Below are 52,304 nucleotides of genomic sequence, written 5' to 3' on the forward strand. Positions count from 1 at the left end.
GGGGGGGGGGGGGGGGGGGGGGGGGGGGGGGGGCGGCCGTTTCTCCGCCGGGGGGTGGGGGGGCCCGCCCTACCCGCCCCCCCCCCCCCCCCCCCCCCCCCCCCACCCCGCCTTCGACAGATTCCTGTGATCTGTCGGAATGGCATGGCTGGTGCCTGATGGGTGTCGACCTTGGTCGACACGGTAGACCCACGCCATGCGTGGATGAACGAAGGAGTGATCGGGATGATCTTCTGTAGCCGAGCCATGCTCGGCTCAGAGGCTTCGCGTATGGCAGCCGAGCATGCGCTCGGCGCTACAACGAGAGCCTGCCTTTGCTTTTGATCTTTTGATTCTCTTCCGTGGCTGGCACACGCGGGAAACTGTCAGGGGCCGGGCGGGGGGGGGGGGGGGGGGGGGGGGCGCGGCAGGGGGCCCCGGCCCCACCCCCCCCGACTGGGAAACCCCGCCCCCCTGGGGGGGGGGCGCCGGGCATTGTGTCCGGGGCCATCCCCCCCGGGGTGGGGTTCTGGGCGCCCCCCGGCCCCCCCACCCGCCCGGGCCAGCCCGGGAATCTGCGATTTGCGCCCAGCCACGAGGGGCCCTGCCGTTGGCTGGAACCCATCATTCCACCGTGGAATTGGCGCGCCGGCCCCGCTGGGCCTACCATCGGCGCTCCCCACCCCCATCGCCCCTTCCATGTCCGCTCCCGCTTCCGCCGCACCACGTCGCTGGTTCGTCGCCGGTGACTTCAATGGCTTCTTCGGCCTGGTCGTCGACAACCTCTCCATCCTCGGTTTCATCGCCATGGCGTTGGTCGGCATCTTCCAGTTTCCCGCCGACGTGGTGTTCGGCCGCATGTTTCCCGGTACCGCCTTCGGCGTGCTGATCGGCAATCTGCTGTACACCCTGATGGCACGTCGGTTGGCGGCACGCACGGGGCGTGATGACGTCACGGCGATGCCGCTGGGGCTGGATGCACCCACCAGCATCGGCATGGCGTTGCTGGTGCTCGGTCCGGCGTTCGTCGCGTTCAAGCAGCAGGGCATGGACCCGCACGCCGCCGGCATTGCGACCTGGCAGCTGGGCATGGCGGCGCTGGTCATCATGGGCGCGCTCAAGCTGGTGCTCTCCTTCTTCGGCGAAGCCGTCACCCGCGCGCTGCCGCGTGCAGCGTTGCTCGGCTCCATCGCCGGCATCGCGCTGGTACTGATGGGCCTGCTGCCGTTGCTGGAAACCCTGCGTTCGCCACTGGTCGGCTTCACCACGTTGGGCCTGCTGCTGTATGTGCTGATCGCCAAGGGCCGACTGCCGGTGCGTGGCCCGGGTGTGCTGCTGGCGTTCGTGTTCGGCACCGTCCTGTACTACGGCCTCGGTCTGGCGGGACTGGGGGCCCCCGGCTTCCACGTGCCGGCGTGGACGCCGCCGCAGGTGGTGCTGCCGCTGCCGACGCTGGGCTTCCTGGACGGCCTGCCCACGGCGATGACCTACCTGCCGCTGCTGTTGCCGTTCGGCCTGCTGATGGTGGTCGGTGGCATCAACGTGTCCGAGAGCGCGCGCGCGGCCGGGGATGATTACCGCACCCGCGATATCCTGCTGGTGGAAGCAGTGGCCACGCTGGTGGCCGGTGTCTGCGGCGGTGTCGCGCAGACCACCCCCTACATCGGCCAGCCTGCATACAAGCACATGGGCGCACGCAGCGGGTACACGCTGCTGACGGGCCTGTTCGTCGGCATCGGCGGCATGCTGGGCATCATTTCCGGGCTGGTGCAGTGGCTGCCGCTGGCGGTGCTGGCGCCGATCATCGTGTACGTCGCCATCGACATCACCACCCAGGCCTTCCAGGCCACACCGCGACAGCACGCCGGAGCGATGGTGTTCGGCTTCCTGCCTTCGGTGGCCTACCTGCTGGCGATCAAGGCGCCGGGCTGGATCGCACCGGACCAGCTGCCGCAGCTGCTGACCAAGCTCGATGGACACGGCCTGCCGGAACTGGCGGTGATCTTCACCCTGGGCAATGGCTTCATCATCACCTCGATGCTGTGGATCGCGGCCGTCGCAGCGATGGTTGACGGCCGTCTGCGCCGCGCCTGCGGCTTCCTGCTGGTGGCGGCTGTGCTGACCCTGTTCGGCCTGATCCACTCGGTGGATCCGCGCGGCGGCATCTATCTGCCGTGGGACCTTGAAGGCCTGGCGCGTACCATCAGCTGGCAGTTTGCAGGGGCTTACGTGGCGCTGGCACTGCTGCTGGGGCTGTTGTCGCTGCAGAAGCAGGCGGTGAAGCCGCTGGGTGATCGCGCCGATCATTGACCGGTGACGCCGGGCATGGCCCGGCGCTACCGCTCTCCGTCCAGCTCGGCGTAGTGGCGGAAGATGCCGTTGGTGTTGAACGCCAATCGCCGCTCCGACGCGAGATAGGCAGCGATGTTCGGTCGCTTCGCCACCCGCTCCTGCAGTGCCCGCAGCAGGGGCAGGCGCGGCGTGAGTGCCTGCATCCGGCGCGGGAACATGTAGTCCAGCCCGCTCATCAGCTGGAACAGCGACAGATCCACGTAGGAGTGCTCGCGTAGTGCATGGCGGCCACCGTTGGCCGCCAGCACCTGCTCGAAATAGCCGAGGAACTTCGGCAGCCGCTCGCTGCGCAATGACGCCGCACGTGCCTTGGCTTCGGTCTTCTGTTCCTCGTAGCACTTCGACGCCGCAATCGGATGGTGGGTGTCGTGTACTTCAGCCACCAGGTCGGCAATGGTCAGCTGCAACTGCAGCGCCTGCATGCGCCGCGACGCGGCCTGCGGCACCAGATCCAGGGTCGGGCCGAGAAAATCCAGGATCGCTGCGACCTGCGCGATGACCTGTCGCCCCGCCTTGAGGAACGGGGGTGCGAACGGCTGCGCGCCCTCACTGCGGCCATCGAGAAAGGGCTGCATCACGGCGTCGCCATGTACCCGCGCCATGTCGATGTAGTCGGCGCCAGCGTCTTCCAAGGCCAATCGTACGAATTCGCCACGTCCCTGGATACCGGTCCAGTAGTACAACGCGTAGTGCATGGCACGGTCTCCCCACGACAAGGTGCACAGCCTCGCGCAGCGCGCGCAAAGCAGGCGTGAGCGTGCCCTGCGCGCGGCGCCAACCCGAACGGCACCGGAACACGCGGGGAACCCTCGGGAATCGAGAGGGTCACACCTTGTCCATGCAGGTGAAAAACGAGGGACTGCATCATGCAGAGTGGAAAGGCGGTATGGCCCTGGGTGCTGGGTGTGGTGGTGATCGGTGGCGCGGGCGGTTGGCTGTTCCGCGATCAGCTCAAGAGCCTGGCGGACGGTGTCCCGGTGCCGGTGCAGTCGCCCCCCGCCAGTGCTGGCGCACCGCCACAACCGAAGGCGGCCGCAGAAACCGCACCGGCGCCGCCCGCCATCCAGCATCCGCTGGACACCGACGCCGCGGCCGATCCCGCGCTGCCGGAACTGGCCGACAGCGATACCGCGGCCTGGGGCGCATTGAGCCAGCTGTTCCAGGGAGAGGGGCCGCTCACCCTGCTGCTGCGCGATCACCTGATCCAGCGCCTGGTGACCCAGGTCGACAATCTGGACAAGCCCAGTGTTCCGCCGAGCGCATTGGCCGCGCGGCCTCTGCCGGGGCGCCTGCAGGTCGAGCCGGGCGAGGGTGGGGAACGCATCGCCGCCAGCAACGCCGCGCGCTATGCGCCCTATGTGCAGGCATTCACCGCGCTGGACCCGGCGGCAACGGCTACGGCGTACAAGCGCTTCTACCCGTTGATCCAGCAGGCCTATGTCGATCTCGGGCGGCCGGAGGGCTACTTCAATGATCGCCTGGTGGCGGTGATCGACCATCTGCTGGAGACCCCGGAGCCGCGGCAGGCGCCCCTCGTTCAACGCGATGAACGGGGCCGCTACCGCTTCGTGGATCCGGATCTGCAGGCGCGCTCGATTGGCCAGAAGGCCTTGCTGCGCATGGATGTGGCGCAGTCCCGGGCGGTCAAGCAGCAGCTCCGGGCGATCCGCGGCGCCATCGCGCGCTGAGCGATCGCGGGCGCGGTCTGCCATGCGTAACTGATCCGGATCAACGCGCCGACCACACCCGCTCCGGCATGCTGGCCCCAGGCTGACTGGCCCCGGGGTGCAGTCGCAGCCACCCTTGAAACCGGGTGGTGCAACCGCATCTTTCCAGCATCGCCGGCACGGGCCGGCACTGACGACCGATGAGGATTCGCAATGCGGATGGACAAGCTCACCTCGCGTTTCCAGCAGGCGCTGGCGGACGCGCAGTCGTTGGCCGTGGGCCGCGACAACAGCATCATCGAACCGGTCCACGTGTTCAGCGCACTGCTGGACCAGCAGGGCGGCAGCACGCGCCCGCTGCTGGCGCAGGCCGGGGTCAATGTACCCGTGCTGCGCGAGCGCCTGGACGAGGCGCTGGACGCGCTGCCGAAGGTGTCCGGGCAGGCCGGCAACCTGTCGATCGGCAATGATCTCAACCGCCTGCTCAACCACACCGACAAGCTGGCCCAGCAGCACGGCGATGCCTTCATCGCCAGCGAGTGGTTCGTGCTGGCGGCGCTGGAGGATGGCGGCACGCTCGGCATGGCGCTGCGTGCTGCCGGTGCCGACAAGGCGCGCCTGCAGTCGGCGATCGACAAGTTGCGTGGCGGTGAGAACGTACAGTCGGAGAACGCCGAAGAGCAGCGCCAGGCGCTGGAGAAGTACACCATCGACCTGACCGCGCGCGCCGAGAGCGGCAAGCTGGACCCGGTGATCGGCCGTGACGAGGAAATCCGCCGCACCATCCAGGTACTGCAGCGCCGGACCAAGAACAACCCCGTGCTGATCGGCGAACCCGGCGTGGGCAAGACCGCGATCGTGGAAGGGCTGGCCCAGCGCATCATCAACGACGAGGTGCCCGAAGGCCTGCGTGGCAAGCGCGTGCTGTCGCTGGACATGGGCGCGTTGATCGCCGGTGCCAAGTTCCGCGGTGAATTCGAGGAGCGCCTGAAGGGCGTATTGAACGACCTGGCCAAGAACGAAGGGCAGATCATCCTGTTCATCGATGAGCTGCACACCATGGTCGGGGCCGGCAAGGCCGACGGTGCGATGGACGCCGGCAACATGCTGAAGCCGGCGCTGGCGCGTGGCGAGCTGCACTGCATCGGTGCCACCACGCTGGACGAGTACCGCAAGTACATCGAGAAGGATGCCGCACTGGAACGCCGCTTCCAGAAGGTATTCGTGGGCGAGCCTTCGGTGGAGGACACCATTGCCATCCTGCGTGGGCTGAAGGAGAAGTACGCCCTGCACCACGGCGTTGAGATCACCGACCCGGCGATCGTTGCTGCGGCCACGCTGTCCAACCGCTACATCACCGACCGCCAGCTGCCGGACAAGGCCATCGATCTGATGGACGAGGCCGCCTCGCGCCTGCGCATGGAGATCGACTCCAAGCCCGAGGAACTGGATCGGCTGGAGCGGCGCGTGATCCAGCTGAAGATCCAGCGCGAGATGCTGAAGAAGGAGAAGGACGATGCCTCGCGGCAGCGCCTTGCCGACCTGGAGAATGACATCGAGGTGCTGGAGCGCGAATTCTCCGACCTCAATGAAATCTGGAAGTCGGAGAAGGCCGCGCTGCAGGGCGCAACCAAGATCAAGGAGCAGGTGGAGCAGGCCAAGCTGGAGCTGGAAGCCGCGCAGCGCCGGCAGGATTTCGCCAGGATGAGCGAGATCCAGTATGGGCTGCTGCCCCAACTGGAAAAGCAGCTGGCGGCTGCCCAGGAAGCCGAGCACAAGGACTTCAAGCTGGTGCAGGACCGGGTGACCGATGAGGAGATCGCCGAGGTCGTGTCGCGCTGGACCGGCATCCCGGTGAACAAGATGCTCGAAGGCGAGCGCGACAAGCTGCTGCGGATGGAAGAGGTGCTGCACAACCGCGTGGTCGGCCAGGAAGAGGCGATCAAGGTGGTGTCCGACGCGGTGCGTCGCTCACGTGCGGGCCTGTCCGACCCGAACCGGCCTGCCGGCTCGTTCCTGTTCCTGGGCCCGACCGGCGTCGGCAAGACCGAACTGTGCAAGTCGCTGGCCGAATTCCTGTTCGACAGCGCCGACGCGATGATCCGCATCGACATGAGCGAGTTCATGGAGAAGCACAGCGTCGCCCGCCTGATCGGTGCGCCTCCGGGCTACGTCGGCTATGAGGAAGGGGGCTACCTGACCGAAGCCGTGCGTCGCCGTCCGTACTCGCTGATCCTGCTCGACGAGGTCGAGAAGGCGCATCCGGACGTGTTCAACATCCTGCTGCAGGTGCTGGACGATGGCCGCCTGACCGATGGCCAGGGCCGCACGGTGGACTTCCGCAATACCGTCATCGTGATGACCTCGAACCTGGGCTCGCACCAGATCCAGGACATGAGCGGTGACGACAGCCCGGAGGCCTACATGCAGATGAAGGCTGCGGTGATGGGGGTGGTGCAGGCGCACTTCCGTCCGGAGTTCATCAACCGGCTCGACGATATCGTGGTGTTTCACCCGCTGGACAAGCAGCAGATCAAGCAGATCGCGCGCATCCAGATGCGCGGGCTGGAGAAGCGGCTGGCCGAGCGCGGCCTGAAGCTGCTGGTGTCCGACGCCGCGTTCGACCTGCTGGGCAATGTGGGCTTCGATCCGGTGTACGGCGCACGCCCGCTGAAGCGCGCGATCCAGTCGCAGCTGGAGAATCCGCTGGCACAGAAGATCCTGTCGGGCGCCTTCGCCAACGGAGACACCATCGAGGTCGGCAACGACGGCGGCCACCTGGTGTTCGCCAAGGCCTGATGCCGGCCGGGTTCCCGCCCATGGGGGCGGGAACCTGCGGGCTGCCGGGCAGGTCCTGATAACCACAGGTTACGGGCTCATCGCCAGCGGCTCTCAGCGTGCGCGGTGGGGTCGCCTATCGTGCAGGTTTCCCCGGATGGAACCTGACGCGATGAGTGATCCGCAGTGGCAACTGGAAACCCTGGCCGTGCACGGCGGCTACCGGCCCGACCCGACCACGCGCGCGGTGGCGGTGCCCATCTACCAGACCGTGGCCTACGCCTTCGATGACACCCAGCATGGTGCCGATCTGTTCGATCTGAAGGTGCAGGGCAACATCTATACCCGCATCATGAATCCCACCACCGACGTGCTGGAGCAACGTCTGGCCGCGCTGGAAGGCGGGATCGGTGCGCTGGCGCTGGCCTCCGGGCAGGCTGCGATCACCTACGCGATCCAGACCATCGCCGAAGCAGGCGACAACATCGTCGCCGCCAGTGCGCTGTATGGCGGCAGCCTGAATCTGCTGGCGCATACGCTGCCGCAGTACGGCATCCAGGCGCGGTTCGCCGATCCGGTCGATCCGTCAGCCTTTGCTCCCCTCATCGACAGCCGTACCAAGGCGGTGTTCGTGGAGTCGATCGGCAATCCACGCGGGAATGTCACCGACATCGCCGCGATTGCCGAAGTCGCCCATGCCGCCGGCGTGCCCTTGATTGTCGACAACACGGTTGCCACGCCTTTCCTGCTGCGCCCGTTCGAGCATGGTGCGGATATCGTGGTGCACTCGCTGACCAAGTACCTCGGCGGCCATGGCAACAGTCTGGGGGGAGCGATCATCGATTCGGGCCGCTTCGACTGGACGGCGCAGCCACAGCGTTTCGCCCGTCTCAACCAGCCGGACCCGAGCTATCACGGTGTGGTCTACACCGACGCACTCGGCCCGGCCGCCTACATCGGCCGTGCGCGGGTGGTGCCGCTGCGCAATACCGGCGCGGCGCTGTCGCCGTTCAATGCGTTCCTGATCCTGCAGGGCATCGAGACCCTGGCCCTGCGCATGGAACGGATCAATGCCAACGCGCTGGCCGTGGCGCAGTATCTGAAGCAGCATCCCAAGGTCGCGTGGGTGCGCTATGCCGGCCTGCCGGATGACCCTGAGCATGCGGGCGCACAGCGTTACCTGCGTGGGCAGGGCTCAGGCGTGCTGACCTTCGGCCTTCCTGGAGGACGTGAGGCCGGTGCCCGCTTCCTGGACGCACTGAAGCTGTTCACGCGGCTGGTCAACCTGGGTGACGCCAAGTCGCTGGCCACCCATCCGGCATCCACCACCCACCGCCAGCTGGATGCCGATGAACTGGCCCGCGCCGGGGTCAGCGAAGACACGGTGCGGCTGTCGATCGGCATCGAGCACATCGGCGACCTGCAGGCCGACCTGCAGCAGGCGCTGGCCGGCGCCTGATAGCCAGGCGCTTGGTCGTCATCGCCAGTGGCGATCACCACCGCCGCCGCGATGCGCTACGGTGGAGCTGCCTCTCCAAGGCGTGGCACTGGTGTTACCTATCCCCGGTCGATGCGGGTCGACCGGGGATTTTTCATGGCAGCCGCCGGGCATGGCCCGGCGCTACGCCGTCCGGCCCGCCTCACACCACCGGAATGCTGTGCTGGCCGAGATTCCGGTAGGGCGGGGTGGACATGATCATCTCCGCCAGCGAATAGGCCAGCTCGCGCTCGGCCATCACCGTGCCATCGGCGCCATGTTCCAGCAGGTGCTTCACTTCAGCATCGCTGTGTGCCCGTGCCAGCAGGGTCAGCTCGGGATTGATCGCGCGCAGTTTGGCCAGCGCTTCGCCGGCTTCCAGTGGCTGCGGAATGGCCAGAACGGCGATCTTGGCGCGCTCCGGGTGGGCCTCGGCCAGCACCCGGTCGGCCGCGGCGCTGCCACGGATCGCCGCGAGGCCACTGGCATGTGCACGCTCGACATGGTCCTTGTTGTCATCGATCACCAGCACCGGTACGCCGCGGTCGCGCAGCACCTGCGCCAGCTCGCTGCCGACCCGGCCGTAGCCGATCACGATGGCGTGGTCATGCAGGTCGCGCGAGGGCCCGGTGGCTTCTTCCGGCTCCGGCGCCTGCGGCAGCTGCTCCTGCTTCACCTGCCAGCGGTCGAGCAGGCCGAACACAAGCGGATTGAGCATGATCGACACCAGTGCACCGGCCAGCACCAGCGACTGTCCTTCCTTCGGCAGGATCTGCAGCGAGACACCGAGGCCGGCGATGATGAAGGCGAACTCACCGATCTGCGCCAGGCTGGCCGAGATGGTCAGCGCGGTGCTGCTGGGGTGGCCGAACGCGCGCACGATGAAGAAGGCGGCGGCGGACTTGCCGAACATTATGATCAGCACCGTGGCCAGTACCTGCCACGGATGCTGCACGACGATGTTGGGGTCGAACAGCATGCCCACCGAAACGAAGAACAGCACCGCGAACGCATCGCGCAGCGGCAGCGAATCATGCGCCGCCTTGTGGCTCAGTTCCGATTCGTTGAGCAGCATCCCGGCGAAGAACGCGCCCAGCGCGAAGGACACGCCGAACAGCATGGCCGAACCGAAGGCCACGCCCAGTGCGATCGCCAGCACTGACAGGGTGAACAGCTCGCGCGAGCCGGTGCCGGCGATGCGTTCGAGGATCCAGGGAATGACCCGCCGGCCGACCACCAGCATCACGGCCACGAACAGGCCAAGCTGCACGAACGTCCAGCCCAGATCGGCCAGCACGCTGCCGACGGTGTGGGTTTCCTTGGCCGCATCGGGGCCGAACACGCCGGCGAGCACCGGCATCATCACCAGTGCCAGTACGCAGGCCAGATCCTCCACGATCAGCCAGCCCACTGCGATCTTGCCGCGCATGGTTTCCAGCAGGCGGCGCTCTTCCATCGCCCGCAGCAGGACCACGGTACTGGCGGTGGCCAGCGAGAAGCCGAAGATCACGCCATGCAGTGTCGGCCAGCCCATCAACCACGCCACGCCCCAGCCGAGCAGGGTGGCCACTGCGATCTGGCCGATGGCACCCGGGATGGCGATGGCCTTGACCGCCATCAGGTCCTTCAGCGAGAAGTGCAGGCCGACGCCGAACATCAGCAGCATCACGCCCAGTTCGGCCAGCTGGTTGGCCAGCGCCTGGTCGGCGACGAACCCCGGGGTGAATGGCCCCACGCAGATGCCAGCAACCAGATACCCGACCAGGGGAGACAAGCGCAGCTTGTTGGCCAACGCGCCGAAGATGAAGGCGAGCCCCAGGCCAACGGCGACGATGTTGATCAGGTCGGTGTCATGGTGCATCGGCACTCGCAGGGTTCGGGGAGGGGGATGTCCCGATTTTCACCCAAGCGGCCAGATGCAGCAAACCCGGCAGGTGGAACGGATGGTTTGAGCAGTACCGGGCCGATCCCCTCTGCCGGAACAGAAGGGATGCAGGTTCCACCGCGCCGCCGGGCATGGCCCGGCGTTACCGCTGCCGCTTACCAGGTGTACCGGATACGCCCGTACACATACGCGCCGTTGAAGCCGAACGGCGAGTAGTTGCTGTACGGCAGCATGCCGAAGGTCGAGTTCTGCAGATCCGCCGTCCGGTCCGGATACTTGTCCAGCAGATTGTCCGCGCCGACCGTCAGGGTCCAGTTGCTGCTCGGCTTGTAGCTGGCCGAGGCATCCACTACCCAGGCATCACCGTAGGTCTGGTCACGCAGCGCGGTGGCCGAATTGCGCACGGTGAACTTGCCGTAGCGGGTGGCCGCCAGGCCCAGCTCCCAGTGATCCGAGCGCCAGGTGCCGCTGAGGATCCCCTTGTCGCGCGGATAGCTGTCCTCGATGCGGCCGATCTCATCGCGGCCGATCAGCGACTGCGAAATCCCCAGCGTCGGGAACACCGACGGCGACCCGTTCACCCGCTTCACTTCGGTTTCGTTGTAGCTGTAGGCCGCCGTCAGCTCCAGGCTGCTGGCACTGAAGGGCACGGTATAGCTGGAGACGAAGTCCACGCCACGCGTGCGCGTATCCAGTGCGTTGGTGAAGTACGAGAAGGCCGTCACCTGCGGCAGGCCCAGCCCGCCCAGCAGCGCGGCGGCAGCCGGCGTGGTGGTGATGTTGGAGGACAGCGCGATGCGATCGTCAATGTCGATCTGGTACGCATCGATGGTCACGTACAGGCGGTCCACCGGCTGCAGCACCAGGCCCAGGCTGTAGCTGGTGGAGGTCTCGGCCTTCAGTGGCGAGGCGCCCAGCGCCTGTGCGGCCGGGCTGGTGGTGGGGAAGGTGCCGCGTTCGAAGAAGTCACCGTTGATGATGGTGCTGGTCACCGCCTGGTAGCCCTGCTGGCCCAGCGATGGCGCGCGGAAGCCACTGGATGCGGTGGCCCGCAGCGCGACCTTGTCGGTGAACGCGTAGCGTGCCGAAAGCTTGCCGGAGAAGCGGTCACCGAAGTCCGAATAGTCTTCGTAGCGCCCGGTGAGGCCGGCGGAGAACTTCTCGGTCAGGTCCGCTTCCAGGCCGGCGTAGACCGCATAGTTGTGGCGGTCGGTATGCACTTCATTGGTCGGGGTGAAGCCGGCGAAGCCCTGCGCGCCGCTGCCGGTGTACGAATTCAGCTCGCCCGGGTTCTGGTCCCACTTCTCCTTGCGGTACTCACCACCGAAGGACAGCGTCACCGGATAGGCCAGGCCCCAGTCCAGCGACTTGGTCAGGTCGGCATTGAAGATGTCCTGCTGGTACTTCAACGTGCCGTCGTAGAACGAGCTCGGGCTGGCCGTGCCCAGGCTGTAGTTGATGGTGTTGCGGGTGTGGAAATCCAGGGTGTTCTCGCCGTGGTTCAGGCTCAGGTCCCAGGTCCAGCCGCTGTCGGTGCTGCCCTTGACGCCGGCCACCAGTGAGCGGTCCTTGGAGTACTGGTTGATCTGCGGCACGAAGCCGTCGGGGTAGACCTGGGCCAGCAGGGCGCCCTGCCCACTGTGGTTGCGCGAGCGGTAGAACGCGAACGAGGTGATGTCGCGGTTGCTGAGCAACGCGCTGGCGTAGCCGGTAACGCGGTCGCTGAAGTCGAAGCTGGCGTTGGCCGAGGCGGCGGTCGCATCCACGCGCGGATCGCCGACCACGAAGGTCGTCTCGCCGATGCCGGGGAAATTGCCGGTGTTCGGTGTGCTGCCCTGGTAAGGACCGGCGCGGTTGCTTTCATCCTGCTGGCTGATCTGCCCGGCCACGTGCAGGCGGCCGCGGCCGCTGCCGAACTCCACGCCGGTATCGCCGGAGAGCTGGTACTTGTTGCCATCGCCGGCCGAATACTGGCCGTAGTCGACGGCCAGGCTGCCGCCGCTGCCGCTGCCCTTGAGCACGATGTTGATGACGCCGGCGATGGCGTCCGAGCCATACTGCGCCGAAGCGCCGTCGCGCAGCACTTCAACGCGCTCGATGGCGGCGATCGGAATCGCATTGATGTCCACCGCCGACGAGCCGCGGCCGATGCTGCCGTTGACGTTGATCATCGCGGAGGTGTGGCGGCGCTTGCCGTTGACCAGCACCAGCACCTGGTCCGGTGACAGGCCACGCAGCTGCGCCGGTCGCACGCCGCTGGTGCCGTCGGTCAGCGCCGGGCGCGGGAAGTTCAGCGAGGGCAGGGCACGCGACAGCGCGGTGGCCAGTTCGCTGGTGCCGGTGGACTGCAGAACCTCGGGGGTGATGATGTCGATCGGGGACTGCGATTCGGCGACCGTGCGGTCGGCCACGCGGGTACCGGTGACGATCACGGTGTCCAGTGTGTTGGCGGCAGTACCGCTCTGCTGGGCGGCGGCGAGGAACGGAGAGCCACCGAGTGCGACAGCGACGGCGGCGGCGATCAGGCTGGTCTTGCGGGTCATCGGGACGGAACTCCGGTTGGCGGGGGCGGCACCGGTATCGACATCACGAGGTGAAGCGGACGACGGTTGTTGCGGTGCGCAAAATAGGAATTAACGGGATATTCAGTGCCTGTCAAATGCCGGCCATCGGAAAAAACGTTGCAGCAGCAACCATTTAGCCGCGATGGGCATCATCATGAGAGGGGCCCGGGACACGTGCGGTGAGGACGTGGGAGAGAGGAAACGCCAGCCGCTGCGCATCCCGGGGCGCGTCAAGTATTCGTTAACGCTAGAATTGCGTCGCAGGAACAGTGCTCACCAGCACATTCCATCCGGTTATATGGACCCCTCCCCCGATGATTTCGCTTCGTAATTTCGCCTTGCGCCGCGGCGAGCGGCTGCTGTTGTCCAACGTCGACCTGACCCTGCATGCCGGTTACCGGGTGGGCGTGGTCGGCCGCAACGGTGCCGGCAAGTCCAGCCTGTTCGCGGCGGTGAAGGGCGAACTGGAGGCCGACAAGGGCGACGTCGACCTGCCCGGCAAGGTCCGCATTGCCAGCGTGGCCCAGGAAACCCCGTCGCTGCCGGATCCGGCGTTGAGCTTCGTGCTGGGTGGCGATACGGAAGTGGCCGCCGTGCTGGCCGAAGAGGCCGATGCGACCGCCCGTGAAGACTGGGAGGCGGTGGCCAATGCCCATACCCGGATGGCCGAGATGGGCGCCTATGACGCCGAAGCACGTGCCGGCAAGCTGCTGCACGGTCTCGGGTTCCCGGCCGAGACCCACCACCGCGCGGTGTCCTCCTTCTCCGGTGGCTGGCGCGTGCGCCTGAACCTGGCCCGCGCGCTGATGATGCCCAGCGACCTGCTGCTGCTCGACGAACCGACCAACCACCTCGATCTGGATGCGGTGTACTGGCTGGAACAGTGGCTGCTGAAGTACCCCGGCACGCTGCTGCTGATCTCGCATGACCGCGAGTTCCTCGACAACGTCGCCACCCACACCCTGCACCTGCATGGAGGCGGCGCCAAGCTGTACCCGGGCGGCTACACCGATTTCGAGCGCCAACGTGCCGAGCAGCTGCGCCAGCAGCAGATCGCGCACGAGAAGGAACAGGCCGAGCGGGCCCACCTGCAGAGCTTCATCGACCGCTTCAAGGCGCAGGCCAGCAAGGCCGCGCAGGCGCAGAGCCGCATGAAGCGCCTGGCCAAGCTGGCCGGTACCGAGGCCGTGCGTGCCGAGCGCGAGTTCCGTATCGAGTTCGCGCCGCCCGCCAAGCTGCCGTTCTCGCTGATCCGCCTGAATCATGTCGAGGCGGGCTATGGCCAGGACGCCGTGATCCTGCACAACGTCGGCTTTGGTCTGGAAGCGGGACAGCGCATCGGCCTGCTCGGCCCCAACGGCGCCGGCAAGACCACCGTGGTGAAGACCTTGGTGGGCGAGCTGGCACCGATTGCCGGCGAGCGCATGGCCCATCCGGACCTGAAGATCGGCTACTTCGCACAGCACACGGTCGAGTCGCTGCACGAAGGCCAGTCACCGATGGAGCATTTCCGCGAGATCGCGCCGGATGCGCCGAACCAGTCGTTCCGCGATTTCCTCGGCAAGTGGAATTTCCCGGGTGATCGTGCATTCGAGCCGGTCGATGGCTTCTCCGGGGGTGAGCGTGCGCGCCTGGCGCTGGCGCTGATCGCCTGGCAGCAGCCGAACGTGCTGCTGCTGGACGAACCGACCAACCACCTGGACCTGGAAATGCGCGAGGCGCTGGCCGAAGCGTTGGCAACCTTCGAAGGCGCGATCGTGATGGTCTCCCATGACCGCCACCTGATCGGCCTGGTCTGCGATACCTACTGGCGCGTGGCCGATGGCGTGGTCGAGCCGTTCGACGGAGATCTCGACGCCTACGCTGCGTGGCTGCGCACCCGTCCGCAGGCGCAGGGCACCAAGGCGCGCATGGAGCAGGTGGAAGAGCCGGTGGTGGTCAAGACCGCACCGGTGGCGCAGGTCGTGCAGAAGAAGCCGGTGAATCCGCACAAGCTGGCCGCGGCGGAAGCCAAGGTGGCCGAGCTGGAAGCCGGCCTGGCCGAACTGGACCGTCAACTGGCGGACCCGGCCAACTATGCCGACAGCACCCGCATGGCCGTGCTGGGCCGTGATCGCGAAACGGCCGCTGCGCAGCTGGAAAAGGCTGAAGCTGCCTGGATGGAACTGCTGGAGTCCTGATGGAGGGCGCCGGGCCATGCCCGGTGGTGTTCCCGATCCGCTTCGCTCGCCGGGCATGGCCCGGCGCTACCGCTCGTGCGCATCAGCCCGGCGCTACCGCTCGCGCGCATCAGCCCTGCGCCTGCAACCATTCGCGGAAACGTCGTGCAGGCTCACGCTCGGCGCGTGAGCGCAGCCTCGTCAGCCAGTAGCGGCCCAGTTCCAGCGTCGTGGCGAACGGCTGCAGCAGCCGTCCTTCCGCCAGTTCCTGTTCGAACATGCGCAGCGGCAGCAGGGCCACGCCGGCCCCTCCGGCAGCGGCCATGGCCAAGGTCAGCGACGAATCGAATACCGGCCCGCGCGCCTCCACGCCGCTGACCCCGGCCGCCTGCAGCCAGCGCGGCCACTCGTCATTGCGATAGGAGCGCAGCAGCGGCAGCGTGCCCAGATCACGCGGCTGTTTCAGCCGGCGTGCCAGGGCGGGGGCGCACAGCGGTGCGAACGGCGCATCCAGGATCGCCGTGCAGGCCTGCCCCTGCCAGTCGCCCTCACCGAAGCGGATGGCCAGGTCCAGGCCTTCGCCGGCAAGATCGATGCGGTTGTTGTGCGTCTGCACGCGAAGCTCGATATCCGGATGCGTGGCCTCGAACGCGGCCAGGCGTGGCAGCAGCCAGCCGGTGGCGAAGGTGCCCACCACGCCCAGCGTCAGCACTTCGCGGGCCGCTCCCCCCGTGTAGCGCGCGATGCTGGCCGAGATGCGCTCGAACGCTTCGTTGAGCACCGGGAACAGCGCGGCGCCTTCATCGGTGAGGGCGACGCCGCGAGGCAGGCGATGGAACAGGCGGATCCCCAGCCGGTCCTCCAGCCCCCGGATCTGATGGCTCAACGCGGCCTGGCTGACGCACAGCTCAAGCGCGGCGCGGGTGAAGTTCTGGTGGCGGGCCGCTGCTTCGAAGGCGCGCAGGGCGTTGAGCGGCAGAGTCGGATGCAGCATCGGAAAGCCGTGAGCTGAAATGATGACTGATCGTAGCGGGATCCGGACGGCTCGTGGAATCTCCGTTGAATGCCCTTCTTAGGCATGAATGAAATTGATGGCACATGCTGAAAAAACGCGCTGGTCAGGCGCGGCGGGGGCTTTCGATAATCGGGTTCGCTTTCCGGAGGTCCTGCATGTTGCCCCGTCGACGATTCCTTCAGTTCAGTACTTCAGCAGTGGTGTCTTCGCTGGCGCTGCCGCTGATCGCCCGTGCCGCCAGCAGGAGTGTCGGCCCGGCCCCGGCGGCCGGCGCGATCGAAGCCGCCATGGACTTTGCCGCCCTGGAAAAGGCCTGCGCGGGCCGGCTTGGCGTGACCGTGCTGGATACCGCCAGCGGTCGCCGCATCGGCCATCGCCAGGATGAGCGTTTCCCGCTGTGCAGCACGTTCAAGACGGTGCTGGCGGCCACCGTGCTGGACCAGTCACGGCGCGTGCCCGGACTGCTGGACAGGCGCGTGCCGGTGCGCGAGGCCGACCTGCTCTCGCATGCGCCGGTGGCGCGCCGCCACGCCGGCAAGGATCTGACCGTGCGCGACCTGTGCCGGGCAACGATCATCACCAGCGACAACACGGCGGCCAATCTGTTGTTCGACGTGGTTGGCGGGCCGCCCGCCGTGACGGCCTTCCTGCGCGCTCAGGGCGACAGCGTGACCCGCAGCGATCGTCTCGAGCCGGAACTGAACAGCTTCGCCGAGGGTGATCCACGTGACACCACCACGCCGGCGGCGATGGCCGCGACCCTGCAGCGGCTGGTGCTGGGCGATGCGCTGGCGCCGGTCGCGCGCCAGCAACTGGCCGACTGGCTGATCGACAACGAAACCGGCGATGCGTGCCTGCGCGCAGGGCTGGGCGCGCGCTGGCGGGTGGGCGACAAGACCGGCAGCAATGGCGAGGATGCACGCAATGACACCGCCGTGTTGTGGCCCATGGGGGGAGGGGCACCCTGGGTGATTACGGCCTACCTGCAGGCTGCGGACATCAGCAACGATCAACGCGCCAGCGTGCTGGCGCAGGTTGGACGCATCGCGGACAGGCTGATCGGCTGACGCCCGCCAGTCTCCGGGCCGGGCTTGCTCCGAGGGTCGTGCGCGCGCATCCTGCGCGCGTTCGAAACCACACGGAAGTCCCCCATGAGTCATGAGTTGATCTACCTGCTGCTGATCTTCGCGCTGCTGGTGATCCCGCGCGCGCTGCAGCGCTTCAGCCTGCCCGCACCGCTCACCTGCCTGCTGTTCGGGATCATCGGCATGCTCTGGCTCGGGGACCAGGCGCACGACGCGGTGATCGGGCTGCTGGCCACGCTCGGCATCTCGTCCCTGTTCCTGTTCGCAGGTCTGGAGGTCGATCTGCAGGCGTTGCGCCGTGGCATGTGGCCCCTGCTGGCGCATCTTGTGGTGCGCAGCGCCACCCTGTTCGGCGTCGGCTGGCTGGCCTGGCGCTACGCCGGCCTGCCGTGGCAGGCCGCGGGCCTGCTGGCTCTGGCACTGCTGACGCCCTCCACGGGTTTCATCATGGATTCGCTGTCGCGGCTGGGTCTGAGCGAGGACGAGCGGTTCTGGGTGACCAGCAAGGCCATCGCCGGAGAGCTGCTGGCGCTGGCGGCACTGTTCATCGTGCTGCAGGCAGGCGATCCGGGTCACATGGCCCTGTCCAGCCTGGCCCTGCTGGCGATGATGGTCGGCCTGCCGCTGCTGTTCATCGCGCTGGGTCGCTGGGTGGCGCCGCACGCGCCCGGTTCGGAGTTCTCGCTGCTGGTCATGGTGGGCATGGTTGCTGCCTACATCACCTACCTGCTGGGGGTGTATTACCTGGTGGGCGCCTTCATCGCAGGCCTGGTCGCACGGCTGCTGCACCAGCGCATGCCGCTGCTGGCCTCGCACGAGAACCTGCATGCGCTGCGGCTGTTCGCATCGTTCTTCGTGCCGTTCTACTTCTTCAATGCGGGCACCAAGGTGCCCGCCGAGGCATTGAGCTTCGAAGCGCTGGGGCTGGGCATCGTGATCACCCTGGTGGTGCTGCCGCTGCGTATCGGCGTGGTCTGGCTGCAGCGCCGGCTGATGTTCGGCGAGAGTTTCCGCAGCAGTCTGCGCGTGTCGCTGGCGTTGGCGCCAACATTGATCTTCACCCTGGTCCTGGCCGCGATCATGCGTGAGCGGTTCCAGATTCCGGCGGTGCTGTTCGGCGCATTGCTGCTGTACGCAGCGCTGACCACACTGCTGCCGTCGCTGGTGTTCCGCACGCCCTTCGATGTCGACCCGGTCGAGCAGGAACCGGACGGGGCGGGCGAGGCCGCACCCGTGGCGGCAACCGAGACCCTGGCGGAGGGCGTGGACACGGGGCGTTGAACGGGCGAGTGGTTTGCGCGGGCCGGCCATGGCCGTTAGGGTTGGGGCATGAAACTGCCTGCCCTCGTCACTGCTTCTGTCGCCCTGCTCACGCTCGCAGCCTGCTCACAGCCCTCGCATACGGTCGCCCACGACGTGGCGACGGCTCCGGCCGACGCCTTCATGGCTGCGATCGCCGCCCACTGCGGCCAGGCGTACGAGGGCAAAGTGGTGGAGGACACGCCGGCACCGACCGGCAAGGACCCCTTCGCCGGGCAGCGGCTGGTCATGCACGTGCGGGGCTGTGCCGATCCCGGGCATGAGCTGCGCATCCCCTTCCATGTCGGCGACGATCATTCGCGGACCTGGGTCCTGACCCGCACCGAGAGTGGGCTGCGGCTCAAGCACGATCACCGGCATGCCGATGGCAGCCCCGATGCGATCACGCTGTATGGCGGCGACAGCCGTCCGCCGGGTACCGCCGAACGCCAGCAGTTCCCGGCCGATGCCGATTCGGTGGCCATGTTCCGCCGCGCCGACATGCTGGCGTCTACCCACAACGTGTGGGCGATGGAGATCGAGCCGGACCAGCGCTTCGTCTACGAGCTGACCCGGCCCGAAGGCCGCCGCTTCCGCGTGCAGTTCGATCTGAGCAAGCCGGTGGCGTTGCCGCCAGCACCGTGGGGCGATGAGGCCCCGCCGGCAACCGCACCGTAGCGCTCGAATCGGGCCTCGCAGTACCGGGCCATCCCCGGCGAGCGCGGCGGCGCCGGTGTTGGTGCCGCCGCGCGTCCGCAGGTTCGTTCGCTCAGCGCGTGCCGAAGCGGGCCCGGCAGCCGTTGCTCACCCAGACCTGGCCCCGCGCATAGCCCCAGCTGCGGCCCTCCTGGCAGGCGCTGCCCGACAGCTGCTGTTGCAGCACGGGCCGGCCCTGGCGCTCGTCCCAGTCACAGTTCTGGGTGCGGTTGTTGTTGCTGCTGCAGGTGATGGAGTAATTGCTGTTGCCGCCGCCGCTCCAGCCGCCGTTGCCGCCGCCCCAGCCACCGCGGGCTTCAGCGAACTCGGCGCGGCAGCCATTGCTGACCCACACCGCGCCATTGCGCACGCCCCAGGTGCGGCCTTCCTGGCAGGGACTGCCGGACAACTGGCGGACCAGGCGGGCATTGCGCCAGCCGACCGGACAGCTGCGTTCACGGTTGTTCTGGCTTTCGCAGCGGATGGTGTTGCCGTTGTTGCCCCCCCAACCGCCATTGCCACCGCCCCAGCCGCCGCGGCCCTCGACGAATTCGGCGCGGCAGCCGTTGTTGACCCAGATGCTGCCGTTGCGGCTGCCCCAGGTGCGGCCTTCCTGGCAGGCCGAGCCGGACAGCTGGCGCACCAGCTGCGCGCTGCGCCAGCCGGTAGTGCAGACCCGTTCGCGGTTGTTCTGGCTTTCGCAGCGGATGACGCCGTTCTGCGCGGCAGCGGGGGCGGGGGAGAGGGTGAGCCCGGCGAGGGCGCCCAGGCTGAGGGTGACGGCCAGGCTGGCCAGGGACAGCGTTTTCATGGCGAATCCCCATACGGTGTGTGGTGCGCGACTATAAGGACGGAACGGATAAAGCCCGTGTGACTGCCCCGCATTTGCCCCGGCCGGGGCCTCGGCCGCAGAATACGGGGCTTTCCGGCCCCATCGGGTGCCGGCGTTCTCCAGCGGAGCTTTCCCCCATGCGTACCCACTTCTGCGGCCTGGTCGACGAGACCCTGATTGGCCAGACTGTCACCCTCGCCGGCTGGACCGACGTGGCCCGTAACCAGGGCGGCGTCTGCTTCATCGATCTGCGCGATCATGAAGGCATCGTGCAGGTGACGGTCGAGGTCGACAACGCCGAAGTGTTCGCGGTCGCGGCCAGCCTGGGCTACGAGGATGTGCTGCAGGTGGAAGGCGTGGTGCGTGCCCGCCACGCGGTGAACGACAAGATGGCCACCGGCAGGGTGGAAGTGATCGCCACGGCCATTACCGTGCTGAACAAGGCGGCGCCGCTGCCGTTCCACGCCCACGAGAATCCGGGCGAAGATACCCGCCTGAAGTACCGCTACCTGGACCTGCGCCGCCCGGAAATGCAGCGCATGCAGCGCACCCGCATCAAGCTGGTGCAGGCGCTGCGCCGTCACCTGGATGCGCGTGGCTTCCAGGACATCGAAACCCCGATCCTGACCAAGGCCACCCCGGAGGGCGCGCGCGACTTCCTGGTGCCGGCGCGCATGCATCCGGGCGAGTTCTACGCTCTGCCGCAGAGCCCGCAGCTGTTCAAGCAGATCCTGATGGTGGCCGGCTTCGACCGTTACTACCAGATCGCGCGCTGCTTCCGCGATGAAGCACTGCGTGCCGACCGCCAGCTGGAATTCACCCAGCTGGACATGGAGTTCGCCTTCGTGCGCGAGCGCGACGTGCAGGATTTCGTCGAAGAGATGATCCGCGCCATCTTCAAGGAAGTGGTGGATGTCGACCTGGATGCCAGCTTCCCGCGCATGACCTGGGCCGAAGCGATGCGCCGCTATGGGTCGGACAAGCCGGACCTGCGCATCGCGCTGGAACTGGTGGACGTGGCCGAGCTGGTCAAGGGCAGTGAGTTCCCGGTGTTCACCGGCCCGGCCAACGACGCCGATGGTCGCGTCGCCGCGCTGCGCATCCCCGGTGGCGCAGCGTTGAGCCGCAAGCAGATCGATGAGTACGCTGCGCACGCCGCCAAGTACGGCGCCAAGGGCCTGGCCTACATCAAGATCGCCGACAACGGCGAGGTCAGCTCGCCGATCCAGAAGTTCTTCAGCGAAGACGCCTTCGCCGCGCTGGTTGCCCACGTCGGCGCCGGCAAGGGTGACATCGTGTTCTTCGGTGCCGGTGGCTACAACAAGGTCTCCGACTTCATGGGCGCGCTGCGCCTGAAGGCCGGCAAGGACTTCGGCCTGGTCGCCGATGGCTGGCGCCCGTTGTGGGTCACCGATTTCCCGATGTTCGAATGGGATGACGAGGCGCAGCGCTATGTCGCCCTGCATCACCCCTTCACCGCACCGGCCGTGGACGATATCGCCGACCTGCGCGCCAATGCCCGTACCGCGGTCTCGCGCGGCTATGACATGGTGCTCAACGGCAATGAAATCGGCGGCGGCTCGATCCGTATCCATCGCCCGGACATGCAGAGCGCGGTGTTCGAGCTGCTCGGCATCGGCGCCGAAGAAGCGCGTGCCAAGTTCGGTTTCCTGCTCGACGCGCTGAACTACGGCGCGCCGCCGCACGGCGGCATCGCATTCGGCATCGACCGCATCGCCGCGCTGATGGCCGGTACCGAGTCGATCCGCGACGTCATCCCGTTCCCGAAGACCACCGGTGCACAGGATCTGATGACCGACGCGCCGTCGCCGATCGTCGACGAGCAGCTGGCCGAAGTGCACATCCAGGTTCGCCCCAAGAAAAACTGATCAGGAGATCCAGGCAATGACCGAGTTTGCGTTTTCGCTGGAGTGGGAAAAGCTGGGCAATGAGGGCTCCGAGGCCAACCTGGTCACCGAGCGGGCACGCGTGTTCGGTGGTTGGCTGGTCCGCGTCGGTACCAATCCGGCGGCGATGGCCCTGACCTTCGTCGCCGACGGCGAAGGCCGCTGGGACGGTGAAGACTTCGGCGTCGAGGATTACGAAGACGACGAAGAGGAAGAAGAGTACGACGAGGACGAGGAAGGCGAAGAAGCGGACGAGGACGAAGAGGAGTACGAGGAAGAGGACGAGGAAGACGAAGACGCGGAATCGCCCGAGAAGGCTTGACCCGCCCTTCGCGCTGACGTCAACTTCCTGCATGTACTCGATCCGCCGCGCCACCGTGGATGACGCGCCGACCTTGTCGGCGCTGGCCGCACGCACGTTCACCGAGACCTTCGGCCACCTGTATCCGCCGCAGGACCTGCAGGCTTTCCTGCAGGAGTCCTACACGGTCGAGCGCCAGCGCACGATCCTCGCTCACCCGGATTACGCCGTGTGGTTGCTGGAGCGGGAAGGGGAGGCGGTCGGTCATGCCGCCGCCGGCCCCTGTGGCCTGCCCCATCCGGACGTGAAAGCGGGGGATGGCGAGCTCAAGCGCCTGTATCTGATCAAGTCGCAGCAGAGTTGTGGCTGGGGCAGCCGCCTGCTGGAAACCGCCCTGGCGTGGCTGGAGCGCGAGGGCCCGAGGACACTGTGGCTGGGCGTGTGGTCGGAGAACTTCGGCGCACAGCGCTTCTATGCCCGTTACGGCTTCGAGAAGGCCGGGCAGTACCTGTTCCCGGTCGGCCAGACCAACGATCTGGAGTTCATCCTGCGCCGCGCGCCGCGAACGGCCTGAGCGCGTTCACCGCCGCTTTCTGCCGGCCTGTGTTCAATCACCTCACGTTTTCGCCCCGCTGATCGCCAGGCTGTTGCACATGACACCCCCCGTACTGCTGCTCCATGGCATCTGGAACGCCCGCGCCTGGGTAGGGCCGCTGGCGTGGCGCCTGCGCGCGCGCGGGTTCCGGGTGCAGACCTTTGGCTATTCCTCCGTGTTCGGCGGCCCGGATGTAGCGGTACCTCAGCTGTTGGAGCGTCTGGCCGATGCCGGACCACTGTCGCTGGTCGGCCACAGCCTTGGTGGGCTGCTGGCGCTGGAGGCACTGCGCCGGCAACCGCAGCTGCAGGTGGAGCGCGTGGTCTGCCTTGGCTCGCCGCTGCGCGGCAGCGGTACCGCGCGTTCGCTGTCCGAGCATGGCTGGGGCCTGGCCTTGGGCCGCAGCAGCGAACTGCTGCTTGACGGCCTGCCCGACTGGCAGGGCACGGCTGCGGTCGGCCTGATCGCCGGTTCGGTGCCGCATGGGCTGGGCAGCCTGCTCGGCGCGATCGACGATGCCTCCGACGGCACGGTGGCGCTGGCGGAAACCCGCCTGCCGGGTCTGGCCGATCATTGCGTGGTGCGTACCAGCCACAGTGGCCTGGTGGTTTCGCCCGATGCTGCACGGCAGACCGCGCACTTCCTGCGCCACGGCCGGTTCGATCACAGCCGCGACGCTGCGGCCGCATAGGCGCCCGGTCGATGCGCACCGTCCGCCGGGCATGGCCCGGCGCTACCCCGGCAACGATCCTGCGGTGCATTTCCCGGTAGCGCCGGGCCATGCCCGGCGAGCCCAGCGGCGGCGCAGGCCGGCGGCGCATTCGCGGTAGCGCCGGGCCATGCCCGGCGAGCGCAGCGGCGTCTCAGGCAGGCGGCGCATTTCCCGGTAGCGCCGGGCCATGCCCGGCGAGCGCAGCGGCGTCTCAGGTAGGCGGTGCATTTCCCGGTAGCGCCGGGCCATGCCCGGCGAGCACAGCGGCGCCCAACCCCCTAGACACGGTTGCAGCGCCCGATCAGGTAGAATCCGCGCCTTGATCCTGAAGCAGCCAGACGGTAGCACCCATGGGTAGAGGCCCCTCCATCGAAGCCCGCAAGAACGCGTCCGACGCGAAGCGCGGCAAGATTTTCACCAAGATCATCCGCGAGATCGGCGTGGCCGCGCGCGGCGGTGGAGGCGACCCCAACAACAACCCGCGCCTGCGCGTGGCGATGGACAAGGGCCTGGCCGTGAACATGTCCAAGGACGTGATCGAACGTGCGATCAAGAAGGCCACCGGTGAGCTGGAAGGCGTCGACTACGAGGAAGTGCGCTACGAGGGCTATGCGCCCGGCGGTGTGGCGGTGATCGTTGATTGCCTGACCGACAACCGCGTGCGCACCGTGGCCGATGTCCGCCACGCGTTCAGCAAATGCGGCGGCAACATGGGTACCGAGGGCTCGGTGGCCTTCATGTTCAAGCGCCTGGGCGTGCTCAGCTTTGCCCCGGGTGCCGACGAGGAGGCGATCACCGAAGCGGCCATCGAGGCGGGCGCCGATGACATCGTCGTCTATCCGGACGATGGCTCGATCGACGTGGTCACCAGCCCTGACGCATTCAACGCGGTAAAGGAGGCGATGACTGCCGCGGGGCATCTTGCCGACCACGCCGAGATCACCTTCCGCGCCGACAACGACATCAAGGTCGAGGGCGAGGTCGCCCTGCAGGTCCGCAAGCTGCTGGACATGCTTGAAGACCTCGACGACGTGCAGGACGTGTATTCGAACGCCGAACTCGGCGCCGACGCCTACGCCTGAGCCGTCACCGACGGCCTGGGCGCGGGCCGTTGAACGGTCACCGCGGACAGTCATGAGCCCATACGCCTGCCAGCGCTTCCCGTTCCGCACCGCCAGGAGCGCGGCATGACCCGCATCCTCGGCATCGACCCCGGTTCACAGCGGACCGGGGTGGGCATCATCGATGTCGATGCCGCAGGGCGCGTCATCCACGTCCATCACCAGCCCCTGGTGCTGCTGGGCGCCGACGATTTCCCGCAGCGGATGAAGCTGCTGGTGCTGGGCCTGGCCGACCTGTGCCGCGAGTACCAGCCGCAGGAAGTGGCGATCGAGCGCGTGTTCATGGCGCGCAACCCCGATTCGGCGCTGAAGCTGGGCCAGGCCCGCGGCGCAGCCATTTCGGCCGTGGTGCTGCGCGACCTGCCGGTGCACGAATACGCCGCCAGCGAGATCAAGCTGGCCGTGGTCGGTCGTGGTGGCGCGGAAAAGCAACAGGTTCAACACATGGTCGGGCTCATGCTCAACCTGAAAACCAAGCTGCAGGCCGACGCGGCCGACGCGTTGGCGGTAGCGATCACCCACGCCCACGTAAGGGCGACGGCCAACCGCCTGGGGCTCAGCGCCCGCCAGGCGTGGGGTCGCAAATGAGGAGCTGCACGCAATGATCGGTCGACTGCGCGGCATCGTCGCCTACAAGGCGCCGCCGTGGTTGGTGGTGGACGTGAATGGAGTGGGCTACGAACTGGAGGCGCCGATGAGCACCTTCTACGACCTGCCCGAGCTCGGACGCGAGGTCACGCTGTACACCCATTACGCGCAGAAGGAAGACAGCGTCTCGCTGTACGGCTTCCTGCGCGAAGGCGAGCGTCGTCTGTTCCGCGATGTGCAGAAGGTCAGCGGCATCGGCGCGAAGATCGCGCTGGCCGTGCTGTCCGCTGTCAGCGTCGAGGAATTCGCGCGCATGGTGCAGGCGGGCGATATCACCGCACTGACCCGCATCCCGGGCATCGGCAAGAAGACGGCCGAGCGCATGGTGCTGGAGCTGCGCGACCGTGCGTCCCAGTTCGGTGCCGGCGGGGCGCTGCCGACCGGCAGCGGTCCGGCCCCGGCCGACCCGCTGTCCGATGCCACCGTGGCGCTGCAGCAGCTGGGCTACAAGCCGGCTGAAGCGGCCCGCATGGCCCGTGATGCCTTCAACGAAGGCGACGAAGTGGCCACGGTCATCCGCAAGGCCCTGCAGTCGGCGCTGCGCTGAGCCGCGTCCTTTCCCTCCCCCCATCGCCTGAGCTTCGCCAGGAGTCCCATGTCCAGCAGTCAAACCCCGCACGCAGCCGCCCCTGGCGGACACGGTCACGCGCCCCCGGCCGGGGGACTGGCGCTGGTCATCGGTGCGATCGGTGTGGTCTTCGGTGACATCGGTACCAGCCCGCTGTACACCCTGAAGGAGGCGTTCTCGCCGCACTACGGGCTCAACAGCGACCACGACACCGTGCTCGGCGTGCTGTCGCTGGCGTTCTGGGCGCTGAACATCGTGGTCACCCTGAAGTACGTGACCATCATCATGCGCGCCGACAACGATGGCGAGGGCGGCATCATGGCGTTGATGGCGCTGACCCAGCGTACGCTGCGCAACGGCTCACGCTCGGCCTACGTGGTGGGCATCCTGGGCATCTTCGGTGCGTCGCTGTTCTTCGGTGATGGCGTGATCACCCCTGCGATCTCGGTGCTTGGTGCCGTCGAGGGCCTGGAGGTGGCCGCACCGGGCCTGCACGCGTTCATCGTGCCGATCACCGTGGTGGTCCTGCTGATGGTGTTCGCCGCGCAGCGTTTCGGCACAGAGAAGATCGGCAAGGCGTTCGGCCCGATCACCTCGGTGTGGTTCATTTCGCTGGCGGCGATCGGCATCTACAACATCATCGATTCGCCGGAAGTGCTGAAGGCGTTCAACCCGTGGTGGGCGATCCGCTTCTTCATGGAGCACAGCTGGCACGGCATCTTCATCCTTGGCGCCGTGGTGCTGGCGGTCACCGGTGGCGAGGCCCTGTATGCCGACATGGGCCACTTCGGTGCCAAGCCCATCCGCCATGCCTGGTACTTCTTCGTGCTGCCGTGCCTGGTGCTGAACTATCTGGGGCAGGGCGCGCTGGTGCTGAACCACCCCGAAGCGGTGAAGAATCCCTTCTTCGAAGCGGTCCCCGACTGGGCCCTGTATCCGATGATCATCCTGGCCACGATGGCGGCGGTGATCGCCTCGCAGTCGGTGATCACCGGCGCGTTCTCGGTCTCGCGCCAGGCCATGCAGCTCGGCTACATCCCGCGCATGCGCATCAAGCACACTTCGCACGACACCATCGGCCAGATCTACATCCCGGGCATCAACTGGGGCATCGCGGTGATGGTCATCGGCCTGGTGCTGGCCTTCCGCAGCTCGTCGAACCTGGCCGTGGCCTACGGCATCTCGGTCTCGGCCACCATGCTGATCGATACGCTGCTGCTGGCCCTGGTCGCGCGCTCGCTGTGGCCGAAGGCGCGTCATTGGATCCTGCCGCTGTGCGTGGTGTTCTTCATCATCGACGTCGGCTTCGTCATCGCCAATGGTGCCAAGCTGCTGCAGGGCGCCTGGTTCCCGGTCGTGCTGGGCATCTTCCTGTTCACCATGATGCGCACCTGGCGCCGTGGCCGCGAGCTGCTGCGCGACGAGATCCGCAAGGACGGCATCCGCATCGACACCTTCCTGCCGGGCCTGATGCTGGCGCCGCCGGTGCGCGTGCCGGGTACCGCGGTGTTCCTCACCGCTGACCCGACCGTGGCTCCGCATGCACTGATGCACAACCTCAAGCACAACAAGGTGCTGCACGAGCGCAACGTCTTCCTGCATGTGGAAACCCTGCCCATTCCCTATGCGATGGAGGGGCAGCGGCTGAAGATCGAATCGGTGGGCGACGAGTTCTACCGGGTCTATGTCCGCTTCGGTTTCATGGAGACGCCGGACGTACCGTTGGCGCTGATGCGCTCCTGCGACCACGGCGGGATCTATTTCGATCCGATGGACACCACCTTCTTCGCCAGCCGCGAGACCATCGTCGCCACCGCCAACCGCGGCATGCCGATCTGGCGCGACAAGCTGTTCGCACTGATGCATCGCAACGCTGCGCCGGCCACGGGCTTCTTCCGGATTCCGGGCAACCGTCTGGTTGAGTTGGGCGCGCAGGTGGAGATTTAATCTCCACCTGCGTTACGTCCCACGATTTGCTGCGCAAACCGTGGGCCCTGCGCGCATTCCACCTTATCCCCCCGCCTATCGGCGCGCCCCCTTGAACAACAAGGGGGCTCCTCTTGCGGAGATGCTGCGTGCCTGAAACTGAGCCCACTCTCCTGCTCTGTTCCATCCACGCATGGCGTGGATCTTCCGTGTCGACCAAGGTCGACACCTACCATCAGATCGCGGCCAACTGTCGAAGGCGGGGTGGGTCCGGTTGCGGGGGCGTGAGCCGCATGGATGCGGCGACCGAGCTTACATGGACGTACTTGCAGCGTCCCCCGCAACCGGACCCACCCCGCCATTCCCCAGGAAGCCCGCTTCGGCTGTTGCTGTTGAGGTTGCCGGCCAGCGGCCGGCACTACCGCGGGCGCCGGGCGCAGCCCGGCCGAAACCCGCGCTTTTGCCGCATAATCAGCACATGACCGACGACCGCATCATCGGCGCCGGCGCCACCCGCGAGGATGACGCCGCCGACGCCAGCATCCGCCCCAAGCGACTGGCCGATTACCTGGGCCAGGCGCCGGTGCGCGAGCAGCTGGAAATCTACATCGAAGCGGCCAAGGCCCGTGGCGACGCGCTCGACCATGTGCTGATCTTCGGTCCGCCGGGGCTGGGCAAGACCACGCTCAGCCACGTCATCGCCAACGAACTGGGGGTGGCGCTGCGGGTGACGTCCGGTCCGGTGATCGAAAAGGCCGGTGATCTGGCCGCGCTGTTGACCAACCTGCAGCCACACGACGTACTGTTCGTGGACGAGATCCACCGCCTGTCGCCGGTGGTCGAGGAAGTGCTGTACCCGGCGATGGAGGATTTCCAGATCGACATCATGATCGGCGAGGGCCCTGCGGCCCGCTCGATCAAGATCGACCTGCCTCCGTTCACGCTGATCGGGGCCACCACCCGCGCCGGCCTGCTGACCGCGCCGCTGCGCGACCGCTTCGGCATCGTCCAGCGGCTGGAGTTCTACAGTGTCGAGGAGTTGACCCGGATCGTACGCCGCTCGGCCACCATCCTGGGCATCGACTGCACCGCCGACGGCGCAGGGGAGATCGCGCGCCGTGCGCGTGGCACCCCGCGCATCGCCAACCGCCTGCTGCGGCGGGTGCGCGACTACGCCCAGGTGAAGGCGGGTGGCCATATCGACGTGGCGGTCGCCCAGGCGGCCATGCAGATGCTCAAGGTCGACCCGGAGGGTTTCGACGAGCTCGACCGGCGCCTGCTCAGGACCCTGGTGGACTACTTCGACGGTGGCCCGGTCGGCATCGAATCGCTGGCCGCCGCGCTGTCAGAAGAGCGCGGCACGCTGGAAGACGTGGTCGAACCCTACCTGATCCAGCAGGGCTTCCTGGTACGCACCGCGCGCGGCCGCATGGCCACCCACAAGGCGTACCGGCACATGGGCCTGAAGCCGAAGAACCCGCCGCAGGACCTGTTCGCGGAGGTTCCCGATGTCGGTTGAGCCACTATTCAGTTGGCCGACACGCATTTACTGGGAAGATACGGACGCAGGCGGGGTGGTCTACCACGCCCGCTACGTGGCCTTCATGGAACGGGCCCGGACCGAATGGATGCGCGCGCTGGGCTATGGCCAGGAGCGCATGCGCAGCGAGCACGGCATGGTCTTCGCGGTACGTGCCATGCAGATGGACTTCATCCGGCCGGCCCGGCTGGATGACCTCCTGCAGGTGAGTGCCACGCTGGTCCAGCTGAAGAAGGCCAGCATGGTCTTCGATCAGCGGATCGAGCGCGACGGCGAACTGCTGCTGTCGGCGCAGGTCCGCATCGCCGCACTGGACGCGGCCAGTTTCCGCCCGCGTGGCATGGACGACGCCGTCCTTGCCGTGCTGCAACCCTACCTCCACCCCGAATCCGAACACTGAGGAACAACGGATGATCGCAACGCTCCTGGCCCTGCAGGCCACGGTCACCGAGGCACTGCCGGCTGACGTCAGCAACGCCGCGACCCAGACCCTTGCCCAGGCCACCACCGGCGGCGGCATCAACTACCTCGAACTGATGGCCAAGGCCAGCCTGCCGGTGAAGATCATCGTGCTGCTGCTGCTGGTCGGCTCGTTCGTCAGCTGGGTGATCATTTTCCGCAAGGCCCGCGTGTTCAAGCAGGCCACCCGCGAGGCGGACGAGTTCGAGAACCGCTTCTGGTCCGGCGCCGACCTGGGCAAGCTGTACAGCTCGGCCACCGACCGCAGCCGCAACGTGGGCGGCCTGGAGGCGATCTTCGAGGCGGGCTTCCGCGAGTTCACCCGCCTGCGCGACAAGCGCCGGCTCGATGGCCGTGCGCAGCTGGAAGGCGCGCAACGTGCGATGCGCACCACCTACACCCGCGAAGTCGACCAGCTCGAGCGCAATCTGGAACTGCTGGCCAACATCGGCTCGACCGCGCCTTACGTGGGCCTGGTCGGCACCGTGTTCGGCATCATGGTGACCATGCACGACATGATCAGCAGCGGCGCCCAGGCCGGCATCGCCTCGGTCGCCCCGGGCATCTCCGAAGCGCTGTTCGCCACCGCCATCGGCCTGTTCGTGGCAATCCCGGCGGTGTGGGCCTACAACCGCTTCACCACCCGTGTGGAGCGCATGTCGGTGCGTTTCGAGACCTTCGCCGACGAGTTCAGCTCCATCCTGCAGCGCCAGAGCGCTGGCGACGAGTAAGCGCCTGACCCGGGAGTCCAAGCCATGTCCGCTGCCATCGGTCGCCGCAAGCGCCGCAAGCTGAAATCGGAAATCAACGTCGTTCCCTATATCGACGTCATGCTGGTGCTGCTGATCATCTTCATGGTCACCGCGCCGCTGCTCACCCTGAGTTTTGACGTGGACCTGCCGAACTCCAATGCCAAGGCGCTGGAGAGCAAGCAGGATCCGGTGATCGTTTCGGTGCGCCAGGACGGCCAGCTGAGCCTGAAGCTGCCCGACGCCAAGGAGCCCACGGCCGTGTCTGCCGAGGAGCTGGAAGGGCGCCTGGCCGGCATCGCCGCACAGGACAAGGGCCTGCGCGTGATCGTCGCCGCCGACCGTGCCGTGGCCTATGAGAAGGTCATCGCGGCGATGGACGTGATCAAGCGCGCGAAAGTGGACAAGGTAGGCCTGGCCACCGATGCACGCTGAGACCCTGCCGCCTCCGCGACAGCAGGAACCGGGCTGGGGCCTGCCCCTGGCGCTGGCCGTGCTGGTGCACCTGCTGGTCGCGCTGGTGTTCATCCTGGCGTGGCTGTGGTCGCCCACGCGCAATACCGATGCCGCTGCCGGTGATCCCTCGGTCGAGGCCAGCCTGGCGCTGTCCGCGTCGGAGGCGGCCGCTGCGCGCCAGGCCCTGCGCCAGTCGGAGAAGCTGGAAGATCTGCCGCCGCCGGTTGCCGAGCCGATTCCGGTGCCCGAGGACACCATTCCACCGCCGCAGCCGATTCCCGAGCCACGTCCGCAGGATGCTCCCACGCCGCAGCAGCAACAGGCGCAGGAGCGTGTCGCCCAGCCGGACACGCAGGACCAGGAGGCGGTGAGCGCACTGGCCATCTCGCAGGAGAAGGCCCGGCAGGAACAGGAAGCCAAGCGCCGCCAGGAGCAGATCGACCTGACCGAGCGCAAGCGCCAGGAAGAAGCCGAGCAGAAGCTGCGCCTGGCCAGGCAGCAGGAAGAAGACGCCAAGAAGAAGCGTGCCGAGCAGGAGCGGCAGGCCGCCGACCAGGCCGAGGCCGAACGGCAGAAGAAGATCGCCGAGATCCGTGCCAGGCGCGAACAGGCGGAGAAGGAAGCCAAGCTGGCCGAGCAGAAGCTGCGCCAGGTCGCCGCCGCGCGCAACGCCGCCGGCAGCGCGCCGGCCGGCAACACCGGTGCGGCACAGCCGGCCGCTGGGGGCGGTGGCAACAGCGATGATCTGTCGGCCAAGTACGCCGCCGCGATCCAGGCCAAGGTTCGCAGCGCCTGGACGCGTCCAGACAGTGTGCCGCTGGGCCAGCGCTGCCAGATCACCATCACCCAGATTCCGGGGGGGCAGGTGCTGCAGGCCAAGGTGGGCGCCAACTGCCCCTATGACGAAGCCGGCAGGCGTTCGATCGAGGCCGCAGTGCTCAATGCGCAGCCGTTGCCCTATCGCGGATTCGAATCGGTGTTTGCCCGCACGCTCAACCTGACCTTCACCGCGCAGGATTGATCGGCCGCGCGGGCCGGCCTGCGGGTCGCCCCGTCGCGCGGCAGCCGACCGATACGTTAATGGGGCGTGAGAGGACGGGCTGGAACTGACCCGGAATTCACGTACCCTTGGTTCATGATTGCGAAGCGGTTCACCGCCGCTTTGCTATCCCTCGTTCCGGTTTCCCCCTATTGAGCGCTCCATGAAGAAGATGCCTCGCTGGCTTGCCGTGTTTGCGGCCCTGTTGCTGCCCTTCGCTGCCGTCGCGCAGCAGAGGGGACTGGATATCGACATCATCGGTGGCAATGCGTCCGCGCTGCCGATCACCATCGTGCCGATGCCCTACCAGGGCTCGTCGGCCGCACCGCAGACCGATGTCGCCGGTGTTGTCCGCGCCGACCTGGAACGTTCGGGCCAGTTCCGCACCCTGCCCGAAGCGCAGATCGTGGAGAAGCCCGTCCGTGGCGGCGAGATCCAGTTCGCCACCTGGCGCGCGCTGAAGCAGAACTACATCGTGGTCGGCCGCGTGCTGGACGCCGGTGCCGGTGCCTACCGCGTCGAGTACGAACTGTTCGACGTGCCGAAGGGCGAGCGCCTGCTCGGCCTGGCGATGACCGCCCGCGGCAATGCCATGCGCGACGTCGCCCACCAGATGGCCGATGCCATCTACGAGAAGATCACCGGTGTCCGGGGTGCCTTCTGGACGCGCATCGCCTACGTGACCGCCAGCGGCAAGGGCGATGCCATGCGCTATGCGCTGATGGTGGCCGACTCCGATGGCTACAACCCGCAGACCATCGTGCGTTCGGCCGAGCCGCTGCTGTCGCCGTCGTGGAGCCCGGATGGTGGCAAGCTGGCCTACGTCAGCTTCGAGCGCGGCAACTCGGCCATCTACATCCAGAACATCGCCACCGGCGCCCGTGAGCTGGTCACCAGCTTCCGCGGCATCAACAGCGCGCCTGCGTTCTCGCCGGACGGCCGCAAGCTGGCCCTGACCCTGTCGCGCTCGGGCAATCCCGAAATCTACGTGATGGACCTGGGCAGCAAGCAGCTGACCCAGCTGACCAACCACTTCGCCATCGATACCGAGCCGACCTGGGCACCGGATGGCAGCGCGGTGTACTTCACCTCCGACCGCGGCGGCCGTCCGCAGGTCTACAAGGTCGGTGCCGGCGGCGGCAGCGCCGAGCGCGTGACCTTCCAGGGCAACTACAACGCCAAGCCCTCGGTGTCCTACGACGGCAAGAAGATCGCCGTGGCCCAGGGCTCGGGCAACAGCTACAAGATCGCGATGATGGACAGCTCGCTGGGCTCGCCGCGCTGGAGCACCCTGTCCCCGGGTTCGCTGGATGAATCGCCGAGCTTTGCGCCCAACGCAAGCATGGTGCTGTACGCCGCCCGCGAAGGTGGCCGTGGTGTGTTGTATGCCGTTTCGGCCGATGCGCGGGTTCGCCAGCGCCTGGTTCTGGCCGATGGTGATGTGCGCGAGCCGGCATGGTCCCCATACCGTACCCAGCGCTAAAAGAGTGTTAATATTTTCTTTGTCTTGAACCCCTCATCGGCCTAGGAGCCACAAAGGTATCGCCATGAACAAGTCCACCCGTGTTCTGCTTGTTTCCCTGCTGTCTGTGGCCGTCCTGGCCGGTTGCTCGAAGAAGGTGAAGGAAGAGCCGGCAGCCCCGGTCGACACCGGCACCTCGACCACCACCCCGACCGGTCCGTCGACCTCCGGCCTGTACGGCCCGGGCGACCTGGACACCGATGCCTGCCTGCGCCAGCGCGTTGTCTACTTCGACCTGGACAAGGAAGACGTGAAGCCGGAATTCCAGGCCATCATGGCTTGCCACGCCAAGTACCTGCGTGACCGTCCGTCCTCGCGCATCACCCTGCAGGGCCACACCGACGAGCGCGGTTCGCGCGCGTACAACCAGGCCCTGGGCGAGCGTCGTGGCAACGGCGTCAGCTCGGCGCTGCAGGCCAACGGTGGCTCGGCTTCGCAGCTGACCGTCGTGTCCTACGGTGAAGAGCGTCCGGTCTGCACCGAGTCGAACGAGTCCTGCTGGTCGCAGAACCGTCGCGTCGAAATCGTCTACACCGCGCAGTAATCCATGCGCATTGGCATCAAACTGATGCTGGTCGTTGCGGCAGCCCTCGTGGCTGCCGCACCGGCGCATGCACAGCGACAGAGTCTGGCCGATCGTGTCGGCGCGCTCGAGCAGCAGATGTACAACAACAGTGCCAACCAGGACCTGTTGAACCAGATCAACCAGCTGCGGCAGCAGGTGACCAGCCTGCAGGCCTCGATCGAGCAGTTGCAGCACGACAACGCCCAGCTCAAGCAGTCCGCCCAGGATCAGTACCTGGACCTGGACAGCCGCCTGAACCGGTTGGAAGGGGGCAATGCCCCGGTCCTGCCCCCCGTTCCGGCGAACGCGCCGCAGGCCGCACCGGCCCCGGCCAAACCGGCAGCGGCGGCCACTTCCGAGCGGCCGCCGTCCATCCATGGCGATCCCGGCAGTCTGGCCGCCACGGGCGACGAGCGCACCGCGTACAACGTTGCCTTCGATTCGCTCAAGGCCGGCAAGTACGATGATTCGGCGCAGCTGTTCCTGAGCTTCCTCCAGTTGTATCCGAACGGCGTGTACGCGCCGAATGCGCTGTACTGGCTGGGCGAGAGCTACTACGCCACCCGCAATTTCCCGATGGCCGAGACCCAGTTCCGCGAGCTGCTCTCACGCTATCCGACCCATGACAAGGCCGCGGGCGGCCTGCTCAAGGTCGGCCTCTCGCAGTATGGCGAGGGCAAGGTCGATCAGGCCCAGCAGACGCTGGAGACCGTCGTGGCGCAGTACCCCGGCTCGGACGCCGCGCGCACCGCGCAGGACCGCCTGCAGTCGATCCGCCTGGGCCAGCAGATCCGCTGACCGGGCGTACAATACGTGTCCCGTAGCGCCGAGCTCATGCTCGGCTGCTTTCGTTTCCGGATCGGCCAACCCGCCCGGATCCGGTAGCGCCGGGCCATGCCCGGCGGCTCGCGTCACCGGCTGGACCATGCCCGTCGGTTGCTGTTGTAGAGCCGAGCCATGCTCGGCTGCTTTCGTTACCGGCCACGGTAGCCCACCCGCCACGTGTCCCACAAAGAAGTTCCCGCCATGACCGCCGTTACCCCGTCCAACGCCGTCGCCACCCCCAGCGACATCGTGCAGTCGCCCCTGCCGCGCCTGAAGATCACCGAGATCTTCACCTCGCTGCAGGGCGAAGCCGATACCGCCGGCTGGCCGACCGTGTTCGTGCGCCTGACCGGCTGCCCGTTGCGCTGCCAGTACTGCGACACCGCCTATGCCTTCCACGGCGGCACCTGGTGGGATATCGACGACATCGTGGCCGAAGTGCTGGCCCAGGGCGTACGCCACGTCTGCGTGACCGGCGGCGAGCCGCTGGCGCAGAAGCGCTGCCTGGTGCTGCTGCAGAAGCTGTGTGACGCCGGCCTGGACGTCTCGCTGGAAACGTCCGGTGCGCTGGACGTCAGCGCGGTGGACCCACGCGTATCACGCGTGGTCGACATCAAGACCCCGGGTTCGGCCGAGGTGGCGCGCAACCGCTGGGAAAACCTGCCGCTGCTGACCGCACGCGACCAGATCAAGTTCGTCATCTGCAGCCGCGAGGACTACGACTGGGCCAAGGCCCTGCTGGCCGAACACGCGCTGGTGAAGCGTTGCACGGTGTTCTTCTCGCCCAGCAAGGGGGAGATCACCGCGCGCCAGCTGGCCGACTGGATTGTTGAAGACCGGCTTCCGGTACGCTTCCAGATGCAGCTGCACAAGATTCTGTGGAACGATGAGCCGGGCCGCTGAGGCCGCCCTTGTTTCCTGATGCAACTCCGGCGCGGGACAGCGTGCTGGCTTTCCTCCCCCAACCGGAAGATTTTCCATGAAGAAGGCAGTCGTGCTTCTCTCCGGCGGCATGGATTCAGCCGCCGTCATCGCCATGGCCCAGGAACAGGGCTTTGCAGTGCATGCCCTGAGCGTGCGCTATGGCCAGCGCCACACCTCCGAACTGGACGCGGCCGCGCGCGTGGCCAAGGCCCAGGGCGTGGTCGCGCACAAGACCGTGGATGTGGACCTGCGCAGCATCGGTGGATCGGCACTGACCGATGACATCGACGTGCCCGAGGCCGGCGGTGCCGGCATTCCGGTCACCTACGTGCCCGCACGCAACACCATCATGCTGTCGCTGGCCCTGGGCTGGGCCGAAGTGCTGGGCGCCAACGACATCTTCTGTGGCGTCAATGCCGTGGATTACTCCGGCTACCCGGACTGCCGCCACGAATTCATCGCCGCCTTCCAGACCCTGGCCAACCTGGCGACGAAGTCCGGCGTGGAAGGCGCGGGCATCAAGGTGCACGCGCCACTGCAGTTCCTGAGCAAGGGCCAGATCGTCCGCGAGGGCGTGCGCCTGGGCGTGGACTTCGGCCTGACCGTGTCCTGCTACAACGCCGATGCCAACGGTGCCGCGTGCGGCCACTGCGATGCCTGCCGTCTGCGTGCACAGGGCTTCGCCGACGCCGGCGTGGCCGACCCGACGCTGTACGCCTGAGGTGATGGGGGCTGATGCCCCAATGGTGGGTGCCAACCTTGGTTGGCACTGTACGCCGGGCATGGCCCGGCGCTACCGCTGCTGCAGCCACCCCGATGCTTCGATGAAGGCCCGCACCGCTTGCGGATCGGCGCACTGAGCGCCGGGCAGGTCTGACTCTGGTGGGTGCCAACCTTGGTTGGCACTGAGCGCCGGGAGGTCTGACACTGGTGGGTGCCAACCTTGGTTGGCACTGTGCGCCGGGCATGGCCCGGCGCTACCGCTGCTGCAGCCACCCCGATGCTTCGATAAACGCCCGCACCGCTTGCGGATCGGCGTAATCCAACTCGATCATCCGCGCGATCCCCGCCTTCTCATCGGCCTGCCGGCGCATGTACTCCTGCGCGATGCGATAACCGGCGTAGTAGCCCACGTCGCCCACGCCGAACGGATTGCGGGCACTGTTGTACAGCCAGTTGTCCAGGTCATCGCCGTCCATCTCGGCGATGAAACGGGTGCGTATCTCCGCTTCGTGCAACGGGCCGTAGTCATAGAGCGGCAGGGCAGGGCGCTTGCCGCTGATGCGCTCGGCGATGTACTCGGCTACGCCTTCGCGCACTGTGTACTGAGCCAGATTGCCGGTGGTCTCGCGTTGCTGGGTATGCACATACTCATGCAGGTTGTTCTGCGCGTTGTTCGCGCCGGGGCGGCTGTCATAGAAGATGCGCAGGCGGCTGCGCGTCGGCTCCGGCAGTTCGCTGACATCCACGCGCTCGTCGCCCAGTGCCATCTCCGCACCGATCAGTACCTGGTCGCCCAGCGTGGTACCGCCGGTACGCAGCACGCCCACCGCATAGGTGATCGTGGCCGGGCGCAGGGCGGGGTAGAGCGTGCGGAAGGCGGCCAGATCACGCTCCAGCGAGGCACTGGCCCGCTGCGCGTTGGTCGTGAGTGGTCGTACTGAGGTCCAGAAGCGCGGCCACGCGCGCATGGCCTCGGCATACTCGCGTGCCGTGTAATTGCGGACCTGCATCAGCGCATGCAGGCCAGGGCTACCCGGATCGATATAGCGCTGCTGGACCAGTGCCACCCGGCGCTCGGCATCGGGTTCGGCGCGCACCGCATCGTAGGTGGCCCAGAAGCGGGCGATGTCGTCGCTGCGCACCGGGGACGGCGCTGCCAGCGCGGCGCCGGGCAACAGCAGTGCGGCGATCAGGGGCAGGCAGCGGCGCATCCTGGCTCTCCAGTGGGGATCAGGGATGGGATGCGCGGTGCGGGCGGAAGGTTTAAGCCGGTTCAAGCCGGCTGCCCGGGCGCTTGATTGCCCGGGCTGCGGGTAGGGGGTTTCGCGTCGCGTGGCAAAGTGGGGTAGAATGCCCACCCCCGCCACGCGGCTGGGGCAGTGCACCGGGCCGTTAGCTCAGTCGGTAGAGCAGAAGACTTTTAATCTTTTGGTCGTAGGTTCGAATCCTACACGGCCCACCAATTGCATCAACGACTTAGGCGCCCTTGCGGCGCCTTTTTCATATTTCCGGAAAAATTAAGTCGTTCCACGCTCAAGCACGTGCGGCTTATGGGGCGGTTGAACCACCGGCAGTTCGTGGTCGTATCGCTGTCGCATCTCTTCGGTGACGTGATCGCATGCGGTCTTGCGGCGCCTTCGGTGACGCCCCGATGTTGTCGCCCACACAAGGCTAAACGCTTGGCGTCGGATGTGACCGACGCGAATACTTCGGTGATGACGCGCTGGAGCATCCCCCCAGTGGGTGACGCTACCTGCCTGCGCCGCTGCTGGCCTATATCTTCATTTCCCGTCTGAAGAATCAAAATTCTGCCGACATTGGCGGAATTCCTCCGCATGAGCCACTACCCATGTCCACATGGGAATCATCAGTACAAGAAGGTCCTTGCCCAGCGCTGTGATGCTGTACTCCACATGTGGCGGTACTTCGCGGAAATCCTTCCGGCTGATCAACCCGTCACGTTCCAATTGCCGGAGGGTGCGCGTAAGCATGCGCTGGGTGATCCCCTTCATCCGCCGCGCGACCTCGGCATGACGCAGCGTTCCATACACGCCAAGCGCATGGATGATTCCCAGGGACCAGCGGCTACCAGCGTGCGCTAGAACCTCCCGGCGCAGTCCATCTTCGTCCTCGCTCATCCCGTCGCATATGGCTTGAGAGTGCCTTAGGAGTTCTTCCGGACTCATGAACGGTGCGGTCGGTATCATCGATGTGCCTTCTTACGTGTGGGCCATTAGGCGAGCAGAATCGCCGCCATCGTACACACACAAGGCGATTTCCATGTCATCTCATATCAGCACTACCCCCTCTCGGTCGATCCTGGTGCTCGGCGCAGGCGAGCTTGGAATGCCTGTTATCCGGAACCTTGCACGTTTGGCCGTAAGTCATCCAGGCACACGGATCAGTGTGATGCTACGGGCGGCGTCGATCGACTCAGAACTGCCGGAGAAGCAGCGGGTGGTCGATGAAATCCGCGCCTTGGGGGTGAATATCGTTGCTGGCGATCTGGTAACTGAATCAGTAGAAGCGTTGGCGGCTACCTTCGCGCAGTTCGACACAGTGATTGGATGCACCGGCTATGCCGCAGGCCGCGATACGCCAATGAAGGTCGCGCGTGCGGCGGTGAAGTCTGGTATTCCCCGCTACTTCCCTTGGCAGTTCGGTGTCGATTTCGATGCCATTGGGCGCGGTGGCCCCCAGGATCTGTTCGACGCCCAGCTGGACGTGCGCGAGTATCTGCGTTCGCAGACTGCGATGGATTGGGTGATCATCTCCACTGGGATGTTCACCAGCTACCTCTTCGAGCCGGACTTCGGCGTGGTCGACCTGATTGGGCATAAAGTGAACGCCCTGGGCTCGGCGAGCAACGCTGTCACCTTGACCACGCCGGATGATATCGGCGCAATGACAGCGCGCATCGTGTTCCACACACCTGCCATCCGCAACGAGATCGTGTATCTGGCAGGTGATACCATCCGCTACGGCGACCTTCCGGATATTCTGCAGAAGGCGTTCGGCGAACCTTTTGAGCTGACGATCTGGGGTGTACCCCAGCTCATGCAGGAACTGGCTAACGACCCGGGCAACATGATAAAGAAGTATCGCGCGGCCTTTGCCCAAGGGAGGGGCGTTGCGTGGGATGTGGGGCGAACCTTCAATGCGAAGATCGGGGCCGAGCTGCAGGGCGTGCAGGCATGGCTGGATTCCAACGTGCAGCGCTCCTGATGTGCTGCTGGATTGTGAGGAGGCGCCTACTGGGCGCCTTTCTCATTGCCTTCCCGACCGCACGCTCACGATGGTTGTACGTCGCGGCACACCAGTTCGCCAACGGCTTGGCAACCGGCGTCAAACGGTGGAGTCTTGGTGGTGGATCCCGTGCATATCGCTTGAGACGCCGGAAAAATTTTCGAGTGAGCTTAGGGCCTGCAATGGTTCCACGCTCGATGGGCGGAAAAATAGAGCGGCGCAACCGGTTTTTTCAAAGGAAGCTCCAGCTTTCTTTTAATCTTTTGGTCGTAGGTTCGAATCCTACACGGCCCACCATGTGGACCAAGGGTTTCAGCCCTTCGCCCCCGCTCCGCAAAATATCCACCGCTCCGCGCGGTGCTTGGCTGCGGCCGCCTGATCGACTATCTCTGCTTTCAAATCGAGCGATCGCAATTGCCAATTGGGGTAAGGCGCAAAGACCTGAGCCTTTGCGCCGATGTTCATGTGCGGAACGTTACTCGAAGATCACTTGATCGCCTTGGAAGAACTGGCTCCAAGTATTCACAACCACGCAGCCATCGTTGTTGCAGTACTTTTCCGTGCATTGGTACCAGCCACCCCCGAGAGGGCTGCAGGTGGTTTGAAAGCCGGCCGCCTTTGCTTCAGGTACCACACCAATTGTAGACATCGCAGCGATCGTGACAGCAATGAAACCAAACAGGAAATTATGGATCTTCATAATCACTCCTCTAGGTCTTGGCTAGCTCGACATCTACGAGCGGTTCAGAGTCTTTCAGCTATCCGATTGCTGCGCTATAGGGGAATTCCTATATTGTGTTTCCCTAACTCGCCTTGCGCGTGTCCACAGAACGCAGGTGATGGTGGCAACAACCATTACGCCGGCCCAACGCCAGCTGCGGCCAGACCAGTACCCAGTTTCATTGCCCCCAGATCACGGCCAGTGGCCGGCCAGACGCGTGGGCGGTTCCGTCCAGATTGCCGCCGCTGCCAGAGGCCGGTTGCGCCAGAGCCAAGTTGAAAAGCGGTGCCGGCTTGCGCGAGGCGCGTTCGGTCCAGCAGCAGCCCAGGAGCGTAGCTCGATTACTTGATGCTCTCGGGGCTGAAGCCGCGCTTGAAGTGATACTCAACCAGCATCCACCCGCTATCGATCCCTGTATGGGCCCAGGTTTCGATGGAGCCATCTGCCTGGCGACTCGTGATCGTGATCGCCTCGCCCTGCCGCCCTGAGGCGGGCAGCTCCACGGTTGGGCCGCTGGATGTTCGAGTCAGCGGCTGCGGCTCAATCTGCCTGCGGACAATCGAGATATCTCCCCCAGAGGTGATGGGCGCATGTCCGGGAGACCATGCCTTGACCCACGCCAGAATGGACGCGGCCTCGACGGAGCCTGCTGGCCAGGTCGTCCGCGATTCCACGGTGGTGCGCGCCTTCACGGGTGTGGCCTCGGCAACGGCCAGTGCCGGGCCGACAGACACACTCGTCAACAGCGCGATGCCGAAAGCAAGCGACTTCATCTGCATGGGAGTTCCATTCCTTGAACAACGATCAGCGGACGCGTTCCCAACCTCCTGTGGAGGCTACTTCGCCGTCGCAGCCTTGGCCTCTGCTGCCTCGCGTTCCGCCGCCACGGTGGCAGCCACATTCGCAGCGCGGGCGGCGGCGTTTGCGGCCCGCTCCGCTGCGGTACGATCCGCATCGAACTGCGCCTGCCGTTGGACGCTGTATCTGCGCTCCAGTTCCACTGATGCAGCGAAGCTGTCCGGGTGTTTTACGGCGCAGGCCTGCTGCACCAGTTGCACTGCACGGTCGGACAGCCCGGGCTGGAGGTTAGCGAGCAGGCAGTCGCCATACGGTGCGGATGCGGCTGGGCCTGCGGCCAGTGCGACGACGATCATTGCATTCAACATGTGTACCTCCTTGTAGGTTTGAACATCACGATGGACCGGTCCGGCCCGAGTATGGACCGCTTTGCGGCCGCGGGCTACTCGGCCCGCACATCCCGGCACACCAGTTCCGCCAGGCTGCGGCAGGCGAAGAACAGCCCTTCCACCACCCCGGCGTCCAGATGGCGGTCCGGCGTGGCCATTTCCCGGCAGCGGTCGGCGGCGTGCAGCATTTCCGCCACGGTCAGCATGCCGATGGCCGCCCGTTCCACCCGCGACAGGGCAACCCCACGCCCTGGGGAGACGTCGGCCTCAGGCCAGGGCAGGCCATCGTCACCTTCACCCGCGCGGATGCGTTTCAGGCAGCCCAGGAAGGTGCTCAGTTCGGGCGACGGGTTGTTGTCGTCATCATTGATGCTGGCGGCGTATGAAGCATAGTGCGGGCGTTCGGTCATCTCGGCTTCCTCGGCTCTTGCGTGGGCGTGCCACCGCGCAGCGCGGGTGGCGGGCGATGCGTGGCTGCAAGCCGGAATGACATCACGCAGTAACCGGCGGGTCCGAAAACCCCCACGCACCGCCCGCCATAACGGCCGACGGATCACCCGCCGGCACCATCCAAAGACAGCGTCGGCCGGTGAGCGCAAACAACAGCGTGAATGTCATTACGAGCTTGCAGGCCCGGCGCCACCTGTTGTCGGTGGCGCAGCATGATGTTTACGCCTGCGCCTGGACTTCAATGAGGATAATCCGAAGCAAAATGCGGAATCCGGACGCGCGACGATGGTGTCGCAGGCCACGCTGGTGCAGCAAGCGACAGTGCGCGACGCATGTGCTCTTGGGCTTGGTCAATCGCGCGGGGAAAATGTCGAGAACTGCCGGTGACAGCGAGTGTGCCGTGACGCGGCACGTGGAACGGAGGCGTCACATTTGCATGAGATGGTTGCTTGGCCAGCGAATGATGCCCTCGAAAATCGGTGCATTTGCGACGATCGAGATGTTGGCGTCCGCGCCAGAGCGGCGTGTTGTAGAGCCGAGCCATGCTCGGCTGCAGTTCGCGTCAGGGCCAAGCCGAGCGTGGGCTCGGCTCTACAGTGATCCATCCACGCTTGGCGTGGATCTACAGCGACCTCGCGCTATGCTCGGCCTCTTTCCCAGGACGGGTTCCCCATGCGCCTCATCGTGCTTTCGCTGTTGTTGTCCGCCGTCTCCGCCGCGCCACTGATAGCCGCCGAGCCGGCCCCATCCACACGGACAACGCAAGCCACCCCGTTGGTGATCGGCGAAACCTTCACCCTCGAATCGAAGGCGCTGGGCGAGACCCGCCGCATCAATGTCTACCGCCCGCAGCCCTGGGGGCTGGACCCGAACACGCCGCTGCCGGTGCTCTACATGCCCGACGGCGGCATCGGCGAGGACTTCCTGCATGTGGCGGGGCTGGTGCAGGTGCTGACCGGTAACGGCAGCATGCGCCCGTTCCTGCTGGTCGGCATCGAGAACACCGAGCGCCGCCGCGACATGACCGGCCCCAGCAAGGACCCGCAGGACCAGAAGATCGCGCCGCGCATCGGCGGTTCGGCGGCCTACCGCACCTTCCTGCGCGATGAACTGATGCCGCAGGTGCGCCAGCGCTACCCGACCACCGACGAGCGTGCGTTGATCGGCGAATCGCTGGCCGGCCTGTTCGTGGTCGAGACGTTGCTGCAGGAACCGTCGCTGTTCAACAGCTACATCGCGCTGGACCCCAGCCTGTGGTGGAACCGGGGCACGATGCTGGCGGGTGCTGCCAAGCAGCTGCCGGCAGTGATGCGCGCACAGCCGCGCGTGTTCCTGGCCAGCAGCGGGCAACCGGAACTGGCCAGTTCCACGGCGCAGCTGGCTACGTTGCTGCAACAGGCGTCGCCGTCGCCGCTGGTGAAGTACCTGCCGCTGCCGGAAGAAACCCACGCCACGATCTATCACCCGGCCGCAATGCAGGCACTGCGCACGCTGTTCCCGGCGCCGCCAGCGGCTTCGCCCTGACCGCACTGGCACCGGCGTGCACCGCATGCAAGGATGCGGCAGCGGCGCCATCCGGTGCGCCGCCCGTAACGGGAGCGTGTGGATGCAGCGTGTGCGTGGATGGAGTGCGGCGGCCTGCCTGGCCGTAAGTGGCTGTGCGATGTCGGTGGCGCCGCCGGCACCGAAGAGTGAAGCGAAGGAAAGCGCGGCCAGCATCGCGCCGGGTGTGGTGTTGCCGGATACCGAGGCGCTGCGCGTGCACGATCCGGTCGGCCGCGACTACCCGGTGTGGGTGGCGTTGCCGGCCGACTACGCCGCACATCCGGAAAAGCGCTATCCGGTCCTGTACGTGACCGACGCGCTGTACAGCTTCCCGCTGGTACGCAGCGTGCGACACATGGTGGGGCAGCAGGGCGTCAACATCGAAAACTTCATCCTGGTCGGGCTGCCGCCGCAGGAGGGGCTTACCTCCAGGCAGAGCCGTTCGCGCGATTACACGCCCAGCGACCCGGCACGTACCGATCCGCGGGACTACAGTGATGACGTCAGCTACGGCGGTGCCGCGCACTATCGCGACTTTCTTGCCGAACAGGTGCTGCCGATGATCGATGCGCGCTACCGCACCGATCCGGCGCGGCGTGCCTATGCAGGCCATTCCTATGGTGGCCTGTTCGGTGCCTATGTGCTGACCACGCGCCCGGACATGTTCCGTAGCTACATCCTGTCCAGTCCGTCGCTGTGGTTCGATGATCATCGCGTGCCGCGCATGCAGGCGGAGGCCAAGGTGCCGACGCAGCCGACCACGGTGGTGCTGTCGGTAGGCAGCTTTGAAACGGTCAAGCCCGAGCCGCGTTACTTCACCCGCAACGACATGCTGCGCGACAACGCCGAGTTCGCCGAGCAGCTGCGCAGCAGCGGGCGTTCGTTGAAGGTGGAGAACATGGTGATCGATGACGAGGACCACTTCACGGTCTACCCGGACATGATCACGCGCGCGTTGCTGAGGGTGTTCCCGGGCACCGGGCCGTACAGCAGCGGTTGACGGCGGATGTCATCCACGCAGGGCGTGGATGGATGCTTCACGCCGCCTGTGCATCCGGCCCGGTCAATACGCCCACATCCGCGTGGCGGAAGCACAGGCGGATCGCATCGAGCAACTCGCTCATGTTGTACGGCTTGGGCAGGAAATGGATGCCGTCGCGCAGCTGCGGCAGGACGGCGTGCTGGTCCATGCCCGAGGTCACCAGGATCGGCAGCTGGGGATGCAGGCCGCGGACCCGGTTGGCGGCTTCGATGCCGCTGATCGGGCCCAGATTGACGTCGGTGAACAGCAGGTCGAAGCGCTCGCCGGCGGCCAGCAGGCCCAGTGCCGCTTCGGCAGAGCTCACCCCCACCACGTGGCAGGCCTGGCTTTCCAGCGCCATGCGGCTCAGTTCGCGGGTCTCCTCCGCGTCCTCGATCAGCAGGACGCGCGGTTCAACGTGGCGCTTGGACAGCAACATGACGCGACAACTCCGGACAGCGACGGTGAAAAGGCGCGCAAGTATGCGCAATCCGGTAGTGATCCCGGCGTGCACGGCAGGCCACGTGGGTGTTACAGGCGGGGGCGCCGGCGCACGCCCCAGGCCAGGACCGCGACCGCCAGCAGAGCCGTGCCGATGCGCAGGCTGGTGGCCTGCCAACCGAGCGCCACGGCGTCGTCCAGGCTGAACACGTTCCAGGCCAGGTTCATCGACACGTGCAGCACCAGGCCGCACCACAGGGTGTTGCCATCCAGGCGGTCCAGCCAGGCGAAGACAAAGCCCCCCAAGGCGATCACCGCGCCGACGAACAGCGCCACCCCGCCGCCATCGAAACCGCCGAATCCAAGCCAGTGCACCATGCCGAACAACAGGGCCTGCGGCAGTGCGAGCAAGGGCCACGGGCCGCGCACGATCTTCACCAGCAGAATGAAGCCCAGGCCGCGGAACAGAATCTCTTCGGCCAGCGGGAACAGAACGGCCAGCATCGTCGCATCGAGGGCGGTCAGCGCCGTGTTGGGTCGGCCGAGCACGGCCAGACCCACCCAGCAGGGCAGGCTGGCCAGCAGCACCCATAGCGGTCCGCGCATCCCGTTGCCTCGCAGGCCGAGGCTTTCGGCCAACCCCATGTGGCGCGGACGCAGCAGCAGCGCCAGCAGCACGGCCACCAGCACCGCCAGGGCGTTGTCGAGCAGGCTGCCGCCATAGGGGATCGGCAGGCCGGGGATGGGCCGCCCCAGCGCCGCCGCGATGTCGCGTACGTTCAGCCCCAGGCCCGTTCCCAGCAGGACCAGCAGGATCCGGGCGGCAGTCGGCAGGCGGGACAGGACACTCATCAGCGCATTCCATGCGGGACCAGACCGCAGTGTGCGAGGCGGCGCGATGCAGGGCACGCGCCGGAAGTCCCCCTGCCATCGGTCATGCGTTGCCGGACAGTCATCGCAGAGCAGGTAGAGTCCAGAGCAGACCTGACAGGAGCGATGCCGATGCTGTGCCCCGTGTGCAAGACCCAGACCCTGCAGATGGCCGAGCGCCATGGCATCGAGATCGACTACTGCCCGAATTGCCGCGGCGTGTGGCTGGATCGTGGCGAGCTGGACAAGATCATCGAGCGCGCCAATGCCGGTGCGGCGGTGCCGCCACCGCCGCCAGCACAGGCACAACCGGCGGCAGTGCCACCGCCGGTGATGCACCGCGATACCCGCCACCTTGGCCAGCGTCACGACGAAAACCGTGGCCAGCACGGTTACGGCTACAAGAAAAAGAAGAAGGAAAGCTTCCTGTCCGACCTGTTCGATTTCTGACAGGCCCACGGGGCAGCTGTGATCCCGGGGGCGTCAGGCCCGGCGCAGGATGAACTCGCGATCGCGGCTGTCGCCGACGATGAAGTCGTATTCGCCGGCCTTGCTGCAACCGTAGCGCGCGTAGAAGCGCTGTGCGCCGAGGTTCTCCTCCCAGACGCCGACCCACAGGGTGCGGCGCTGCGGCGTATCCAGCCAATGCAGGAACGCCTCCATCAGGCGCGCCCCGTGGCCGCCGTTCTGGTACGCCGCCAGCACATACAGGCGCTTGAGTTCGATGTCGCCGTCGCGGGCGTCGACATGCGGCAGGGTGTTGGCGCCTGCGGCCAGATAGCCAACCACCGTATCGCCATCGAGCAGCAGCCAGACCGCGCTGCGTGGATCGGATAGCTCGATGCGCTGCGGTTGCGTGCTGTAGTGCGCATGCAGGAACGCATGCAGATCCTGCGGCGGATAGGAGTCGCCCCAGGTTTCGGTGTAGGTGGCGATGGCGATCGCTGAGAGCGCTTCAGCGTCGGCGAAGGTGGCGCGGCGGATCTGCAAGGCCATGATGAAAGCTGCGAAAGAACGTGCCGCAGTGTAGCCGGCCCCGGTCTGAACCGGGGCCGGCTGCTGCACGCAGTGTGCCGACTAGAACCACATGCGCACGCCCGCTACCCAGCGCGTGTCGCGCGCGTGGTCGCCGGCATAGTCGGCGGTATCGCCGAAACTGCGCTCATGGGTGACACCGATGTAAGGCGCGAAGCGGCGGCTGAACTCGTAGCGCAGGCGCAGTCCGGCCTCCACCTTGTTCAGGCCGCGCCCGATGCCGTACTCCGGTTCGTCCTTGCTGGCCACGGTGGCCTCCACCAGCGGCTGCAGGATCAGCCGGTTGGTCAGCAGCACGTCGTACTCCACTTCGGCCTTGGCCAGCAGCTGTCCGCCGGAGCCGGCATAGAGCGTGGCCGAACTCTCGAACTTGTACGGCGCCAGGCCCTGGATGCCGATGGCCGCCCAGGTTCGGGAATCGGCGGGGCGGAAGTCCTGGCGGACACCCACCAGCACATCCCACCAGGGCGACACGCTGCGCCCGTACAGTGCTTCCACCGCCGAGGATTCGGTGCGACCGTCACTGCGCTCGCCATCGGTACGCAGCCACAGTCGGTTGATGTTGCCGCCGATCCAGCCGGTGGCCTCCCAGGCCTGGCCGTTGCTGTTTTTGCCGTCCCAATGCTCCAGGCGGTCGATCAGCAGCAGGCTGTTGATCTCCGGCGCATGCTCCATCGCGCCATGGGCGATGGGCGGGAACGCGGCGGCACGATCGGCGTCGGTGGGCACTGGAATGGGCTCGCGCGGCTCGGTCGGCGCGGACGTGCCGTGGCCCATCGCCGCGTGATCCATCGTCGAATGATCCATCGTCGAATGATCCATCGTCGAATGATCCATCTTCGAATGATCCATCTTCGAGTGATCAACCGCTTCTTCGGCAGTGGACTGCTGGATCTTCGGTGCTGGTGCGGGCGTGGGCCTGTCATGGCCCGCGTGCGACTGTGCGAAGGCAGGCAGTGCGACGGTCAGGGCCATCGCCAGCAGGCTGGGGGAGAAAAGGGAGCGCTTCATTCTTCGATCCTCACTTCGCGCATCATCCCCGCTTCCATGTGGTAAAGCAGGTGGCAGTGATAGGCCCAGCGGCCGAGCGCATCGGCGCGAACGCGGTAGCTGCGGCGGGTCCCGGGCGGCATGTCCACCGTGTGCTTGCGCAGCTGGAAGTTGCCCTGCGCGTCCTCCACGTCGCTCCAGACGCCATGCAGGTGGATCGGATGCTGCATCATCGTGTCGTTGACCAGCACGATGCGCATGCGCTCGCCGTAGTTCAGCCGCAGTGGCTCGGCGCTGGCGAATGGAATGCCGTCGAACGACCAGGAGAACTTCTCCATGTGGCCGGTCAGGTGCAGCTCGATCTCACGGCTGGGCTCGCGGCCATCGGGGTCCTCGAACAGGCTGCGCATCGCGCCGTAGGTCAGCACCTGGCGGCCGTTGTCGCGCAGGCCGATGCCGGGATCGTCCAGCTTGGGATCGGTGGCCGAGCTCTGCATGTCCACCAGCGGATTGTTGCGTTCGCTGGCCGGGTGATTCGGAGCCTTGCCGGTGGTGGCCGCGCCGCCATGCGCGCCGTGCCCCATGCTGGCGCCGCAGCCGCCTTCCATGCCTTTCATCGTGGCCATGTCATGACCGCCGTGACCGCCGCCCATGTCGTGGCCCATATCGCTCATCGTCAGCAGCGGGCGCGGGTCGCGGGCGGGAACCGGCGCCTGCAGGCCGTGGCGCACGGCCAGGGTGCCGGCCGCGTAGCCGGTGCGGCCCATGTCCTGGCAGAAGATGGTGAACGCATCCTGCCCGCTGGGTTCGACCAGCACGTCGTAGGTCTCGGCGGGGGCGATGCGGAACTCATCGATGCTGACCGGATGGATGTACTGGCCATCGGCAGCGACCACGGTCATCTTCAGGCCGGGAATGCGCACGTCGAAGTAGGTCATCGAGGCGCCGTTGATGAAGCGCAGCAGCACCTTCTCGCCAGTGCGGAACAGCCCGGTCCAGTTGCCGGCCGGCGCGGTGCCGTTCATCAGGTAGGTGTACGTATGCGCGTTGATGTCGGAGATGTCGGTGGGTGTCATCCGCATCCGTCCCCACATGCCGCGGTCGGACAGCGCCGCGGACCAGCCATCGCGGCGCACATCGCGCACGAAGTCGGGCAGGGTGCGCTTGTAGTAGTTGTCGTGCTCGGCGAGCTTCTTCATGCGCCGGAAAAGTGCACCCGGGTCCATGTCGGTCCAGTCCGACAGCATGATCACGTGCTCGCGGTCGTGCCGGTACGGGGCCGGCTCGGCCGGGTCGATGATCAGTGCGCCATACAGGCCGGCCTGCTCCTGGAACATCGAGTGGCTGTGATACCAGTACGTGCCCGACTGCTTGAGCTGGAAGTGGTAGTGGTAGGTCTCGCCGGGACCGATGCCGTTGAAGCTCAGGCCCGGGACGCCGTCCATGTTGGCCGGCAGCAGGATGCCGTGCCAGTGGATCGAGGTCGGGTGGCGGTCCAGCGTATTGCGCACGAACAGATCCACGGTCTGGCCCTCGCGCCAGCGCAGGATCGGTGCCGGCAGCGAGCCGTTGACGGTGATCGCCGGCCGGGTGCGACCGGTGAAGTTGGCCAGCGATTCGCCGATGGCCAGTTCCAGGCGGGTATCGGTCAGCACGGCCGGTGCGCCGGCCAGGCGCGGGGCGGCACTGGCCGCAGCGAGCGCGCGCTGCGGCACGCCGACCGCGGCGATGCCGGCAACCACGCCGCCGGCGGCGAGACCCTGAACGAACAGGCGGCGCGACGGCATGGGCAAGGCGCCCGGGCCGGGGGGAATGCGGGTATTCATGGTGGTGACTCCAGACACGGTAGGACGCCGGCAGCGGGCCGGCTTGAGTGCGCGTGGCGCGCGACGCGTGTGGATCAGGCGATGGGAGGGCGGGAAAGTGGCGGCAACGGCGGCGCCGGGCGGCCGTTGGCCGGCATCGGCTGCGGTGTCAGCGACAGGCCGGGACCGGCCATGAAGGGCAGCGCCTGCACCGCCAGCAGGGGATGCTGGGCACAGCTGCGCAGGCAGTCCTTGATCTGGCAATGCGCATCGTGGGCCGCCGGTTGGGCCTGCGGTGCCTCGTCGGCGGACATGCCGGCGTGGTGATGGCAGTCGGCGTCGCCCGCCATCGTCGCCATCATCACGTGGGCCATGCGGCCCATCTCCTCATGACCGCTGGCCATGGCCGCGTTCAGCCCGTTGAGCAACAGGCTGAGCATGAGCACGACGCGGAGCAGGGTCGAGGCCAGGGACATGGCGCTAATCTAGCCGCAAGCGGGCCCGGATGCACTTCCGGCTGAATGGCCGGTTCAAGATTGGAGCGGCACCAATGTGGAGCCGAGCCCGCGCTCGGCTGCTTCTGCGGCAACAGCCGAGCGTGGGCTCGGCTCTACAGGAGGCCCGGCGCTACCCCTCTTCGCGCACGATTTCCACCAGGCGCGGACCATAGCGGCTCAGCTTGGTGCCACCGATGCCGCCGACCCGGGCCAGCTCGTCCAGGCTGGTGGGGCGCTGTTCGGCGATGTTGCGCAGGGTACTGTCGTGGAAGATCACGAAGGCCGGCACGTTCTGCTCGCGGGCCAGTTCGGCACGCAGGCCGCGCAGGGCATTGAACAGGGCCAGATCCTGCGGGGGGACCGACAGGCCGGTGCGCTGCGCGCTGCGTTCGCGGCCGGCGCTGGTCGCAGCCTCGCGGCGCATGTTCACCGTGCGGCGGCCCTTCAGTACGTCGCGGCTGGCATCGGTCAGGCGCAGGCCGCCGTGGCCTTCGCTGTCCACTTCGAGCAGGCTGGCGGCCACCAGCTGGCGGAACACGCTGCGCCAGGTCCGTGCATCCAGGTCGCGGCCGATGGCGTAGGTGCTGAGCTGGTCATGACCCTGCTGGCGCACCTTCTCGTTCTCGCTGCCGCGCAGGATGTCGATCAGGTGGCCGACGCCGTAGCGCTGGCCGCTGCGGTAGACGCAGCTCAGTGCCTTCTGCGCGGGAACCGTTGCGTCCCATGCCGCTGGCGGGGTCAGGCAGTTGTCGCAGTTGCCGCAGGGGCGGGGATAGGTCTCCCCGAAGCCGGCCAGCAGCACCTGGCGGCGGCATTGCATGGATTCGCAGTAGCCGAGCAGGTGGTCGAGCTTGGACCGCTCCAGCTGCTTGCGTTCCTCGCCGGCTTCGGACTGCTCGATCATCTGCTTGAGCAGCACGACGTCGCCCAGGCCGTAGCACAGCCATGCTTCGGCCGCTTCGCCGTCGCGGCCGGCGCGGCCGGTTTCCTGGTAGTAGCCTTCCATCGACTTGGGCAGGTCGGTATGCGCAACGAAGCGCACGTCCGGCTTGTCGATGCCCATGCCGAAGGCGATGGTGGCGCACATGACGATGCCGTCCTCGCGCAGGAAGCGGCGCTGGTTGTCCGCGCGTACGTCGGCGGGCAGGCCGGCATGGTAGGGCAGGGCGTTGAAGCCCTGTCCGCGCAGGTACTCGGCGGTTTCCTCGACCTTGCGCCGCGACATGCAGTAGACGATGCCCGCCTCACCGCGATGGCCGCGCAGGAAATCGGTCAGCTGCTTGCGTGCGTTGTCCTTCTGCACCACGGTGTAGCGGATGTTGGGGCGGTCGAAGGAGCTGACGAAATGGCGGGCATCCTGCAGGTCCAGGCGCTCGGCGATCTCGCGCTGGGTCGGCGGATCGGCGGTGGCTGTCAGGGCGATCCGGGGAATCTGTGGCCAGCGCTCGTGCAGCACCGTCAGCTGGCGGTACTCGGGGCGGAAGTCATGGCCCCATTGCGACACGCAATGGGCTTCGTCGATCGCGAACAGGGCGATCCGGCTGCGCGAGAGCAGGGACAGGAAGCGACCCGTCAGCAGGCGCTCGGGTGCGACATAGAGCATGTCCAGCTCGCCGGCCAGCAGTTCGCGTTCGACGCGGCCGGCAGTGTCCGCGTCCAGCGTCGAGTTCAGGTATTCGGCGCGCACGCCCAGCTGGCGCAGGGCTTCGACCTGGTCCTGCATCAGTGCGATCAGCGGTGAGATGACAATGCCGCATCCGTCGCGCAGCAGGGCGGGCACCTGGTAGCACAGCGACTTGCCACCGCCGGTGGGCATCAACACCAGGGCGTCGTGACCGGCAGCCACGTGCTCCACGATGTCCTGCTGCGGACCACGGAAATCGTCGTAACCAAAGACGCGGTTGAGCAGGTCGTGCGCGGGACGGGAAGCCATCGCGCTAGTTTACCCCGGAGGGAGGGGCAGGGGTTCGGCAGGGCTGCGCCCTGCACCTGCAGAGGCAACTGCAACGGCAACGGCCGGAGCAAAAGCGGGTTTCCTGTGAGTTGGCGGGGTGGGTCCGGTTGCGGGGGACGCCGCAAGTACGTCCCTGTAGGCTCGGTCGCGCCATCCATGGCGCTCACGCCCCCG

At 66.7% G+C, this 52,304-nt stretch carries 49 protein-coding genes and 1 tRNA gene; 31 read left to right on the forward strand and 19 right to left on the reverse strand.

Going from position 1 to position 52,304, the window contains the following annotated elements:
• The first annotated feature begins 678 nt into the window (after nucleotides 1-678).
• The gene (locus tag ACVOKU_RS17045) at nucleotides 679-2,289 is read left to right on the forward strand and encodes a SulP family inorganic anion transporter (protein ID WP_481560465.1); all 1,611 of its coding nucleotides are present in this window, start codon (nucleotides 679-681) and stop codon (nucleotides 2,287-2,289) included.
• Between the two features lie 26 nt (nucleotides 2,290-2,315).
• Here the strand turns inward: ACVOKU_RS17045 and ACVOKU_RS17050 are convergent, their stop codons facing one another.
• Nucleotides 2,316-3,026, reverse strand: a complete 711-nt coding sequence (locus tag ACVOKU_RS17050) for a glutathione S-transferase (RefSeq protein WP_481560466.1) — start codon at nucleotides 3,024-3,026, stop codon at nucleotides 2,316-2,318.
• Between the two features lie 171 nt (nucleotides 3,027-3,197).
• Between ACVOKU_RS17050 and ACVOKU_RS17055 the strand changes: the two genes are divergently transcribed.
• The 3 genes from ACVOKU_RS17055 (at nucleotide 3,198) to ACVOKU_RS17065 (ending at nucleotide 8,235) form a co-directional block, all read left to right on the forward strand.
• Complete coding sequence (locus tag ACVOKU_RS17055) at nucleotides 3,198-4,019, forward strand: DUF3014 domain-containing protein (protein WP_481560467.1); 822 nt, start codon at nucleotides 3,198-3,200, stop codon at nucleotides 4,017-4,019.
• 192 nt (nucleotides 4,020-4,211) lie between these two features.
• Nucleotides 4,212-6,797 (forward strand): ATP-dependent chaperone ClpB, encoded by a 2,586-nt coding sequence (clpB, locus tag ACVOKU_RS17060; RefSeq protein WP_481560468.1) that lies wholly within the window; start codon nucleotides 4,212-4,214, stop codon nucleotides 6,795-6,797.
• Nucleotides 6,798-6,948: 151 nt separating this feature from the next.
• The gene (locus ACVOKU_RS17065) at nucleotides 6,949-8,235 is read left to right on the forward strand and encodes an O-acetylhomoserine aminocarboxypropyltransferase/cysteine synthase family protein (RefSeq protein ID WP_481560469.1); all 1,287 of its coding nucleotides are present in this window, start codon (nucleotides 6,949-6,951) and stop codon (nucleotides 8,233-8,235) included.
• 181 nt (nucleotides 8,236-8,416) lie between these two features.
• On the opposite strand, the gene ybaL is transcribed toward ACVOKU_RS17065, so the two are convergent.
• On the reverse strand, nucleotides 8,417-10,114 hold the full coding sequence (ybaL, locus tag ACVOKU_RS17070) for a YbaL family putative K(+) efflux transporter (RefSeq protein WP_481560470.1): 1,698 nt from the start codon (nucleotides 10,112-10,114) through the stop codon (nucleotides 8,417-8,419).
• A gap of 179 nt (nucleotides 10,115-10,293) precedes the next feature.
• A complete protein-coding gene (locus ACVOKU_RS17075) occupies nucleotides 10,294-12,681 on the reverse strand; it encodes a TonB-dependent receptor plug domain-containing protein (protein ID WP_481560471.1) in 2,388 nt (795 codons plus the stop codon).
• 335 nt (nucleotides 12,682-13,016) lie between these two features.
• Between ACVOKU_RS17075 and ACVOKU_RS17080 the strand changes: the two genes are divergently transcribed.
• Nucleotides 13,017-14,882 carry an ABC-F family ATP-binding cassette domain-containing protein gene (locus ACVOKU_RS17080; protein WP_481560472.1) on the forward strand — a complete coding sequence of 622 codons (1,866 nt, stop codon included), beginning with the start codon at nucleotides 13,017-13,019 and terminating at the stop codon, nucleotides 14,880-14,882.
• Between the two features lie 109 nt (nucleotides 14,883-14,991).
• Here the strand turns inward: ACVOKU_RS17080 and ampR are convergent, their stop codons facing one another.
• The gene (gene ampR, locus ACVOKU_RS17085; protein ID WP_053519379.1) at nucleotides 14,992-15,855 is read right to left on the reverse strand and encodes a LysR family transcriptional regulator AmpR; all 864 of its coding nucleotides are present in this window, start codon (nucleotides 15,853-15,855) and stop codon (nucleotides 14,992-14,994) included.
• 176 nt (nucleotides 15,856-16,031) lie between these two features.
• Between ampR and blaL2 the strand changes: the two genes are divergently transcribed.
• The 3 genes from blaL2 (at nucleotide 16,032) to ACVOKU_RS17100 (ending at nucleotide 18,938) form a co-directional block, all read left to right on the forward strand.
• Nucleotides 16,032-16,943: a L2 family extended-spectrum class A beta-lactamase gene (gene blaL2, locus ACVOKU_RS17090; protein WP_481560473.1), complete on the forward strand. Its 912-nt coding sequence runs from the start codon at nucleotides 16,032-16,034 to the stop codon at nucleotides 16,941-16,943.
• Nucleotides 16,944-17,027: 84 nt separating this feature from the next.
• Nucleotides 17,028-18,242: a cation:proton antiporter gene (locus tag ACVOKU_RS17095; RefSeq protein ID WP_053519375.1), complete on the forward strand. Its 1,215-nt coding sequence runs from the start codon at nucleotides 17,028-17,030 to the stop codon at nucleotides 18,240-18,242.
• Nucleotides 18,243-18,290: 48 nt separating this feature from the next.
• A complete protein-coding gene (locus ACVOKU_RS17100; RefSeq protein WP_193396484.1) occupies nucleotides 18,291-18,938 on the forward strand; it encodes a hypothetical protein in 648 nt (215 codons plus the stop codon).
• 91 nt (nucleotides 18,939-19,029) lie between these two features.
• Here the strand turns inward: ACVOKU_RS17100 and ACVOKU_RS17105 are convergent, their stop codons facing one another.
• Nucleotides 19,030-19,767 carry a DUF3011 domain-containing protein gene (locus tag ACVOKU_RS17105; protein ID WP_481560474.1) on the reverse strand — a complete coding sequence of 246 codons (738 nt, stop codon included), beginning with the start codon at nucleotides 19,765-19,767 and terminating at the stop codon, nucleotides 19,030-19,032.
• Between the two features lie 158 nt (nucleotides 19,768-19,925).
• On the opposite strand from ACVOKU_RS17105, the gene aspS reads away from it, so the two are divergent.
• From aspS to queC, 18 genes are all read left to right on the forward strand, one after another.
• A complete protein-coding gene (aspS, locus tag ACVOKU_RS17110; protein WP_053519369.1) occupies nucleotides 19,926-21,677 on the forward strand; it encodes an aspartate--tRNA ligase in 1,752 nt (583 codons plus the stop codon).
• A gap of 16 nt (nucleotides 21,678-21,693) precedes the next feature.
• Entirely contained in the window at nucleotides 21,694-22,017 is a 324-nt protein-coding gene (locus ACVOKU_RS17115) for a DNA primase (RefSeq protein WP_481560475.1), read from the forward strand.
• A gap of 31 nt (nucleotides 22,018-22,048) precedes the next feature.
• Entirely contained in the window at nucleotides 22,049-22,570 is a 522-nt protein-coding gene (locus tag ACVOKU_RS17120; protein ID WP_481560476.1) for an N-acetyltransferase family protein, read from the forward strand.
• Between the two features lie 79 nt (nucleotides 22,571-22,649).
• A complete protein-coding gene (locus ACVOKU_RS17125; RefSeq protein ID WP_481560477.1) occupies nucleotides 22,650-23,282 on the forward strand; it encodes an esterase/lipase family protein in 633 nt (210 codons plus the stop codon).
• 371 nt (nucleotides 23,283-23,653) lie between these two features.
• Nucleotides 23,654-24,385 (forward strand): YebC/PmpR family DNA-binding transcriptional regulator, encoded by a 732-nt coding sequence (locus tag ACVOKU_RS17130; RefSeq protein ID WP_053519361.1) that lies wholly within the window; start codon nucleotides 23,654-23,656, stop codon nucleotides 24,383-24,385.
• Nucleotides 24,386-24,490: 105 nt separating this feature from the next.
• The gene (gene ruvC / locus ACVOKU_RS17135) at nucleotides 24,491-25,012 is read left to right on the forward strand and encodes a crossover junction endodeoxyribonuclease RuvC (protein ID WP_053519359.1); all 522 of its coding nucleotides are present in this window, start codon (nucleotides 24,491-24,493) and stop codon (nucleotides 25,010-25,012) included.
• Nucleotides 25,013-25,025: 13 nt separating this feature from the next.
• A complete protein-coding gene (gene ruvA, locus ACVOKU_RS17140) occupies nucleotides 25,026-25,619 on the forward strand; it encodes a Holliday junction branch migration protein RuvA (RefSeq protein ID WP_481560478.1) in 594 nt (197 codons plus the stop codon).
• A 48-nt stretch (nucleotides 25,620-25,667) separates the two neighbouring features.
• Nucleotides 25,668-27,587 carry a potassium transporter Kup gene (locus ACVOKU_RS17145; RefSeq protein ID WP_053519356.1) on the forward strand — a complete coding sequence of 640 codons (1,920 nt, stop codon included), beginning with the start codon at nucleotides 25,668-25,670 and terminating at the stop codon, nucleotides 27,585-27,587.
• A 457-nt stretch (nucleotides 27,588-28,044) separates the two neighbouring features.
• Nucleotides 28,045-29,085, forward strand: coding sequence for a Holliday junction branch migration DNA helicase RuvB (gene ruvB / locus ACVOKU_RS17150; RefSeq protein ID WP_065174760.1), 1,041 nt, complete (start codon nucleotides 28,045-28,047; stop codon nucleotides 29,083-29,085).
• Entirely contained in the window at nucleotides 29,075-29,506 is a 432-nt protein-coding gene (gene ybgC / locus ACVOKU_RS17155; protein ID WP_053520250.1) for a tol-pal system-associated acyl-CoA thioesterase, read from the forward strand. The genes ruvB and ybgC overlap by 11 nt, the downstream gene beginning before the upstream one ends.
• 10 nt (nucleotides 29,507-29,516) lie before the next feature.
• Nucleotides 29,517-30,296 carry a protein TolQ gene (tolQ, locus tag ACVOKU_RS17160; protein ID WP_053520249.1) on the forward strand — a complete coding sequence of 260 codons (780 nt, stop codon included), beginning with the start codon at nucleotides 29,517-29,519 and terminating at the stop codon, nucleotides 30,294-30,296.
• A gap of 24 nt (nucleotides 30,297-30,320) precedes the next feature.
• On the forward strand, nucleotides 30,321-30,749 hold the full coding sequence (gene tolR / locus ACVOKU_RS17165; protein ID WP_053520248.1) for a protein TolR: 429 nt from the start codon (nucleotides 30,321-30,323) through the stop codon (nucleotides 30,747-30,749).
• Nucleotides 30,739-31,791, forward strand: coding sequence for a cell envelope integrity protein TolA (gene tolA, locus ACVOKU_RS17170; protein WP_481560479.1), 1,053 nt, complete (start codon nucleotides 30,739-30,741; stop codon nucleotides 31,789-31,791). The genes tolR and tolA overlap by 11 nt, the downstream gene beginning before the upstream one ends.
• Before the next feature lie 181 nt (nucleotides 31,792-31,972).
• The gene (tolB, locus tag ACVOKU_RS17175) at nucleotides 31,973-33,292 is read left to right on the forward strand and encodes a Tol-Pal system beta propeller repeat protein TolB (protein ID WP_053520246.1); all 1,320 of its coding nucleotides are present in this window, start codon (nucleotides 31,973-31,975) and stop codon (nucleotides 33,290-33,292) included.
• 64 nt (nucleotides 33,293-33,356) lie between these two features.
• Nucleotides 33,357-33,875 (forward strand): peptidoglycan-associated lipoprotein Pal, encoded by a 519-nt coding sequence (gene pal / locus ACVOKU_RS17180; protein ID WP_005418510.1) that lies wholly within the window; start codon nucleotides 33,357-33,359, stop codon nucleotides 33,873-33,875.
• A 3-nt stretch (nucleotides 33,876-33,878) separates the two neighbouring features.
• The gene (gene ybgF, locus ACVOKU_RS17185; protein ID WP_053520245.1) at nucleotides 33,879-34,694 is read left to right on the forward strand and encodes a tol-pal system protein YbgF; all 816 of its coding nucleotides are present in this window, start codon (nucleotides 33,879-33,881) and stop codon (nucleotides 34,692-34,694) included.
• A gap of 228 nt (nucleotides 34,695-34,922) precedes the next feature.
• Nucleotides 34,923-35,624, forward strand: coding sequence for a 7-carboxy-7-deazaguanine synthase QueE (gene queE, locus ACVOKU_RS17190; protein ID WP_164153079.1), 702 nt, complete (start codon nucleotides 34,923-34,925; stop codon nucleotides 35,622-35,624).
• 76 nt (nucleotides 35,625-35,700) lie between these two features.
• Nucleotides 35,701-36,366: a 7-cyano-7-deazaguanine synthase QueC gene (queC, locus tag ACVOKU_RS17195; protein ID WP_481560480.1), complete on the forward strand. Its 666-nt coding sequence runs from the start codon at nucleotides 35,701-35,703 to the stop codon at nucleotides 36,364-36,366.
• A gap of 256 nt (nucleotides 36,367-36,622) precedes the next feature.
• On the opposite strand, the gene ACVOKU_RS17200 is transcribed toward queC, so the two are convergent.
• Complete coding sequence (locus ACVOKU_RS17200; protein ID WP_481560481.1) at nucleotides 36,623-37,579, reverse strand: DUF2268 domain-containing putative Zn-dependent protease; 957 nt, start codon at nucleotides 37,577-37,579, stop codon at nucleotides 36,623-36,625.
• A 175-nt stretch (nucleotides 37,580-37,754) separates the two neighbouring features.
• Between ACVOKU_RS17200 and ACVOKU_RS17205 the strand changes: the two genes are divergently transcribed.
• A tRNA-Lys gene (locus ACVOKU_RS17205) sits at nucleotides 37,755-37,830 on the forward strand.
• A gap of 319 nt (nucleotides 37,831-38,149) precedes the next feature.
• Here ACVOKU_RS17205 and ACVOKU_RS17210 read toward each other — a convergent pair.
• Nucleotides 38,150-38,506 (reverse strand): winged helix-turn-helix transcriptional regulator, encoded by a 357-nt coding sequence (locus tag ACVOKU_RS17210; RefSeq protein WP_481560482.1) that lies wholly within the window; start codon nucleotides 38,504-38,506, stop codon nucleotides 38,150-38,152.
• Between the two features lie 142 nt (nucleotides 38,507-38,648).
• On the opposite strand from ACVOKU_RS17210, the gene ACVOKU_RS17215 reads away from it, so the two are divergent.
• Nucleotides 38,649-39,593: an aromatic alcohol reductase gene (locus ACVOKU_RS17215; protein WP_481560483.1), complete on the forward strand. Its 945-nt coding sequence runs from the start codon at nucleotides 38,649-38,651 to the stop codon at nucleotides 39,591-39,593.
• Between the two features lie 333 nt (nucleotides 39,594-39,926).
• Here ACVOKU_RS17215 and ACVOKU_RS17220 read toward each other — a convergent pair whose 3' ends face one another.
• From ACVOKU_RS17220 to ACVOKU_RS17240, 5 genes are all read right to left on the reverse strand, one after another.
• Nucleotides 39,927-40,079 (reverse strand): hypothetical protein, encoded by a 153-nt coding sequence (locus ACVOKU_RS17220; protein WP_481560484.1) that lies wholly within the window; start codon nucleotides 40,077-40,079, stop codon nucleotides 39,927-39,929.
• Between the two features lie 10 nt (nucleotides 40,080-40,089).
• Entirely contained in the window at nucleotides 40,090-40,314 is a 225-nt protein-coding gene (locus ACVOKU_RS17225) for a hypothetical protein (RefSeq protein ID WP_481560485.1), read from the reverse strand.
• Nucleotides 40,315-40,676: 362 nt separating this feature from the next.
• Nucleotides 40,677-41,114, reverse strand: coding sequence for a hypothetical protein (locus tag ACVOKU_RS17230; protein WP_481560486.1), 438 nt, complete (start codon nucleotides 41,112-41,114; stop codon nucleotides 40,677-40,679).
• A gap of 57 nt (nucleotides 41,115-41,171) precedes the next feature.
• Nucleotides 41,172-41,489, reverse strand: coding sequence for a hypothetical protein (locus ACVOKU_RS17235; protein WP_481560487.1), 318 nt, complete (start codon nucleotides 41,487-41,489; stop codon nucleotides 41,172-41,174).
• Nucleotides 41,490-41,575: 86 nt separating this feature from the next.
• Complete coding sequence (locus ACVOKU_RS17240; protein ID WP_481560488.1) at nucleotides 41,576-41,932, reverse strand: hypothetical protein; 357 nt, start codon at nucleotides 41,930-41,932, stop codon at nucleotides 41,576-41,578.
• A gap of 712 nt (nucleotides 41,933-42,644) precedes the next feature.
• Between ACVOKU_RS17240 and ACVOKU_RS17245 the strand changes: the two genes are divergently transcribed.
• Complete coding sequence (locus ACVOKU_RS17245; protein ID WP_481560489.1) at nucleotides 42,645-43,496, forward strand: alpha/beta hydrolase; 852 nt, start codon at nucleotides 42,645-42,647, stop codon at nucleotides 43,494-43,496.
• Between the two features lie 82 nt (nucleotides 43,497-43,578).
• The gene (locus tag ACVOKU_RS17250) at nucleotides 43,579-44,517 is read left to right on the forward strand and encodes an alpha/beta hydrolase (protein ID WP_481560490.1); all 939 of its coding nucleotides are present in this window, start codon (nucleotides 43,579-43,581) and stop codon (nucleotides 44,515-44,517) included.
• A gap of 37 nt (nucleotides 44,518-44,554) precedes the next feature.
• Here the strand turns inward: ACVOKU_RS17250 and ACVOKU_RS17255 are convergent, their stop codons facing one another.
• Nucleotides 44,555-44,977, reverse strand: coding sequence for a response regulator (locus ACVOKU_RS17255; protein WP_065174769.1), 423 nt, complete (start codon nucleotides 44,975-44,977; stop codon nucleotides 44,555-44,557).
• A 92-nt stretch (nucleotides 44,978-45,069) separates the two neighbouring features.
• Entirely contained in the window at nucleotides 45,070-45,831 is a 762-nt protein-coding gene (locus ACVOKU_RS17260) for a CPBP family glutamic-type intramembrane protease (protein WP_481560491.1), read from the reverse strand.
• A gap of 150 nt (nucleotides 45,832-45,981) precedes the next feature.
• On the opposite strand from ACVOKU_RS17260, the gene ACVOKU_RS17265 reads away from it, so the two are divergent.
• Nucleotides 45,982-46,299 carry a TFIIB-type zinc ribbon-containing protein gene (locus ACVOKU_RS17265; protein ID WP_053520162.1) on the forward strand — a complete coding sequence of 106 codons (318 nt, stop codon included), beginning with the start codon at nucleotides 45,982-45,984 and terminating at the stop codon, nucleotides 46,297-46,299.
• A 33-nt stretch (nucleotides 46,300-46,332) separates the two neighbouring features.
• Here the strand turns inward: ACVOKU_RS17265 and ACVOKU_RS17270 are convergent, their stop codons facing one another.
• The 5 genes from ACVOKU_RS17270 to recQ form a co-directional block, all read right to left on the reverse strand.
• Nucleotides 46,333-46,845, reverse strand: a complete 513-nt coding sequence (locus tag ACVOKU_RS17270; protein WP_065174771.1) for a GNAT family N-acetyltransferase — start codon at nucleotides 46,843-46,845, stop codon at nucleotides 46,333-46,335.
• An 81-nt stretch (nucleotides 46,846-46,926) separates the two neighbouring features.
• Nucleotides 46,927-47,895: a copper resistance protein B gene (locus ACVOKU_RS17275; protein ID WP_481560492.1), complete on the reverse strand. Its 969-nt coding sequence runs from the start codon at nucleotides 47,893-47,895 to the stop codon at nucleotides 46,927-46,929.
• Nucleotides 47,892-49,700, reverse strand: coding sequence for a copper resistance system multicopper oxidase (locus tag ACVOKU_RS17280; RefSeq protein WP_481560493.1), 1,809 nt, complete (start codon nucleotides 49,698-49,700; stop codon nucleotides 47,892-47,894). The genes ACVOKU_RS17275 and ACVOKU_RS17280 overlap by 4 nt, the downstream gene beginning before the upstream one ends.
• A 74-nt stretch (nucleotides 49,701-49,774) precedes the next feature.
• A complete protein-coding gene (locus ACVOKU_RS17285; protein WP_481560494.1) occupies nucleotides 49,775-50,155 on the reverse strand; it encodes a CopL family metal-binding regulatory protein in 381 nt (126 codons plus the stop codon).
• A gap of 151 nt (nucleotides 50,156-50,306) precedes the next feature.
• Entirely contained in the window at nucleotides 50,307-52,109 is a 1,803-nt protein-coding gene (recQ, locus tag ACVOKU_RS17290; protein WP_053520157.1) for a DNA helicase RecQ, read from the reverse strand.
• Nucleotides 52,110-52,304: the final 195 nt, after the last annotated feature.

This window comes from Stenotrophomonas sp. STEN147, from assembly GCF_056757995.1.

Coding starts and splice junctions, on each gene's coding strand:
- ACVOKU_RS17045 (WP_481560465.1), top strand. CDS start 679: ATGTCCGCTCCCGCTTCCGCCGCACCACGTCGCTGGTTCGTCGCCGGT.
- ACVOKU_RS17050 (WP_481560466.1), bottom strand. CDS start 3,026: ATGCACTACGCGTTGTACTACTGGACCGGTATCCAGGGACGTGGCGAA.
- ACVOKU_RS17055 (WP_481560467.1), top strand. CDS start 3,198: ATGCAGAGTGGAAAGGCGGTATGGCCCTGGGTGCTGGGTGTGGTGGTG.
- clpB (WP_481560468.1), top strand. CDS start 4,212: ATGCGGATGGACAAGCTCACCTCGCGTTTCCAGCAGGCGCTGGCGGAC.
- ACVOKU_RS17065 (WP_481560469.1), top strand. CDS start 6,949: ATGAGTGATCCGCAGTGGCAACTGGAAACCCTGGCCGTGCACGGCGGC.
- ybaL (WP_481560470.1), bottom strand. CDS start 10,114: ATGCACCATGACACCGACCTGATCAACATCGTCGCCGTTGGCCTGGGG.
- ACVOKU_RS17075 (WP_481560471.1), bottom strand. CDS start 12,681: ATGACCCGCAAGACCAGCCTGATCGCCGCCGCCGTCGCTGTCGCACTC.
- ACVOKU_RS17080 (WP_481560472.1), top strand. CDS start 13,017: ATGATTTCGCTTCGTAATTTCGCCTTGCGCCGCGGCGAGCGGCTGCTG.
- ampR (WP_053519379.1), bottom strand. CDS start 15,855: ATGCTGCATCCGACTCTGCCGCTCAACGCCCTGCGCGCCTTCGAAGCA.
- blaL2 (WP_481560473.1), top strand. CDS start 16,032: ATGTTGCCCCGTCGACGATTCCTTCAGTTCAGTACTTCAGCAGTGGTG.
- ACVOKU_RS17095 (WP_053519375.1), top strand. CDS start 17,028: ATGAGTCATGAGTTGATCTACCTGCTGCTGATCTTCGCGCTGCTGGTG.
- ACVOKU_RS17100 (WP_193396484.1), top strand. CDS start 18,291: ATGAAACTGCCTGCCCTCGTCACTGCTTCTGTCGCCCTGCTCACGCTC.
- ACVOKU_RS17105 (WP_481560474.1), bottom strand. CDS start 19,767: ATGAAAACGCTGTCCCTGGCCAGCCTGGCCGTCACCCTCAGCCTGGGC.
- aspS (WP_053519369.1), top strand. CDS start 19,926: ATGCGTACCCACTTCTGCGGCCTGGTCGACGAGACCCTGATTGGCCAG.
- ACVOKU_RS17115 (WP_481560475.1), top strand. CDS start 21,694: ATGACCGAGTTTGCGTTTTCGCTGGAGTGGGAAAAGCTGGGCAATGAG.
- ACVOKU_RS17120 (WP_481560476.1), top strand. CDS start 22,049: ATGTACTCGATCCGCCGCGCCACCGTGGATGACGCGCCGACCTTGTCG.
- ACVOKU_RS17125 (WP_481560477.1), top strand. CDS start 22,650: ATGACACCCCCCGTACTGCTGCTCCATGGCATCTGGAACGCCCGCGCC.
- ACVOKU_RS17130 (WP_053519361.1), top strand. CDS start 23,654: ATGGGTAGAGGCCCCTCCATCGAAGCCCGCAAGAACGCGTCCGACGCG.
- ruvC (WP_053519359.1), top strand. CDS start 24,491: ATGACCCGCATCCTCGGCATCGACCCCGGTTCACAGCGGACCGGGGTG.
- ruvA (WP_481560478.1), top strand. CDS start 25,026: ATGATCGGTCGACTGCGCGGCATCGTCGCCTACAAGGCGCCGCCGTGG.
- ACVOKU_RS17145 (WP_053519356.1), top strand. CDS start 25,668: ATGTCCAGCAGTCAAACCCCGCACGCAGCCGCCCCTGGCGGACACGGT.
- ruvB (WP_065174760.1), top strand. CDS start 28,045: ATGACCGACGACCGCATCATCGGCGCCGGCGCCACCCGCGAGGATGAC.
- ybgC (WP_053520250.1), top strand. CDS start 29,075: ATGTCGGTTGAGCCACTATTCAGTTGGCCGACACGCATTTACTGGGAA.
- tolQ (WP_053520249.1), top strand. CDS start 29,517: ATGATCGCAACGCTCCTGGCCCTGCAGGCCACGGTCACCGAGGCACTG.
- tolR (WP_053520248.1), top strand. CDS start 30,321: ATGTCCGCTGCCATCGGTCGCCGCAAGCGCCGCAAGCTGAAATCGGAA.
- tolA (WP_481560479.1), top strand. CDS start 30,739: ATGCACGCTGAGACCCTGCCGCCTCCGCGACAGCAGGAACCGGGCTGG.
- tolB (WP_053520246.1), top strand. CDS start 31,973: ATGAAGAAGATGCCTCGCTGGCTTGCCGTGTTTGCGGCCCTGTTGCTG.
- pal (WP_005418510.1), top strand. CDS start 33,357: ATGAACAAGTCCACCCGTGTTCTGCTTGTTTCCCTGCTGTCTGTGGCC.
- ybgF (WP_053520245.1), top strand. CDS start 33,879: ATGCGCATTGGCATCAAACTGATGCTGGTCGTTGCGGCAGCCCTCGTG.
- queE (WP_164153079.1), top strand. CDS start 34,923: ATGACCGCCGTTACCCCGTCCAACGCCGTCGCCACCCCCAGCGACATC.
- queC (WP_481560480.1), top strand. CDS start 35,701: ATGAAGAAGGCAGTCGTGCTTCTCTCCGGCGGCATGGATTCAGCCGCC.
- ACVOKU_RS17200 (WP_481560481.1), bottom strand. CDS start 37,579: ATGCGCCGCTGCCTGCCCCTGATCGCCGCACTGCTGTTGCCCGGCGCC.
- ACVOKU_RS17210 (WP_481560482.1), bottom strand. CDS start 38,506: ATGAGCGAGGACGAAGATGGACTGCGCCGGGAGGTTCTAGCGCACGCT.
- ACVOKU_RS17215 (WP_481560483.1), top strand. CDS start 38,649: ATGTCATCTCATATCAGCACTACCCCCTCTCGGTCGATCCTGGTGCTC.
- ACVOKU_RS17220 (WP_481560484.1), bottom strand. CDS start 40,079: ATGAACATCGGCGCAAAGGCTCAGGTCTTTGCGCCTTACCCCAATTGG.
- ACVOKU_RS17225 (WP_481560485.1), bottom strand. CDS start 40,314: ATGAAGATCCATAATTTCCTGTTTGGTTTCATTGCTGTCACGATCGCT.
- ACVOKU_RS17230 (WP_481560486.1), bottom strand. CDS start 41,114: ATGCAGATGAAGTCGCTTGCTTTCGGCATCGCGCTGTTGACGAGTGTG.
- ACVOKU_RS17235 (WP_481560487.1), bottom strand. CDS start 41,489: ATGATCGTCGTCGCACTGGCCGCAGGCCCAGCCGCATCCGCACCGTAT.
- ACVOKU_RS17240 (WP_481560488.1), bottom strand. CDS start 41,932: ATGACCGAACGCCCGCACTATGCTTCATACGCCGCCAGCATCAATGAT.
- ACVOKU_RS17245 (WP_481560489.1), top strand. CDS start 42,645: ATGCGCCTCATCGTGCTTTCGCTGTTGTTGTCCGCCGTCTCCGCCGCG.
- ACVOKU_RS17250 (WP_481560490.1), top strand. CDS start 43,579: ATGCAGCGTGTGCGTGGATGGAGTGCGGCGGCCTGCCTGGCCGTAAGT.
- ACVOKU_RS17255 (WP_065174769.1), bottom strand. CDS start 44,977: ATGTTGCTGTCCAAGCGCCACGTTGAACCGCGCGTCCTGCTGATCGAG.
- ACVOKU_RS17260 (WP_481560491.1), bottom strand. CDS start 45,831: ATGAGTGTCCTGTCCCGCCTGCCGACTGCCGCCCGGATCCTGCTGGTC.
- ACVOKU_RS17265 (WP_053520162.1), top strand. CDS start 45,982: ATGCTGTGCCCCGTGTGCAAGACCCAGACCCTGCAGATGGCCGAGCGC.
- ACVOKU_RS17270 (WP_065174771.1), bottom strand. CDS start 46,845: ATGGCCTTGCAGATCCGCCGCGCCACCTTCGCCGACGCTGAAGCGCTC.
- ACVOKU_RS17275 (WP_481560492.1), bottom strand. CDS start 47,895: ATGAAGCGCTCCCTTTTCTCCCCCAGCCTGCTGGCGATGGCCCTGACC.
- ACVOKU_RS17280 (WP_481560493.1), bottom strand. CDS start 49,700: ATGAATACCCGCATTCCCCCCGGCCCGGGCGCCTTGCCCATGCCGTCG.
- ACVOKU_RS17285 (WP_481560494.1), bottom strand. CDS start 50,155: ATGTCCCTGGCCTCGACCCTGCTCCGCGTCGTGCTCATGCTCAGCCTG.
- recQ (WP_053520157.1), bottom strand. CDS start 52,109: ATGGCTTCCCGTCCCGCGCACGACCTGCTCAACCGCGTCTTTGGTTAC.